This is a genomic window from Phenylobacterium sp. Root700, from assembly GCF_001429025.1.
Taxonomy (GTDB): Bacteria; Pseudomonadota; Alphaproteobacteria; order Caulobacterales; family Caulobacteraceae; genus Phenylobacterium.
In genome coordinates this window covers 117,575-171,306 of sequence record NZ_LMHT01000035.1, presented here as the reverse complement: position 1 = coordinate 171,306, position 53,732 = coordinate 117,575, and the positions used below count along the sequence as shown (strand labels likewise).

The 53,732-nt window shown below is 67.3% G+C and carries 46 protein-coding genes and 1 tRNA gene; 35 read left to right on the top strand and 12 right to left on the bottom strand.

Annotated elements, in window-relative coordinates; translation table 11 throughout:
* The 9 genes from ASE02_RS22150 to ASE02_RS20480 form a co-directional block, all read left to right on the top strand.
* Positions 1 to 157: flagellin (locus ASE02_RS22150; protein WP_255354079.1), on the top strand; the 157-nt coding region annotated here is incomplete at its 5' end.
* Between the two features lie 114 nt (positions 158 to 271).
* Positions 272 to 562 (top strand): hypothetical protein, encoded by a 291-nt coding sequence (locus ASE02_RS22740; protein ID WP_056736924.1) that lies wholly within the window; start codon positions 272 to 274, stop codon positions 560 to 562.
* 166 nt (positions 563 to 728) lie between these two features.
* A complete protein-coding gene (locus ASE02_RS20510; protein ID WP_369818598.1) occupies positions 729 to 1,592 on the top strand; it encodes a flagellin in 864 nt (287 codons plus the stop codon).
* Between the two features lie 131 nt (positions 1,593 to 1,723).
* The gene (locus tag ASE02_RS20505; protein WP_056736922.1) at positions 1,724 to 4,636 is read left to right on the top strand and encodes a hypothetical protein; all 2,913 of its coding nucleotides are present in this window, start codon (positions 1,724 to 1,726) and stop codon (positions 4,634 to 4,636) included.
* A 49-nt stretch (positions 4,637 to 4,685) separates the two neighbouring features.
* Positions 4,686 to 5,372: a hypothetical protein gene (locus tag ASE02_RS20500; RefSeq protein WP_056736921.1), complete on the top strand. Its 687-nt coding sequence runs from the start codon at positions 4,686 to 4,688 to the stop codon at positions 5,370 to 5,372.
* Positions 5,373 to 5,416: 44 nt separating this feature from the next.
* Positions 5,417 to 5,818: a hypothetical protein gene (locus ASE02_RS20495; RefSeq protein WP_056736919.1), complete on the top strand. Its 402-nt coding sequence runs from the start codon at positions 5,417 to 5,419 to the stop codon at positions 5,816 to 5,818.
* A 152-nt stretch (positions 5,819 to 5,970) separates the two neighbouring features.
* The gene (ssb, locus tag ASE02_RS20490; protein WP_056736917.1) at positions 5,971 to 6,489 is read left to right on the top strand and encodes a single-stranded DNA-binding protein; all 519 of its coding nucleotides are present in this window, start codon (positions 5,971 to 5,973) and stop codon (positions 6,487 to 6,489) included.
* 145 nt (positions 6,490 to 6,634) lie between these two features.
* The gene (locus tag ASE02_RS20485) at positions 6,635 to 8,212 is read left to right on the top strand and encodes an amidase (protein ID WP_056736915.1); all 1,578 of its coding nucleotides are present in this window, start codon (positions 6,635 to 6,637) and stop codon (positions 8,210 to 8,212) included.
* Positions 8,209 to 9,438 (top strand): MFS transporter, encoded by a 1,230-nt coding sequence (locus ASE02_RS20480; RefSeq protein ID WP_156406163.1) that lies wholly within the window; start codon positions 8,209 to 8,211, stop codon positions 9,436 to 9,438. The genes ASE02_RS20485 and ASE02_RS20480 overlap by 4 nt, the downstream gene beginning before the upstream one ends.
* Positions 9,439 to 9,494: 56 nt before the next feature.
* Here the strand turns inward: ASE02_RS20480 and ASE02_RS20475 are convergent, their stop codons facing one another.
* Positions 9,495 to 10,022 (bottom strand): superoxide dismutase family protein, encoded by a 528-nt coding sequence (locus ASE02_RS20475; protein WP_056736913.1) that lies wholly within the window; start codon positions 10,020 to 10,022, stop codon positions 9,495 to 9,497.
* 111 nt (positions 10,023 to 10,133) lie between these two features.
* On the opposite strand from ASE02_RS20475, the gene gyrA reads away from it, so the two are divergent.
* From gyrA to ASE02_RS20445, 6 genes are all read left to right on the top strand, one after another.
* Positions 10,134 to 12,899 (top strand): DNA gyrase subunit A, encoded by a 2,766-nt coding sequence (gene gyrA / locus ASE02_RS20470; RefSeq protein ID WP_056736911.1) that lies wholly within the window; start codon positions 10,134 to 10,136, stop codon positions 12,897 to 12,899.
* Between the two features lie 124 nt (positions 12,900 to 13,023).
* Positions 13,024 to 13,515 (top strand): pantetheine-phosphate adenylyltransferase, encoded by a 492-nt coding sequence (gene coaD, locus ASE02_RS20465; protein WP_056736908.1) that lies wholly within the window; start codon positions 13,024 to 13,026, stop codon positions 13,513 to 13,515.
* A gap of 42 nt (positions 13,516 to 13,557) precedes the next feature.
* Positions 13,558 to 14,433: a peptidylprolyl isomerase gene (locus ASE02_RS20460; protein WP_056736906.1), complete on the top strand. Its 876-nt coding sequence runs from the start codon at positions 13,558 to 13,560 to the stop codon at positions 14,431 to 14,433.
* On the top strand, positions 14,433 to 14,894 hold the full coding sequence (locus ASE02_RS20455) for a peptidylprolyl isomerase (RefSeq protein WP_056736904.1): 462 nt from the start codon (positions 14,433 to 14,435) through the stop codon (positions 14,892 to 14,894). Before ASE02_RS20460 ends, ASE02_RS20455 begins: the two co-directional genes overlap by 1 nt.
* 71 nt (positions 14,895 to 14,965) lie before the next feature.
* Positions 14,966 to 15,448 carry a phosphohydrolase gene (locus tag ASE02_RS20450; protein WP_235536775.1) on the top strand — a complete coding sequence of 161 codons (483 nt, stop codon included), beginning with the start codon at positions 14,966 to 14,968 and terminating at the stop codon, positions 15,446 to 15,448.
* Between the two features lie 10 nt (positions 15,449 to 15,458).
* Entirely contained in the window at positions 15,459 to 15,914 is a 456-nt protein-coding gene (locus ASE02_RS20445; RefSeq protein ID WP_056736900.1) for a hypothetical protein, read from the top strand.
* Here the strand turns inward: ASE02_RS20445 and ASE02_RS20440 are convergent.
* Positions 15,906 to 16,835 (bottom strand): endonuclease/exonuclease/phosphatase family protein, encoded by a 930-nt coding sequence (locus ASE02_RS20440; RefSeq protein WP_056736898.1) that lies wholly within the window; start codon positions 16,833 to 16,835, stop codon positions 15,906 to 15,908. The two genes, ASE02_RS20445 and ASE02_RS20440, sit on opposite strands and share 9 nt — an antisense overlap.
* A 47-nt stretch (positions 16,836 to 16,882) precedes the next feature.
* Entirely contained in the window at positions 16,883 to 17,824 is a 942-nt protein-coding gene (locus tag ASE02_RS20435) for an endonuclease/exonuclease/phosphatase family protein (RefSeq protein ID WP_056736896.1), read from the bottom strand.
* Between the two features lie 63 nt (positions 17,825 to 17,887).
* Between ASE02_RS20435 and queA the strand changes: the two genes are divergently transcribed.
* Entirely contained in the window at positions 17,888 to 18,961 is a 1,074-nt protein-coding gene (gene queA, locus ASE02_RS20430; RefSeq protein WP_056736894.1) for a tRNA preQ1(34) S-adenosylmethionine ribosyltransferase-isomerase QueA, read from the top strand.
* A complete protein-coding gene (gene tgt, locus ASE02_RS20425; protein ID WP_056736892.1) occupies positions 18,961 to 20,076 on the top strand; it encodes a tRNA guanosine(34) transglycosylase Tgt in 1,116 nt (371 codons plus the stop codon). The genes queA and tgt overlap by 1 nt, the downstream gene beginning before the upstream one ends.
* Here tgt and ASE02_RS20420 read toward each other — a convergent pair.
* Positions 20,061 to 20,648 (bottom strand): hypothetical protein, encoded by a 588-nt coding sequence (locus tag ASE02_RS20420; protein WP_056736890.1) that lies wholly within the window; start codon positions 20,646 to 20,648, stop codon positions 20,061 to 20,063. The genes tgt and ASE02_RS20420 overlap by 16 nt on opposite strands.
* A 117-nt stretch (positions 20,649 to 20,765) precedes the next feature.
* Here ASE02_RS20420 and ASE02_RS20415 point away from each other — a divergent pair.
* A tRNA-Lys gene (locus ASE02_RS20415) sits at positions 20,766 to 20,840 on the top strand.
* Between the two features lie 243 nt (positions 20,841 to 21,083).
* On the opposite strand, the gene ASE02_RS20410 is transcribed toward ASE02_RS20415, so the two are convergent.
* The gene (locus ASE02_RS20410) at positions 21,084 to 21,308 is read right to left on the bottom strand and encodes a hypothetical protein (RefSeq protein WP_056736888.1); all 225 of its coding nucleotides are present in this window, start codon (positions 21,306 to 21,308) and stop codon (positions 21,084 to 21,086) included.
* Positions 21,309 to 21,617: 309 nt separating this feature from the next.
* Between ASE02_RS20410 and cysT the strand changes: the two genes are divergently transcribed.
* The 3 genes from cysT to ASE02_RS20395 are packed head-to-tail and all read left to right on the top strand — an operon-like array spanning position 21,618 to position 24,374.
* The gene (cysT, locus tag ASE02_RS20405; protein ID WP_056736886.1) at positions 21,618 to 22,484 is read left to right on the top strand and encodes a sulfate ABC transporter permease subunit CysT; all 867 of its coding nucleotides are present in this window, start codon (positions 21,618 to 21,620) and stop codon (positions 22,482 to 22,484) included.
* Positions 22,481 to 23,323, top strand: coding sequence for a sulfate ABC transporter permease subunit CysW (cysW, locus tag ASE02_RS20400; protein ID WP_369818597.1), 843 nt, complete (start codon positions 22,481 to 22,483; stop codon positions 23,321 to 23,323). Before cysT ends, cysW begins: the two co-directional genes overlap by 4 nt.
* A gap of 16 nt (positions 23,324 to 23,339) precedes the next feature.
* The gene (locus tag ASE02_RS20395; RefSeq protein WP_056736881.1) at positions 23,340 to 24,374 is read left to right on the top strand and encodes a sulfate/molybdate ABC transporter ATP-binding protein; all 1,035 of its coding nucleotides are present in this window, start codon (positions 23,340 to 23,342) and stop codon (positions 24,372 to 24,374) included.
* 122 nt (positions 24,375 to 24,496) lie between these two features.
* Here the strand turns inward: ASE02_RS20395 and ASE02_RS20390 are convergent, their stop codons facing one another.
* Genes ASE02_RS20390 through ASE02_RS20380 form a run of 3 tightly spaced genes read right to left on the bottom strand, consistent with a single transcriptional unit; the run spans position 24,497 to position 27,848 of the window.
* Positions 24,497 to 25,474, bottom strand: a complete 978-nt coding sequence (locus ASE02_RS20390) for a transglutaminase family protein (protein WP_056736879.1) — start codon at positions 25,472 to 25,474, stop codon at positions 24,497 to 24,499.
* A gap of 11 nt (positions 25,475 to 25,485) precedes the next feature.
* Positions 25,486 to 26,430 (bottom strand): alpha-E domain-containing protein, encoded by a 945-nt coding sequence (locus tag ASE02_RS20385; RefSeq protein WP_056736877.1) that lies wholly within the window; start codon positions 26,428 to 26,430, stop codon positions 25,486 to 25,488.
* Positions 26,427 to 27,848, bottom strand: a complete 1,422-nt coding sequence (locus ASE02_RS20380; protein ID WP_056737404.1) for a circularly permuted type 2 ATP-grasp protein — start codon at positions 27,846 to 27,848, stop codon at positions 26,427 to 26,429. Before ASE02_RS20380 ends, ASE02_RS20385 begins: the two co-directional genes overlap by 4 nt.
* Before the next feature lie 311 nt (positions 27,849 to 28,159).
* Between ASE02_RS20380 and ASE02_RS20375 the strand changes: the two genes are divergently transcribed.
* From ASE02_RS20375 to ASE02_RS20365, 3 genes are read left to right on the top strand one after another with little or no spacing between them, the layout of a single operon-like run.
* The gene (locus tag ASE02_RS20375) at positions 28,160 to 29,935 is read left to right on the top strand and encodes an autotransporter assembly complex family protein (protein ID WP_056736875.1); all 1,776 of its coding nucleotides are present in this window, start codon (positions 28,160 to 28,162) and stop codon (positions 29,933 to 29,935) included.
* Complete coding sequence (locus tag ASE02_RS20370; RefSeq protein ID WP_056736873.1) at positions 29,932 to 34,113, top strand: translocation/assembly module TamB domain-containing protein; 4,182 nt, start codon at positions 29,932 to 29,934, stop codon at positions 34,111 to 34,113. The genes ASE02_RS20375 and ASE02_RS20370 overlap by 4 nt, the downstream gene beginning before the upstream one ends.
* 8 nt (positions 34,114 to 34,121) lie before the next feature.
* The gene (locus ASE02_RS20365; protein ID WP_156406162.1) at positions 34,122 to 34,496 is read left to right on the top strand and encodes a lipoprotein; all 375 of its coding nucleotides are present in this window, start codon (positions 34,122 to 34,124) and stop codon (positions 34,494 to 34,496) included.
* Here the strand turns inward: ASE02_RS20365 and phhA are convergent.
* Entirely contained in the window at positions 34,493 to 35,368 is an 876-nt protein-coding gene (gene phhA, locus ASE02_RS20360) for a phenylalanine 4-monooxygenase (RefSeq protein ID WP_056736869.1), read from the bottom strand. The two genes, ASE02_RS20365 and phhA, sit on opposite strands and share 4 nt — an antisense overlap.
* A 118-nt stretch (positions 35,369 to 35,486) precedes the next feature.
* Positions 35,487 to 35,873 carry a heat shock protein HspQ gene (gene hspQ / locus ASE02_RS20355; protein ID WP_082602239.1) on the bottom strand — a complete coding sequence of 129 codons (387 nt, stop codon included), beginning with the start codon at positions 35,871 to 35,873 and terminating at the stop codon, positions 35,487 to 35,489.
* A 244-nt stretch (positions 35,874 to 36,117) separates the two neighbouring features.
* On the opposite strand from hspQ, the gene ASE02_RS20350 reads away from it, so the two are divergent.
* Together ASE02_RS20350 and ASE02_RS20345 are read left to right on the top strand one after the other, a co-directional pair.
* Positions 36,118 to 37,242: a Ppx/GppA phosphatase family protein gene (locus ASE02_RS20350; RefSeq protein ID WP_056736867.1), complete on the top strand. Its 1,125-nt coding sequence runs from the start codon at positions 36,118 to 36,120 to the stop codon at positions 37,240 to 37,242.
* Positions 37,243 to 37,262: 20 nt separating this feature from the next.
* Positions 37,263 to 37,943, top strand: coding sequence for an RlmE family RNA methyltransferase (locus tag ASE02_RS20345; protein WP_369818596.1), 681 nt, complete (start codon positions 37,263 to 37,265; stop codon positions 37,941 to 37,943).
* A 104-nt stretch (positions 37,944 to 38,047) separates the two neighbouring features.
* Here the strand turns inward: ASE02_RS20345 and ASE02_RS20340 are convergent, their stop codons facing one another.
* A complete protein-coding gene (locus ASE02_RS20340) occupies positions 38,048 to 38,974 on the bottom strand; it encodes a LysR substrate-binding domain-containing protein (RefSeq protein ID WP_056736863.1) in 927 nt (308 codons plus the stop codon).
* 409 nt (positions 38,975 to 39,383) lie between these two features.
* Here ASE02_RS20340 and ASE02_RS20330 point away from each other — a divergent pair, with 409 nt between their 5' ends.
* From ASE02_RS20330 to ASE02_RS20290, 9 genes are all read left to right on the top strand, one after another.
* Complete coding sequence (locus ASE02_RS20330) at positions 39,384 to 40,217, top strand: hypothetical protein (RefSeq protein ID WP_156406161.1); 834 nt, start codon at positions 39,384 to 39,386, stop codon at positions 40,215 to 40,217.
* Positions 40,218 to 40,288: 71 nt separating this feature from the next.
* The gene (guaB, locus tag ASE02_RS20325) at positions 40,289 to 41,749 is read left to right on the top strand and encodes an IMP dehydrogenase (RefSeq protein ID WP_056736858.1); all 1,461 of its coding nucleotides are present in this window, start codon (positions 40,289 to 40,291) and stop codon (positions 41,747 to 41,749) included.
* A complete protein-coding gene (locus ASE02_RS20320) occupies positions 41,749 to 42,144 on the top strand; it encodes an MAPEG family protein (protein ID WP_056736856.1) in 396 nt (131 codons plus the stop codon). Before guaB ends, ASE02_RS20320 begins: the two co-directional genes overlap by 1 nt.
* Before the next feature lie 15 nt (positions 42,145 to 42,159).
* Positions 42,160 to 43,449, top strand: a complete 1,290-nt coding sequence (locus ASE02_RS20315; protein ID WP_056736853.1) for an RsmB/NOP family class I SAM-dependent RNA methyltransferase — start codon at positions 42,160 to 42,162, stop codon at positions 43,447 to 43,449.
* Positions 43,446 to 45,017, top strand: coding sequence for a glutamine-hydrolyzing GMP synthase (gene guaA, locus ASE02_RS20310; protein ID WP_056736852.1), 1,572 nt, complete (start codon positions 43,446 to 43,448; stop codon positions 45,015 to 45,017). The genes ASE02_RS20315 and guaA overlap by 4 nt, the downstream gene beginning before the upstream one ends.
* Positions 45,018 to 45,165: 148 nt before the next feature.
* Complete coding sequence (locus tag ASE02_RS20305; RefSeq protein ID WP_056736850.1) at positions 45,166 to 45,750, top strand: RNA polymerase sigma factor; 585 nt, start codon at positions 45,166 to 45,168, stop codon at positions 45,748 to 45,750.
* Positions 45,737 to 46,687: a FecR domain-containing protein gene (locus ASE02_RS20300; RefSeq protein WP_056736848.1), complete on the top strand. Its 951-nt coding sequence runs from the start codon at positions 45,737 to 45,739 to the stop codon at positions 46,685 to 46,687. Before ASE02_RS20305 ends, ASE02_RS20300 begins: the two co-directional genes overlap by 14 nt.
* A gap of 139 nt (positions 46,688 to 46,826) precedes the next feature.
* On the top strand, positions 46,827 to 49,676 hold the full coding sequence (locus ASE02_RS20295; protein WP_056736846.1) for a TonB-dependent receptor: 2,850 nt from the start codon (positions 46,827 to 46,829) through the stop codon (positions 49,674 to 49,676).
* A 70-nt stretch (positions 49,677 to 49,746) separates the two neighbouring features.
* Entirely contained in the window at positions 49,747 to 51,324 is a 1,578-nt protein-coding gene (locus tag ASE02_RS20290; protein WP_056736844.1) for an alkaline phosphatase, read from the top strand.
* A 39-nt stretch (positions 51,325 to 51,363) separates the two neighbouring features.
* Here the strand turns inward: ASE02_RS20290 and ASE02_RS20285 are convergent, their stop codons facing one another.
* Positions 51,364 to 53,361, bottom strand: a complete 1,998-nt coding sequence (locus tag ASE02_RS20285) for a PQQ-binding-like beta-propeller repeat protein (RefSeq protein WP_056736842.1) — start codon at positions 53,359 to 53,361, stop codon at positions 51,364 to 51,366.
* Between the last annotated feature and the right edge of the window lie 371 nt (positions 53,362 to 53,732).

Here is a 53,732-nt window from a genome sequence, read left to right as displayed (position 1 = left end):
GGACACCCTGGACTCCGGTATTGGCAACCTGGTGGACGCCGACCTCGCCAAGGAAAGCGCGAAACTGCAGGCCCTGCAAACCAAGCAACAGCTTGGCGTCCAGGCCCTCTCCATCGCCAACCAGTCGTCGGGCATCCTGCTCGGCCTGTTCCGCTAAGACGATCCAGGGCGCGCTCGACGCGCTCAGCGGCGGCGGCGGGGAGGGAGACCTTCCCGCCGCCTACGCCCAGATGGGATCGCCCGATCCTGAAAACGGCGGGCGAGTGATGTCATGGAGAATAAGCTTTCAGCCGTCGCCGCGCTTCCGGAAGTGGAGCTTGCGCAGGTGGTCAAGCCGTCCCCGCCCGTTCGTCGGTCAGCTCCGGTTCGTGAGCCGCCGCCGGCCGCCGAGCCCGATCTTCGCCTCGTCATCGAGGAGAGCGGGCAGGCTGGGATCTTTGTCTACAAGACCATCGACCGCCGCACCGGCGAGGTGATCTTGCAGCTGCCGCGCGCCGAGGTTCTGAAGATGCGCGACGCCGAGGCCTATGAGGCCGGCGCGGTGATCGCCACCCAGGCCTGAGGGGCCTTTCGCCCGGTTTTCGGGCTCTGATCTACGGCCTGGTTCGGGGCCGTAACCGCAACCGTAGCAACGGTTTGCGGTGTTTGACGTCTGGCCGTTAACCTTCCGGAAACCATGCTCTCCCTAGCGTTAACCATGTTTCCGGCGTGCGAGTCGCGCGTCAACCATGGGTCCTCTGAAGGAGATCAGCGCCATGCCGATGAGCGTCAATACGAACAAGTCGGCGCTGATTGCGCTTCAGAACCTCTCGGCGACGAATGAGAAGCTGGAGCAGGTTCAAAGCAGGATCAACACCGGTCTGCGCGTGGCGAACGCCAAGGACAACGCGGCCGTCTACGCCATCGCCCAGAAGCAGCGCGCGGACTTCTCGTCGCTCAGCGCCGTAAAGATGAGCTTGGACCGCGCCACCTCGATCACCGACGTGGCCCTGACCGCCGGTCAGCAGATCAGCGATATTCTCGTGCAGATGCGCGAGAAGGTGGTCGGCGCCTCGGAAGACTCGGCCTCGCAGACGACCCGCAAGGCCTTCGACGACGAGTATCAGACCCTGCTCAAGGCGATCAGCCAGTTCGCGGCGTCGGCGGAGTTCGACGGGGTCTCGGTGCTGAACGGCACGTTGACGGCGGACCTCAACTTCCTGGCGAACTCGGACGGCGACAGCTACATCGCCCTGACGCCGCAGGACTTCACCATCAGCGGCGCGAACATCGACCTAGACGGCACCAACCTGACCGGGACGACGTCGGCGACCAAGGCGGTGCTCGCCACGCTCGATCTGGCGATCGGCAAAATCACGGCGTCGCTCGCCGAGATGGGTGCGCAATCCAAGCAGATCGAAAAACACGTCACCTTCGTCACCAAGCTGCAGGACGTTCTGGAGAGCGGGATCGGCAATCTGGTGGACGCCGATATCGCCAAGGAAAGCGCCAGGCTGCAGTCGTTGCAGGTGCAGCAGCAGCTCGGCGCGCAGGCGCTGTCGATCGCCAACTCGCAGCCGCAGGTGATCCTGCAGCTCTTCCGCGGCGGCTAAATTAGTTTTGTGGGGAGCGTGAAAGCCCCGAGCCGTGCGGTTCGGGGCTTTTTCTTTAGGGCGCTTAACATCTCATCAGCCCTTATGCCGCAATCTGCAGTTGGGAAATTCCGTAGAGTCGACCGCCGCAAGTGATCAATCTCGATTCCAACGTGCTGCTCAGCTACTTCCAGGCGAAGAACGCCGTGGGATTGGCGGCGGCTGGATCGAAGGGTAGCGGCCCCGCCGCCGCGGCCGGAGCTACGAAGGCGCCGACGCCGCCCTGGAGCACGCTCTCGAAGGCGCCGAAGGCCGACGAGATGCTCAAGAGCGTCATGATGGGCCGCAAGTTCGTCGATGAATTCCAGACCCAACTCGATGTGAAGGGCGCGAGCGAAGACTATCGCCAGCTCTTCGCCGCTCACCAGGGCCTCCAAACCCTTGAAGCCCTCGCCAAGAAGGCCGACGAGAAGGGGCTTTCGAGCTCCGAGCTGAAGCGCATCCAGACAGCCTTCACGCGCGGCATGGCCGAGGTGTCGGGCTATATCGACAGCTCCAAGTTCGAGAAGCTGCGGCTCACCCATGGCGAGGCGACCGACAAGGCCAAGAGCACGGTCGGGGTCCCGAAAACCACGCCGCGATACGTGACGGCGCAGCTGCACCAGGGGACGGCGACCGAAGAGGTCGAGGCCTTCAAGGGCGCGGTGAAGTTCAGCGTGGCGATCAAGCTGCCGAACAAGACCACCACGACGATCGATTTCGACCTGACCGACATGGGCGCGCAGCCCCGGTCGATGAACAACGTGGTCAAGTTCATCAACGACAAGCTGGCGCAGACAAGTTTCCGCACGCGCTTCGCGGTCGAGAAGACCGCCGGCGCGGACAAGACCACCATCGTCAACGGCCGGACGGTCACGATCGGCAAGGCCGCCGACAAGTTCGCCCTGAAGATCCAAGGCGACAGCTCCGAATCCTTGACCTTCTCGGCGGCGACGACGGCGCCGGCGGTCTACATCACGCAAACGGCCGGGGACCCGAAACCTCCGAAGGCCACGACCACCGTCACGACGCCGGCGGCGGACGGCAAGCCGGCGACGACGACCACCACCACCAAGGCCCCTGATCCGGTTCTGCTGCAGGAGCTGGTGAAGTTCGAGACCGGTTCGAACACGCCGACCGACACGACCCAGGACGCCGGACGGCGCCCCGGCGACACCAATTGGGTCGACGGACGGGTGTTCAATGTCGCCCTGCCTGACGGCGTCGAGACCGTGCGCAAGACCGTGACCGGGCCGGACGGCTCGCTCTACATGCTGGCCGACGTCAACGACACGGTCGACGGACAGGTCATCAAGGGCGCGGGCGATGTCGCGCTGATGAAGTTCGATTCGGCCGGACAGCTTGTTTACACCCGCACCATCGGGGCTTCGAAGGACGCCACCGGCCTGGCCTTGACCGTCGGCCCCGACGGCCAGGTCGCGGTCGCCGGTTCCGTCACTGGCGGGTTCACGGGCAGCGGCGTGATGGTCGGCGAGGGCGCTTTGGCGACCATGCCCAAGATCATTAAGGCCGACGAGGGCGCCGATCCCAACAAGTCCGATAGCTTCCTGGTCGTCTTCAACGGCGTGGGTAGAGAACTCTGGGGCACCGGCAAGGAGCCCTACGACGCAGGCGACGAGATGTGGTCGCAGCGTCAGGGCGCGCGCGACGACGACGAGGCCGTGGACGTGGCCTTTGGCCCCGACGGCTCGGTCTATGTGCTGGGACGGGTCAAGGGCGCGATGCTCGGCCAGACCTCCAACGGCAACTGGGACGGCTACCTGCGGACCTTCGGGCCCGACGGCAAGCTGAAGGGCACGACTCAGTTCGGGACCAGCGGCGACGACAAGATGGCCGGCCTGGTGGTCGACGGGACCAATGTCGTGGTCGCCAGCGTCGAGGGCGGCGAGGTGCAACTGCGGCGCTTCGACGTCACCGATCCCAAGAGCCCGACCCTGACCAACACCCGCAGCCTCGGCTCGCTGGGCGGCGGGAACATCGCCGGCGTTGTGCTGGACGGCGGGAACATCGTGATCGCCGGGTCCACCGGCGGCTCGCTGGGCGTCGGCAACCAGACACGAGCTTCGTCCGGGGCGGTCGACGCCTTCGCGGCGCGGATTTCGCTCGACCTGAGCAACGGCAATGACGCGATCGCCTATTATGGTGGGGCTGGCGACGACCGCGTGACCGCCATGACCGTGGCGGGCGGCAAGGTGTGGATGACCGGCACCTCCAAAACCGACCTTCCGGGGATGACCGATCCGGCCGGCAAGATCGACGGTTTCGCGGTGGAACTGGACATCGGCGCGGGGGCGATCGGCTGGTCGCAACGCTTCACCGGCAAGGACAACATGACGGCCCCGACCTCCATCGCGGTCGATCTCAACGGGGCCAGCGCGCTCGACCGGCTGGGCCTGCCCACCGGCACGGTGGACTATTCCGACTCCCAACTGGTGACCTCGGCGACGTCGGCCCGGGTCGGCGACCAATTCCAGATCCGTCGGCGGATCGGCGGCGCGGCGGTGACCATCACCATCGAAGCCAACGACACCCTCGACAGCCTGGCCAAGAAGGTCCTGCGGGCCACCGCCTATTCGGTGAAGGCCGAGGTGGTCTCCGACGGCGACGTGCGCAAGCTGCAGATCAAGCCGATGAACAATCGCAGCAGCTTCGAGATCCTGGGCGGGAAGGGCGGCCGTGACGCCCTGGAGGCGCTCGGCCTGCAGGAGGGCTTCGTCCGACCTGTGAAGTTCGAGGACGGCAAGAGCGTCCCCAGCGACGGCGGCCCGTCGATGTATGGGCTGAAGTTGCCGCGCGACCTCAGCCTGGCGACCGCCGACGATCGCAAGGCCGCGATCGACAAGCTGACCATGGCGATGTCGGTGCTGCGCACCGCCTTCCGCGATCTGGAAAGCGGAATGCGCCCTGAGGGCGAAAAGAAGAAGGCGAGCGGGCCGGTCCCGGCCTATCTGAAGAACCAGCTCGCCAACTATCAGGCGGGCCTGAACCGTCTGACCGGCGGCTAGAGCCTAGCGCCCGCTTGAAACCGTCACGTGCACGGTCTAGCGAGGGGCTATGGAATTCTTGAAGGACCGGCGCACCCTCCTGGCGCTTATCGGCGGCGCCCTGGCGCTGCTGGCTGGTGTGGTCATCGCCACCATGATGGTCGGCAAGGGTCGTAACGAAACCGCGCCTCCGCCGCCGGCTTCCCAGGGGGGGCTGGTCGTTGAGACCGGCGCCCCGGACGACGGCCGGATGGATCCCGCAAAGCCGCTGCGCTGCTATGTGGCCGGCCAGTATGTCGGCGAGATCACCCTGGCCGAATGCGCTCAGCGTAACGGCGTGGCCACCGGCGCGCTGGATGTCGGCGTCGACCCTGCCGGGAACCTGGCGGCCGCCGACCAGGCTGGAACCATGCTGACGCCCCTGCCGCCGCAGCCTGAGCCGGTGACCCCGGTCCAGACGGCGCCTGCCGCTCCAGTCCAGGCCCCTACCGCGGCCCCAGCCGCCGGGCCGGCCGGAAGCTGCTGGCGTTACGCCGATGGCGGCTGGCGGAAGCTGCCCAACGACCAGACGCTCAACGGCTGTGTCCAGACCCTGTTCGCTGGGCGCTGCGAGCGGCCGGGCGGGGCCACCTATGGTCGCTGGATGCAACAGACCCTCCGCCTGGTTCCAGGCAAGGTCGAGGTGTCCGGCGACAACCGCAGCTTCCGGCCCCTGGCCGAACAGGCTTCGAACTGCTCCATTCAACCGGTCGGCTAAGCTTGCCTTCGCGCCGCCCCAATCGCGTCTATAGGCTTACGCCCATGCTTCGCACCGTCCTCATCGCCGGCTTCGCCGTCCTCGCTCTCGCCGCCTGCGCCAAGCGCACCCGGCCGCCTGGCGGGGAGGGGATCTGCTGGCATGTCGCGCCCCAGGCCGACGGGTCCATGAAATACAACAAGCTCAAGGCCGGCGTTCCGGACCTGGAGCACTGCGCAGCCGAGCTCGAATCGATGCGGGTGCGTTTCCTGCGGCTGGGCGGTTCGGCCCGCGAGGTGGCTGGCGCATACAAGGGCAACTTTATCTTCGTCGAACGGCGCGGGATCTTCACTGCGCCGTCTCTGGAAGAGCATCGTTACCTGGCCATGGTTCGCACCGGCGACGGCCGTCTGGCGATTCCCGGCGCGATGCCCCGGGCGCCCGAGCCGGCGGCTCCGGCGCAGTAGCTCCCCCGCCGCGCGGCTCCAATCGGCTGTGGACGAAGCGCACAGGGGCGTGAACAAACGTCGAACGTTAAGATTGATCCGGGCCAGCCGGTCGTCTAGCTTCGCGCGCTTAGGGCTCAAGCCCGCAAGCACGGAAAGCAAGGGACAAGCTCATGGCGGGCAGCGTCAATAAAGTCATTCTGGTCGGCAACCTGGGCGCCGACCCCGAAATTCGCAGCCTGACGTCTGGGGATCGCGTCGCCAATCTGCGTATCGCGACGTCGGAAACCTGGCGCGACAAGTCCTCGGGCGAGCGCAAGGAAAAGACCGAGTGGCACCGGGTCGTGATCTTCAACGACAACCTCGTGAAGGTCGCCGAGCAGTACCTGAAGAAGGGCTCGAAGGTTTACATCGAGGGCTCGATCCAGACCCGCAAGTGGACCGACCAGTCGGGCGTGGAAAAGTTCTCCACCGAGATCGTGCTGCAGAAGTTCCGTGGTGAGCTGACCATGCTCGACGGGCGTGGCGACGGCGAGCGCGAGAGCGGCGGCGGCGGTGGTGGTGACTACGGCGGCGGCTATGGCGGCGGAAGCGGCGGTGGCGGTGGTGGTTTCGGCGGCGGTCAGCGCAAGCCGGCCTCTGGTCCGCGCGAGGACTTCTCGGCCGACCTGGACGACGAAATCCCCTTCTAGGGCAAGGTTTCGCATCGCTATGCGGACAAGACGGTCGGCCTTCGGGCCGGCCGTTTTTTCGTGGGTCGGTTGGGGGCCGGAAAGCGCCAGCCGCGGGGCGGGATCTGCGTCACATCTGTCGCGATCAAAACCAGGAGCGATCGCCATGTCCGTCATTCAATCCGAACGTCCCGCGGCCGGCCCAGACTTCAACGCGGTCGATCTGGTCGGGATGACCGTGGCCGACGTGCAGGCGAGCTTCTCTGCGGGCGCCTTCACGTCAGAGAGCCTGACCCAGGCCTGTCTCGATCGCATCGCGCTCTACAATCCCCGCTACGTCGCCTTGATCACGATGAACCCGGCGGCCCTGCATGACGCCCGCGAGATCGATCGGCGGCGGGCGCGGGGGGAGGCGCTGGGGCCGCTGGCCGGCGTGCCGGTCGTGGTCAAGGACACGATGGACATGGCCGGCCTGCCGACCACGGGCGGTTGGCGGCTGCTCAGCGCGCGGACCGGCGGTGTCGACCTGTTCCCGGCGACCGACGCGCCCGTGGTCGCCCGCCTGCGGGCGGCCGGGGCGATCATTCTGGGCAAGACCAACGTGCCGGTGCTCAGCGCCTCGGGCAGCCATGCCAACGACAGCTGGGCCGGCGCGACCCTGAGCGCGGTCGATCCTGATCTCTTGCCGGGCGGCAGCAGCGCCGGGACCGCCACAGCCGTGGCCGGCGGGTTCGCCGTCCTGGGCCTGGGCGAGGAAACCGGGGGATCGATTCAGAACCCGGCCTCCGCCCAGGGGCTGGTGGGGATCAAGCCGAGCTTCGGCCTTGTCCCCAACAGCGGGGTCATGCCGCTGGCCGGCAGCACCCGCGACGTGGTGGGGCCCATCGCGCGCACGGTCAGCGACGCGGCCCTGGCGCTCGACGTGCTGGCCGGCTTCTGCGCCGAGGACCCCAAGACCGTGGCCGGGATCGGGCGCAGGCCAGGCGCAGGATACGCCGCCGGTCTCGACGCCGCTTCGCTGCGGGGCAAGCGGCTGGGCCTCTATGGACCCGGCTGGCGCGACCGGCCGCTCTCGCCAGAGACGGACGAACTTTATCGGCGGGCCGTGGATGAGCTGGAAGCCCGTGGCGCGACCCTGGTCGCAGATCCATTTGCAGGGTCAGGCTTCGCGCAGATCGCGCGTCCGGCGTTGGGGACCGACTATTTCGATCCGCGCGGCATGGAATGCGCGCCCTACGACATGGACCGTTACCTGAAGCGGCTGGGGCCTGCGGCGGCGATCTCGTCCTTCGAGGCCTTCGCCAGGGCGGTGGCGGCGGAGGACCCGTTCGCGCCGGGCGGCGTGCTCTTCCTTCTGAACGGTCTGCCGGGCTTTGCGGCCTGTCTCGCCGATCCGCTCGCGCCGCCGGATCTCTCGGACTTCGTCGCGGCGCGAGAGGCCTACCTCGCCATCTTCGACGAGGTGATGGCCCGTGAGCGGCTCGACGGGCTGGTCTTCCCCCAACTCCGCACCGCGCCGCCGCCTGTGGCCGGCGGCGAGGCGCTGCAGGAGACTTGCGTTTGCGAGATCAATATCGCGGGGCTTCCCGGGGTGACGGCGCCCGCCGGCCGCTATGCCTGCGGAGCGCCGTTCGGCCTGATCTTCATCGGCCCGATGTGGAGCGAGGCGGCCCTGCTGTCCTTCGCCTTCGACTATGAAACCGCCACGCGGCGTCGCCGCATACCGGAGCTGAGCGCCTCATGAGCGACATGGTGGGAGCACCGCAGGGCGTTTTCCGCGGTTGGCTGGTGGTCGCCGGGGCGTTCGCCGTCACCTTCATTGGCTTTGGCGGCGCCTACACCTTCAGCGCCTTTTTGGGGCCGTTGCAGGCCGACTTCGGCGCCTCGCGCGGTTCGGTCTCGCTGGTCTTCTCGCTGGCCGGGTTTCTCTATTTCGGCCTGGGCGTCCTGAGCGGTCCGCTCGCCGACCGGTGGGGCGCGCGACCGCTCGCGGTCTTCGGGATGATCGTGATGGGGGCGGGGCTGGCCGCCGCCGGCGTCGCCCGCAGTCTGACCGAGGTCTATGTCGCCTATGGACTGGGCGTCGGGATCGGGGTCGGCTGCGCCTATGTGCCGGCCCTAGGCGCCGTGCAACGATGGTTTGTCAGGCGCAGGGGCCTGGCCTCGGGGCTGGCGGTCAGCGGTATCGGGGTCGGCACCCTGGTCATGCCGCCGTTGGCGTCCTGCCTCATCGCGGCCTTCGGGTGGCGCGAGACCTATCTGATCCTCGGCGGGATCGCCGTCGTGATCGGCGGCGGCCTGGCCATGCTGATCGAGAACGATCCGGGGCGTCGCGGCCTTGCTCCTGACGGTGATCTCCTGACGGCGGAGGTCCAGGCCGCGCAGGCGGCCGGAAGCTCCCTGCGCGAGGCGGTCAGGTCGCGCCGCTTCATCGGGCTCTATGTCGCCTGCCTGATCGGTTCGTTCGGCCTGTTCGTGCCGTTTGTGCACCTCGTGCCGTTCGCGTTGGATCACGGCCTGGGGACGTCTTCGGCGGTGTTGCTGCTGGGGATCATCGGCGTCGGCAGCACCGCCGGGCGGTTCCTGCTCGGCGGGATCGCCGACCGAATGGGGCGCGGGCCGGCGCTGCTGGCGATGTTCGCGGGCATGGCGCTGACCCTGCTGGTCTGGGCCTTCTCCACGACGCTGTGGGGGCTGGGCGCCTTCGCGTTCGGCTACGGCGTGTTCTACGGCGGGTTCGTCGCCGTGCTGCCGGCCTTGGTCATGGACTATTTCGGCGGCCGAAACGTCGGGGCGATCATCGGGGTGCTCTACACCAGCGTCGCGTTCGGAACCCTTATCGGCCCTGCCGCCGCGGGCTTCGCCTTTGACGCGACCCACAGCTACACGGCGCCGATCCTATCGGGCGTCTGCGTCAACATCATCGCCGCCGTCGTCCTGGCGATGACGTCCAGGCGTGGGACGGCGTGAGGACGAACAACAAAAAGGGCGGTCAATCTCGAGATTGACCGCCCTTTTTGGGAGGCTTAGCCCCCGGCGATGACGCCGCAGGCGATGCGGGCGCCGGCGCCGCCGATGGGCTGGGCCTTGTGGTCGTCGGCGTTGGCGTGGATCACGATGGCCGAGCCGTCCTTATCGGCCAGGTGCTCACGGCCGGCGGCGGCCTTCAGCGCGACGGAGGTGGAGAACACCTCGGCGTTTCCGGTCCCGTCGGCGGCCACATAGAGGTTGGGCAGGTCGCCGGCCTCGTTGGCGTCGGGGTTCAGCAGGCCGTGCACCAGGGTGGGCTTGCCGTGGACATGGGCGCCGGCCGAGGTGAAGTCGGCCTTCGAGCAGTCGCCCTTCTCGTGGAAGTGGAGGCCGTGCCAGCCGGGGGCGAGGTCCTTCACCTGCAGTCGCAGCAGCACCCCGTGCGGCGCGTCCGTCAGGGTCGCCGACCCGATCACGCCGCCCGTCGAATTCTTCAATTCGATCTGCTGGTTGGCGGGCGCATCGGCCGCAGTCGCCGAACCGGCGAAAAGGGTGGCGGCGAGGACGGCGAAGGCATATTTCATCGGGGCTAGCACCTGGGTTCGAATCTGTACGGACGTTTGGCCTTGGGGCCTCCGGGATGGTAACAACTCAACTCAGTTTTGTGTCCGATTCTAAACGGATAAATCGACTCCTTGACCGACGAAACCCAGACCCCGCCCGATGACGGCCGGCGCGGGGGCATCGCCCCTATCGCCATCGAAGACGAACTGAAGCGTTCGTATCTCGACTACGCCATGAGCGTGATCGTCAGCCGCGCCCTGCCGGACGCGCGCGACGGCCTCAAGCCCGTGCACCGCCGCATCCTGTTCTCGATGAACGAGCAGGGCCATACGCCCGATCGTGCGTACGTGAAATCGGCCCGCGTGGTCGGGGACGTGATGGGTAAGTATCACCCGCACGGCGACGCCTCGATCTACTTCACCATGGTGCGGATGGCGCAGCCCTTCTCGATGGGCCTGATGCTGATCGACGGCCAGGGCAACTTCGGTTCGGTCGACAACGACCCGCCGGCGGCCATGCGCTACACCGAAAGCCGGCTGAGCAAGGCCGCCATGATGGTGGTGGCCGACCTCGACAAGGACACGGTCGACTTCAAGGAGAACTACGACGGCACCGAGCAGGAGCCGGTGGTTCTGCCGTCGCGGATTCCTGCTCTGCTGGTCAATGGCGCGGGCGGCATCGCCGTCGGCATGGCGACCAACATCCCGCCGCACAATCTGGGCGAGATCGTCGACGCCTGCCTGGCCTATGTGGACGATCCCGAGGTGTCGCTGGACGCCCTGCTGGACATCGTGCCAGGCCCTGACTTCCCCACTGGCGGCGAGATCATCGGTCGCTCCGGCGCTCGCAACGCCCTGATGACCGGCCGCGGCTCGGTGATCATGCGCGGCAAGGCCGAGATCGTGGAGCTTCGCAAGGATCGCGAAGCCATCATCATCAACTCGATCCCGTATCAGGTGAACAAGGCCGCGATGGTCGAGCGCATCGCCGAGCTGGTGCGCGAGAAGCGGATCGAGGGCATCGCCGACCTGCGCGATGAAAGCGACCGCGACGGCATGCGCGTCGTCATCGAGATGAAGCGCGACGCCTCGCCCGACGTCGTCCTGAACCAGCTCTATCGCTACACCCCGCTGCAGTCGTCCTTCGCAGTCAACATGTTGGCGCTGGATCGCGGCCGGCCGCGCGAGATGAACCTGCGCGACCTGGTCGTCGCCTTTGTCGATTTCCGCGAGGAAGTCGTCGTCCGGCGCGTGAAGTTCGAACTGTCCAAGGCCCGCGACCGCGGTCACGTCTTGGTCGGCCTGGCCATCGCGGTGGCCAATATCGACGAGTTCATCCACATCATCCGGTCCTCCAAGGACCCGGCCGAGGCGCGTGAACGCCTGGTGGCCAAGGACTGGCCGGCCGGCGACATGCTGCCGCTGGTGGAACTGATCGCCGACCCGCGCACCCTGGTGATCGGCGGCGACAAGATCCGCCTGACCGAGGAACAGGCCCGCGCGATCCTGGCCCTGACCCTGTCGCGCCTGACCGGCCTTGGCCGCGATGAAATCTTCGGCGAGGCGCGTGAACTGGCCGGGGCCATCCAGGGCCATCTGACCATTCTGTCGGATCGCGCGAACGTCATGGCCATCGTCCGCGAGGAACTGGTGGCGGTGCGTGACGCCTTCGCCGTTCCGCGCCGGTCCGAGATCGTCGACGGCGACGCCGACGTCGAGGACGAGGATCTGATCGCCCGTGAGGAGATGGTCATCACCGTCACCCACGGCGGCTATGTGAAGCGCACGCCGCTGACCACCTACCGCACCCAGCATCGGGGCGGTAAGGGGCGGTCGGGCATGGCGACCAAGGACGAGGATGCGGTCACCCGCGTGTTCTCGGCCTCGACCCACACGCCGATGCTGTTCTTCTCGTCGGGCGGCAAGGTCTATCAGCTCAAGGTCTGGCGTCTGCCGGTCGGCAACCCGAACTCGCGCGGCAAGGCCTTCGTGAACCTGCTGCCGATCGAGCCGGGCGAAAGCATCACCTCGATCTTGCCGGTCCCGGAAGACGAGGCCGCCTGGGCGCAATACGACGTGATGTTCGCCACCAAGTCAGGCGGCGTGCGTCGGAACAAGCTGTCGGACTTCCAGGGCATCAAGCGCAACGGCAAGATCGCCATGAAGCTCGATGACGGCGACGCCATCATCGGCGTTGGTCTCTGCAACGCCGCTCAGAACGACATCCTGCTGACCACGGCGCTGGGCCGTTGCATCCGCTTCGCCACCGAAGAAGTGCGCGTGTTCGCCGGACGTGATTCGACCGGCGTGCGGGGCATCCGCCTGGCCGACGGCGATAGCGTCATCTCCATGGCGATCCTGCGTTCGGTCGACGCGACGCCGGCCGAGCGGGCCGCCTATGTGAAGCACGCCAACGCCATGCGTCGGGCTCTGGGCGACGACGCCGAGGTGGAAGACGCCGCGGCGCCTGACGACGACGAGGCCGAGGGCGATCTGGCTGCGCTCAGCCCCGATCGTATCGCCGAGCTTGGGGCGGCCGAGGAAATCATCCTCACGGTCTCCACCGAGGGCTTCGGCAAGCGGAGCTCGGCCTACGAGTTCCGCCGCACCGGACGGGGCGGGCAAGGGCTTCTGGCCCAGGACCTGACCAAGAAGGGCGGCCGCCTGGCGGCGTCGTTCCCGGTCGAGGAGTTCGATGAAATCCTGCTGGTCACCGATCAGGGGCAGCTGATCCGCACCCCGGTCAGCCAGGTCCGGATGGTCGGCCGCAACACCTCCGGCGTGACCATCTTCCGCACCGGCAAGGACGAGCACGTGGTCTCTGTCGAACGCCTGGCCGATCAAGGCGGCGGTGAGGACGACGGCGCCGAAGCCGAGGCTGGCGAGGCGACCGAATAGGGGCCGGGCCAGGAAATGTTGTAACTTCGGGTTCATCGCGGACCCGAAGGCAACATTTCAGCTTGCTTTCGTAGGGCTCGCCGGTGAAATCCTGCCGCACCGCAGCAGGGGGAGTAGACGTCGAATGACGCGCGTGGGGCTGTACCCGGGGACTTTCGATCCCATCCACAACGGACATACCGACATCATCGGCCGGGCCGTGAAGTTGGTGGACAAGCTGGTGATCGGCGTCGCCATCAACGCCGGCAAGGGCCCTCTGTTCGAGCTCGAAGAGCGGGTCGCCCTGCTGAAGTCCGAGACCGCGCACCTGACCGACCGCGCGGAGATCGTGGTCCAGCCGTTCCAGGGACTGCTGATGCACTTCGCCCGCGAGATCGGGGCCGGGGTGATCGTCCGGGGCCTGCGCGCCGTCGCCGACTTCGAATACGAATTCCAGATGACCGCCATGAACCAGCAGCTCGACCGCGAGGTGGAGACCGTGTTCCTGATGGCCGATCCGCGTCACCAGGCGATCTCGTCGCGACTGGTCAAGGAAATCGCGGCCCTGGGCGGCGATGTCACCAAGTTCGTCGGCCCGCGTATCAAGGACGCGCTGCTGTCCAAGGTCCGGGTCTAAGACCGCTGGCGGCGCGACGCGCCGACCGCTACGAGTGCCGCCATGATCCGAACCGTATTTTTCGCCGCCGCCTTGAGCGTCGCGGCTCCCGCCGTCGCACAGGCGCCTAAGCCCAACCTGCCGCCTGTCAGCAGCCTGACGGCGGCTCCGGCGGCGCCCGGCGCGGCCGATTGGCGTACCCCCAATCCCGACGACCTGATGGTGATCGACACCAACAAGGGCCGCATCATCGTCGAGATGCTGCCCGAGGTGGCGCCCAACCACGTGGCGCGGGTCAAGGAGCTGACGCGCTCGGGGCTCTACAACGGGCGCAGTTTCTTCCGGGTCATCGACGAGTTCATGGCCCAGACCGGCGACCCCGAGGACAAGGGCACCGGCGGCAGCGACAAGCCTGACCTGACCCAGGAATTCCTGTTCCGGCGCGGGGCCGACAGCGGCATGGTGCTGGTCGCCGATCAGACCGTCAGCCAGATCGGTTTCATCAAGTCGTTGCCGGTGATGAGCCAGAGCGAGATGCTGATGGCCATGACCGCCGACGGCAAAGTCTCGGCCTGGCCGCTCTATTGCCCAGGCGTCGCCGCCATGGCCCGCGGGCAGGGCGAGGACAGCGCCAACAGCCAGTTCTTCCTGATGCGCCAAGCCTACCCGTCGTTGGAGAAGCGCTACACCGGCTGGGGGCGGGTGATCTCCGGTCTGGAGGTCGTGCGCGCCATCAAGGCCGGCGAACCTGTGGCCGCGCCGCAAGACAAGATGGACAAGGTGCGCATCCTGGCCGATATCCCGGCCGCCGAACGCCCCAAGGTGCGCGTGATCGATCCCAAGAGCGCCTGGTTCAAGGCCGAGATCGACAGCACGCGCGCCAGACTGGGGGCGGATTTCACGGCTTGCGCGATCAGAATTCCCTCGGAGGTGAAGTAATGGAACCGGAAAACACCCTCATCCTGACCCTGGACACAGGCCCGGTGACGATCAAGCTTCGTCCCGACCTGGCTCCCGGTCACGTCGACCGCATCAAGGAATTGGCGCGTGAAGGCTTCTACGACGGCGTGGTGTTCCACCGCGTGATCGACGGCTTCATGGCCCAAGGCGGCGACCCGACCGGCACCGGCACGTCGGGCTCCAAAAAGCCGAACCTGCAGGCCGAGTTCTCGCGCGAACCGCACAAGCGCGGCGTCTGCTCGATGGCCCGCACCTCGGCTCCGAATTCGGCCAACAGCCAGTTCTTCATCTGCCTGGACGACGCCACCTTCCTCGACGGCCAGTATACGGTCTGGGGTGAAGTGGTCGAAGGCATGGACGCCGTCGACGCCCTGCCCAAGGGCGAGCCGCCGCGCGCGCCCGGCAAGATCGTCTCGGCCAAGGTCGCGGCCGACGCGTGACGCCTGATCTGGAAGCGGCGTACGCGGAACCGCACCGCCGCTATCACACCAGAACCCATATCGAGCAGTGCTTGGCGCTGCTCGATCAGGTTCCCGATCTGACCGAGACCGAGCACCAGATCCTCACCTATGCGATCTGGTGGCACGATGCGGTCTACGACGCGACCGCCTCCGACAACGAGGCCAAGAGCGCGGAGATGGCCAAGCGCGATCTCCGTGACTTCGACATCTCCCTGCATGGCCGTGACGAGGTCGCGCGCCTTATCCGGCTGACCGCGGGGCACGCGGTGGAGGAGGGCGACCGGCTGGGCGAGATCCTGGTCTCCATCGACCTCTCGATCCTGGGCGCGCCCGACGAGCGCTACGACGAGTACGCCAAGGCCGTCCGCGAGGAGTACGCCCACGTGCCGGACGACGCCTGGCGCACGGGCCGCGCCAGGGTGCTGCAACGCTTTCTCGACGCGCAGGTTATCTTTCCCGATCCGGCCTTCGCTCAATGGCTGGAGGTCCAGGCGCGGGCCAACCTCTCGCGGGAGCTTGCGTCGCTGAGCTAGGAGCCCGGGCGTGACGCAGCGGTTGAAGGTCTTCGTTACATCCGACGGCCTGACCGACTACGTGGTCGCCACCAGTTCCAAAGCCAAGGCGCTCAGCGCCTGGGGCGCACATCAGGACCTCTTCAAGACCGGCGGCGCTCATGAGAGCGACGACCCCGCCCTGGTGGCGATGACCGCGGCAAGCCCTGGCGTGGTGCTGCGCCGCCCAGCCGACAGCAAGGCCGCGCTCGCCACGGCGCCGAAGCGGGCCAAGCCCAAAGGTCCGTCCAAGGCCGCGTTGCAGAAGGTGGCCAGGCTGGAGCAGGAGCTGGCCGTAGAGATCGCCGGCTACGATGCCGAGCGAACGCGCATCGATGCCGCCCAGGTCGAGCTCGACGCCCGTCGCTCTGGGCTCGAGGACGGCTTCATGAAGCGGCGCGCCAAGCTGCAGATCGCCCTGCGCGCGGCGCGGGCGGCCCTAGGCTGACGGCGCCAGGGTTATGACGACCGGGTAGTGGTCGGAGCCCAGCCGTGCTCCACGCTCGACCTTCACAGTCCGCCAGCCGGGGCCGGCATAGACGTGGTCGATCGGCAAGATGGGGAAGGGCGGCTTGGCGATCCCCGGCGGGAAGTCGCGCGCGGGCCAGCTGAACAGTCCCCGGGTTCGGCGCTCCAGGCCGAAGATCGTGTCTTCCCGCCGCCGGGAGAACGACCAGGGCGTCGAGTTGAAATCGCCGGTCAGGATCAGCCGCTCCTTCGGCAGCTTCTGCAGCAGCCGGGCGATCACCCGGCCCTGTTCCTGCTGCCAACCTCCATAGATTGGCCAGACATAGTGCGTGCCGACGACGGTGAATTCTCCATGCGCATCGCGGTAGGTGGCCCGGGCTATAGGCGGCCGAACGCGTTGATCCCCAGGGACGGGAACGTCCAGATCGAGCGGCGGCGTCTTGGAGAAGATCATCACCGAACAGCCGTTGCAGTTCGTATGATAGTTCGAGCGACGCATCAGGAGCGGCCCGATGACATCGGCCTCTTCCATGACGATGATGTCGGCGTTCTGGGCCAGCAGCCACCGGACCGTGGTCTCGTGATCCTTGTTTTCGCGCCAGGCGTTGAACTGGATCAGCTTGATCTGACCAGGGACAGGCGTCGCCGCCTCGGCGCGCGCGCGCGGGGCGAGGTACTCCGGAACGAGCAACAGGCCAGCGAGTACGACACCGGTCCCGCCGAACCCGATCAGCGCCCACTTGGCGAACGGGGGCTCGGTGAAGAAGGCGTAGATCACTGTCACGACCGCCGCGGCCATGATGACCGGGATGAAGTGGGTCAAGATGTCGAGCCGCACGCTCCAGCGACCGCCGTGGGCGGCGAACGCCCATCCGGCGCAACCCACGGCGACCAGCAGCATGATGCTCGTCAGGAGGGATCGGAATGGTTCCACGCAGGGCCTTGCTGTCAGGAGATAGGCGCCAGGACGGCGATGATCGGATAGTGGTCGGAGCCAAGGTACGGCCCACGCTCGACGCTGACCGTCCGCAGGTCGCCGCCGGCGTAGATGTGATCGATGGGCAGGAACGGGATTCCGAAATTTGTCGGCCATGACGGCAGCGCCCGGGTGCGCCGTTCCAGCCCGATGCGGGCCTCCTCGCGTCGCCTGGCGAACGACCAGGGCGTGGAGTTGAAGTCCCCGGCGATGATCATCCTGTCCTTCGGCAGCGACTTGGTGAGCAGGAGCATCCGCGCCGTGTTCTCATGATGGGGACGAACCTTCGTCGGCCACGTGTAGTGGGTCCCGATGACGATGTAGCCGCCATCCCGCTGCGCCATGTGGACGATCGTGATCGCCGGGCCGAGCCCGTATCGTCCACGGCGAGGGCGATCGACCTTCTCTGGGGCGGTCCGGGTGAAGATCGCGGTGTAGCAGGTCATGCCGCACGACATCTGCCGGGGCAGGTGACGCAAGACCGCGGCGCGCATGGCCGGGGTCGATTCCTCCAGCACCAGGAAATCCGGGTCTTGCCTCGCGATCCAGCGCGCGCGTTCCTCGAGGCCGACGTCGCGCTGGCTCACATTGAACTGGATGACCTTGATCTGGCCCGGAGCGCCAGACGCGGCCTTGGGGCTTATCGGACGGGTGAACTCTGGGACGATCAAGCCGAGGCTGGCCAGAGCCGCCAGCCCCCCGAAGATCGCCATGGGCAGCTTGCCGTGCGCCATCGACGTGAAGATCGCACAGACCAGCACGACCGCGCCGGTGGCGAGATAGATCAGCGAGAGGTGCGTCAGAACGTCGAGGTGACGGCTGAAACGCCCGCCATGCGCAAGGATCGCGCCGGTGGCGGCGAGCGCCCCGAGCACCAGGATCAGGCCGCGAAAGACGAATCGGACAGAGGCCATGATCGGATCTAACACGCCCCGATGCTTGACGGGTGGGCCGGCCCGTGCGCTTCAAACGCGCCCATGCAACTCGCCGACTTTGATTTCGAACTGCCAGAAGACCGCATCGCCCTGCGTCCGGTCAATCCGCGCGACGCTGCGCGCCTGCTTCTGGTGCATCCTGGCCGTCCGCTCGCCGAGGCGACCGTGGCCGACCTGCCGAGTCAGCTGCGCGCCGGCGACGTCCTGGTGCTCAACGACACGCGGGTCATTCCTGCGCGCCTGAAGGGGCGTAGGGTCCGTGAAGGCTCGGACATCGCGGTGGAAGCCACTCTGCATCGGCGGCTTTCGCCCTCCAAATGGACCGCCTTCATGCGGCCGGGCAAGAAGCTGGCGCCCGGCGACCGGGTGCATTTCGGCGCCATGGAGGATCGGGCCTGCCTGCTGGGCGCGCTCGACGCCACGGTGATCGAGAAGGGCGAGGGCGGCGAGGTCACGCTGAGCTTCGACCTGGCCGGGCCTGATCTCGATGCGACCATCGCCGAGCGCGGCTCCATGCCGCTGCCGCCCTACATCGCCGCCAAGCGGGGCGAAGACGCCCAGGACCGCGCCGACTACCAGACCGTCTATGCCGACGAGGAAGGCTCCGTCGCCGCGCCGACCGCCGGCCTGCATTTCACGCCCCAGCTGATGGAGCGGCTGGAGGCGATGGGCGTGAGCCTGCAGTTCGTGACGCTGCACGTGGGGGCCGGCACCTTCCTGCCGGTGAAGACCGAGAATCTTTCCGAGCATCGGATGCATGCGGAGTACGGCGAGGTCGACGCCGACACCGCCGCGGCGCTCAATGCGGCCAAGGCCGCCGGCGGGCGTATCATCTGCGTCGGGACCACCTCGCTGCGGCTGGTCGAGAGCGCAGCCGGAGAGGATGGGATCATCCGGCCCTTCGCGGAGGAGACCGCGATCTTCATCACCCCCGGCTACCGGTTCCGCGCCGCCGATGGGCTGATGACCAATTTCCATCTGCCGAAGTCGACCCTGTTCATGCTGGTCTCGGCCTTCGCGGGCTACGAGACCATGCGCGCGGCCTACGCCCATGCGATCGCCGATGGCTACCGCTTCTATTCCTATGGCGACGCCAGCCTGCTCTGGAGGGCCTAGTGGCCGCATTCCCGTTCGAGATTTTCGCCACTGAAGGCGGCGCGCGCACCGGCGTGCTCAAGACCCCGCGCGGCGATATCCGCACCCCGGCCTTTATGCCGGTCGGCACGGCGGCGACCGTCAAGGCGCTGACCGTCGATCAGGTGGCCCAGACCGGGGCCGACATCATCCTGGGCAACACCTACCACCTGATGCTGCGTCCCACCGCCGAGCGGATCGCCCGGCTGGGCGGCCTGCACCGGTTCATGCGCTGGGAGAAGCCGATCCTCACCGACTCCGGCGGCTTCCAGGTGATGTCGCTGTCCAAGATCGCCAAGGTCACTGAGGAGGCCGTCGCCTTCCAGAGCCACATCGACGGCTCGCGGCACGTGATGACGCCGGAACGCTCCATCCAGATCCAGGCCGATCTGCTGGGCTCCGACATCATTATGCAGTTGGACGAATGCGTCGCCTGGCCGGCGGAGGAGAAGCGGGCGACCGAGGCCATGCGGCTCTCGGCCCGATGGGGCGCGCGGTCAAAGGCGGCGTTCGGGGAGCGTGAGAGCCAGGCGCTGTTCGGCATCCAGCAGGGCTCGACCTTCGAGCATCTGCGCCGCGAATCCGCCGATCGCCTGATCGAGACTGGTTACGACGGCTACGCGCTGGGCGGACTGGCCGTGGGCGAGGGGCATGCGGCGATGTGCGAGGTGCTGGACTACGCGCCCGCCATGCTGCCCGCCGACCGGCCGCGCTACCTGATGGGCGTCGGCAAACCCATCGACCTGGTCGAGGCGGTGGCCCGGGGCATCGACATGTTCGACTGCGTGCTGCCGACGAGGTCGGGCCGTCATGGCCAGGCCTGGACCTGGGAAGGCTCGGTCAATCTCAAGAACGCCCGCTTCGCCGAGGACGACAGCCCGCTCGACGAGACCAGCGATTGCCCGGCCTCGTCCTACTATTCCAAGGCCTATCTGCATCACTTGGTGAAGTCCGAGGAGATCCTCGGCCAGGTGCTGCTGTCGTGGCACAACATCGCCCACTTCCAGGCCCTGACCTCGGCGATGCGCGCGGCCATCGCCGAAGGCCGGTTCGAGCAGTTCCGGCGCGACTTCAAGGCGCGTCAGCGTACCGGATAACGCGGCTTCATGTCCTGGCTGGGGACGGGCTTGGCGCCGGTCAGGACATGCGACGGGATCGCCGGCGGATGGCAGCCCTTGGCCTCGCCCAGGCCCTTCATATAGGCCCGCCGAACCGCGCCGGCGGTGATGGCGTCAGTGACCAGGCTGTCGTGACGCTCGGCGCCGGTGAGTTGCCGCACCCAGCCCCGGAACGGGATGACGCCGGAGGCCAAGCTGGCCACTGCGCCCAGGGCGGCGCCGCGGCCGCGTTCCATCATGTCGCCGTCTTCCCCCGATGCCTGGTCCAGGTCCGTGCCCAGGGCCTCATCGAGCGGAAGGATGGCCGCGGTGATGCCGGCGCAGGTGGCGGGCTTGGGCCGCTGGTAGGGATCGGCCATCGCGTCCAGCAGGATCGGCGGGATCTTGGTGCGCAGGACATTGACGTCGCGCAGCGGCGCGGCCACCGCGCCCTGGATGCTCTCACGCTTGGCCTCCGAGGTCGTCTGGACCTGGGGCGACCCGTCCGCACGGCCGGTCAGGCAGGCCGAGAGCAGGAAGAGCAGGGGCAGGGGATAAATGATCTTTCGCATGGGGCCATCGTATTCATGGTCGGCGGGTGAAGGAAAGCTGACACACGCTCTTGCTCCGGCGAAGTCCCCCGCATATGGTCCGCGCCGCTTCGCACGGCGTCCAGCACGTCGCGCCGAGGGCCGGTAGCTCAGTGGTAGAGCATTCGACTTTTAATCGAATGGTCGTGAGTTCGAAACTCACCCGGCCTACCAATCTTCCTTTGAGAAGATTGGGCTTTTTCTGTTTCGCAGGCCTTTGCGGAAGCAGCCGTCAGGCGTTCAATACCTAGCCATCAAGCGCGGCGTGCAGACGTTTATCCAAAGTGATTCCGCTATTGCGTCGACGCGAAGGTCCGACTCAGGTCGCGGGGACGTTTGGGGAATGACGAAGGGGTTTGCGCCCCACGCATGGGGCGTTGAGAGCCGACCGGTCGGCGCCTGACCGAGGGCGGCCGGCTACCAGGTCTTCAGCAGGCGAGTCGCTTGCGGCGTCTGGTACGTATAGGCGGGCTGAACGGTCGCCACCTGCACGGCTTGCTGCTTTGGGGTGTAGCTCGTCCAGAAGGCGGTCGTCGCCTCCCGTGCGCTCGGCTTTGCGTCGCCGATCGCGTGCTTTCCCTGAGTGGCCGCAAGCCCCGCCGCAGCGACGCTGAGCGCAACCATGAACGCGAAGATTTTCACGCTCGTTTCTCCCTAAGGTATTCTTTGTACTCAACCTTCTTGAGGGTCTTTGAGGAAGCTGAACCCTTTTCGAGCGGGGCGCAATGAACCTTTTTCGTGTTCGCCGCCGCCGCGATCCCGTGACGCGGGGGATATCGGTGGGAATGGCGCGCGCGGTCGGTGCCAACCAACGCCTAGCTCAGCCTTTCCCTTCGCGCCCTCAGAAAAACTATATTGTCGATAGGCGCGCTGGGAATTAACCGGAGTGCGAGCCGAGGCGCAGCTATCCGCGCACCTCGGCGTTTATGCGTTTGAACCGGGGCCGCCTGAATGACCGCGACCGTCACCTCCGAGATCGTCGCGGCGCGTCGACCGCTGGTCCGTCGCCGTTCCGCGATCCCCGGATTCGCCGTCACCATGGGGGTGACGCTGACGATCCTGTCCTTGATCGTCCTCATCCCGTTGGCGGCCGTGGCTCTCAAGGCCTCGGAGCAGACCTTCCCCGAATTCCTGCACGCAGCGTTCAACGAGCGGGCCCTGACCGCCTATCGGCTGTCGTTCGGGGCCGCCCTGATCGCGGCGGTCATCAACGGCGTGTTCGGGGTGCTGACCGCCTGGGCGCTGGTTCGCTACCAGTTTCCCTTCAAGAGCCTGGTGAACGGGATCATCGATCTGCCGTTCGCCTTGCCGACCGCGGTGGCCGGCATCGCGTTGGCGACCCTCTATGCGCCGAACGGCTGGATCGGGGCGCTGTTCGCGCCGGCTGGGATCAAGATCGCCTATACGCCGCTGGGCGTGGTGATCGCCCTGACCTTCATCGGCCTGCCGTTCGTGGTGCGCACGCTGGAGCCGGTGATGCGCGACCTCGCCTCCGACGTCGAAGAGGCGGCCGCCAGCCTGGGCGCGAGCCGGTTCGACACCATTCTTCGCGTGATCCTGCCCGCGCTGGGGCCAGCCTGGCTCACCGGGATCGCGCTGGCCTTCGCCCGCGCCGTCGGTGAGTACGGCTCGGTGATCTTCATCGCGGGCAACATGCCCTACAAGTCAGAGATCGCCCCGCTGCTGATCACCATCGAGCTGGAGCAGTACGACTATGCCGGCGCGGCGACCATCGCAGTGGTCATGCTGGCGGTCTCGTTCCTGATGCTGTTCGTCATCAACGCCATCCAGGCCTGGGCGCGGAGGCTCGGCCAATGAGCCGCCTGCGTCATCCCACCGAGGATCCCGTCTGGGCCAAGGCGATCATCCTTGGGCTGGTCGGCCTGTTCCTGGTCGGCGTGCTGATCCTGCCGATGGTCACTGTGTTCTTCGAAGCCCTGCGCAAGGGTCTGCCGGCGGCGCTGGAGTCCATCCAGAATGAGGACGCCCGCGCGGCCATCAAGCTGACCTTGATCACCGCGGCGATCACCGTGCCGTTCAATGTGGTGTTCGGGCTCTGCGCCTCCTGGGCCATCGCCAAGTACGAGTTTCCGCTGAAGCCCTTCCTGATCACCCTGATCGACCTGCCGTTCTCGGTGTCGCCGGTGGTGGCGGGCCTGATCTATGTGCTGGTGTTCGGCGCCCAGGGCTGGTTCGGGCCCTGGCTGCTGGACCACGACATCAAGATCATCTTCGCCATCCCCGGCATCGTGCTGGCGACGATTTTCGTGACCTTCCCCTTCGTCGCCCGCGAACTGATCCCGCTGATGCAGGAGCAGGGGGTGGACGAGGAGGAGGCGGCCGTCTCGATGGGCGCCTCGGGCCTGCGCACCTTCTGGAGCGTGACCGCGCCCAATGTCCGCTGGGGCCTGCTGTACGGCGTCCTGCTCTGCAACGCCCGGGCGATGGGCGAATTCGGGGCGGTGTCGGTGGTGTCGGGCCATATTCGCGGCCTGACCAACACCATGCCGCTGCATGTCGAGATCCTCTACAACGAGTATGATTTCGTTGGAGCTTTCGCTGTCGCCGGCCTCTTGTGCTTCCTGGCCATCGTCACCTTGGTGCTCAAGGCCCTGCTAGAACTCGTCCAGCCGCAGTCGCGGCCCGGCCGCCACTGACCGAGAGACGTACTGCATGACCATTTCCATCCGATCGGTGGAGAAGACCTTCGGCCGCTTTCCGGCGCTCAACGGTGTGAGCCTGGAGATCGCCGATGGCGAACTTCTGGCGCTGCTGGGCCCGTCCGGCTCGGGCAAGACCACGCTGCTGCGGGTCATCGCGGGCCTTGAGTTCCCTGAAAAGGGCCAGGTGCTCTACGGCGACCAGGACATGACCTACACCAGCGCCGCCGCGCGCCGGGTCGGGTTCGTGTTCCAGCAGTACGCGCTGTTCCGGCACATGACCGTGGCCAAGAACGTGGCCTTCGGTCTCGACGTCCGCAAAGGGCAGGCCAAGCCGTCGAAGAGCGAGATCACCGCCCGCGTTGACGAGTTGCTGAAGCTCGTGGAACTGGGCGAACTCGGCAAGCGCTACCCGGCTCAGCTATCGGGCGGCCAGCGCCAGCGCGTAGCCCTGGCCCGGGCCTTGGCGGTGAACCCCAGCGTCCTGCTGCTCGACGAGCCGTTCGGGGCCCTGGACGCCACGGTGCGCAAGTCGCTGCGCAAGGAGCTGCGGCGGATCCACGACGCCACCGGCGTCACCACGATCTTCGTAACCCACGACCAGGAAGAGGCCCTGGAACTGGCCGACCGGGTGGCGATCCTGAACAAGGGCGCGATCGAGCAGATCGGCGCGCCGCATGAGGTGCATGACAATCCGGCCGGCGCCTTCGTCTGCGGCTTCGTCGGCGAGGCCAACCGCTTCGAGGGCGCGGTGAAGGGCGGGCGCTTCAAGTCGGTCGATATCGAACTGGCCGCGCCCGGCGTCGCCGACGGCGCGGCGGTGGCCTTTGTGCGGCCCCATGAGTTCGTGCTGGCCCCGGCCGATCAGGCCAGCCTCAGCATCGTCACCGAGCGGATCGCGCCGCAGGGCGCGGTGGTGCGGGTCGACGGGGCGACGCCAAGCGGCCAGCGGATCGAGGCCGCCTTCGCGCGGCAGAGCGCTGGACAACTGCAGCCGGGCGCCAAGCTGAACCTCTCGGCCGACCGGGCCTACGTGTTCAGCGCCTAGGGGCCTTCCCCCTCAGTCAGCTTCGCTGACAGCTCCCCCAGTGGGGGAGCATCTGCGAAACAAATCCTCCCCCGCTGGGGGAGGTGGATCGGCGCAACGCGCCGAGACGGAGGGGGCGGCGCCTACTGCTGTTGCTGTTGCTGCTGGTCATAGACCAGGCTGCCGACCGGGCCGCGGCGTCGGCCGCCGCGTGAGAACGACGGCTGGGCCAGGCGGATGAATTCTGGCTCGGTCAGGGCGGCGCGAGCGCGGCGGACGGACACCCCGACCGCCAGCTGGCTCTCGGCCTCGCCCTTGTAGACCCCGCGCGAGGGCGGCACGTCGTTGTAGTCGCGGCCGACGGCGGCGGCGATGTGGCGCTCGCCCGCCTCGACATTGTTGGTGGGGTCCAGGCCGATCCAGCGCGTGGAGGGCAGGAACACCTCGACCCAGGCGTGGGTGGCGTCGGGGTCCGAGCGGTCGCCCGCCTGTCGGTCGGTGAACAGGTAGCCCGACACATAGCGCGCTGGGACGCCCCAGGAGCGGCAGATGGCGATCATGATGTGGGCGAAGTCCTGGCAGACCCCGCGACCGGCCTTCAGCGCCAGGTCTATGGGGCTGTCGGCGCGGGTGACGCCGGCCTCGTAGCCGAAGGAGGCGTAGATGGTCTGGGAGAGCTGACGCACGGCGCTGAGCGGATCGCGACGGCGAAGTTCGTCCAGCTCATGCAGGGCCACATAGGCCCGCAGAGCCTCGGTTTCGATGGCGAACCCGTGGTGGGTCAGGAAGTCGAAGTTCTCGCCGCGGACGAAGTCGCTGCGCAGGCGGTCCCATTCCCCCTGGTCGAGGGAGTCAGGCAACGGCGCCGGCGCCTGGGTTTCAACCGCCGAGCGGGCGACGATGTTCAGGCGGTCGTGCGGCTGGGGCACGTCGAAATGATAGACCGCGTTCCCGAAGGGGTCGGCGTAGGAGAACAGCTGGGCGGCCGGATCAAGCTCGAGCTCGAAGGAGACCAGCCGCTGGCGCGCGCCCTTCTGCGGCTGCATCCACACCTCCATGACGCTTTCGCGCACGGGCTCGGCGTAGTGGTACTGGGTGACGTGGCGGACTTCCAAAAGCACGGGTCTGGTCCTTACGCCGGCAGACGCATTTCGAGGGAATAGGCGACGAAGGTGTCGTAGATCGCCTGGTGCAGGGCCGCGCACTCGTCGAGCACGGTGGAGATCAGAGCGCTGGCGCCGGCCGCCTCCAGTTCCTCCATGTCGGCGTATTGCAGGCGCGCGCGCAGCCGGCCGGCCAGGCGTTCGGGGCCGGCGTGGCCGGTCGCCTCGACATAGCGGGCGGTGGCGCTCAGGTGCTCCTCGATGCGGGCGGTGGAGAACCGGATCGAGCGGGGGAACTCCTCGTCCAGCAGCAGGAATTGCAGGATCTTGCGGGGCTGGATGTCGGCCGTGAAGCGGCGCAGATACGGCTCCAGCGCGCAGCTCATCCGCAGCACGCTCATCAACGCCATGTGGTCGTCCAGCGGCCGGCGGCTGGCGTCGCCGAAACAGACCTGCAGTAGCCGGCCGATCAGCTGCGCGCGCTCCAGATGGACGCCGAGCAGCAAGAATCGCCAGCCCTCGCCATGGCTCATAGTGGCGTCGGCCGCGCCCTTGAAGAGATGCAGGTCGGCGATGATGTCGTGCAGGAAGACCGAGGCACCGTCGGCGAAGGCCTTGGGCGCCTCTGGCCCGGCCATCCGCAGATAGATCAGGTTCAGGCGCTCCCAGGTCTCCGTGGTGATCTGGTCGCGGACCTGGCGGGCGTTCTCGCGGGCCAGCGCCAGCGAACTGGTGATGGAGCCGGGGTCCTCGCGGTCGAGGGCGAGCGAGAAGGCCAGGTCATAGGGGCTGCCGACATGGGCGGCGTCAGGATCGCCGACCGCGGCCAAGGCGATCCGGGTCACCTGGTCCGCAGCCTGCGTGCGGTCCAGGGTGGCGTTCAGCATCACGTCCGACAGACGGCACATGTGCTCGGCGCGTTCCACATAGCGCCCGATCCAGTAGAGGCTGTCGGCGACCCTCGCGAGCATCATGGCCGTCCCTCCTGATCGGCCGCGCCGTCGGGTTCCAGGATCCAGGTGTCCTTGGAGCCGCCGCCCTGGCTGGAGTTCACCACCAGCGAGCCCTTGCGCAGGGCCACCCGTGTCAGGGCGCCGGGCGTCACCACGATCTTCTCGCCCGAGAGAATGAAGGGGCGCAGGTCGACGTGGCGCGGCTCGATCACCCCGTCGATCAGGCAGGGGGCGGTGGAGAGCTGAATGGTCGGCTGGGCGATGTAGTTGGCGGGATCGGCCTTGATCGCCAGGGCGAAGTCCTCGCGCTCCTGCTGGCTGGCGTGGGGGCCGATCAACATGCCGTAGCCGCCCGAGGCGCCCACCGCCTTGACCACCAGCTTGTCCAGATTGGCGAGCACATGGCTCAGCTGCGAGGTCTCGCGGCAGAGATAGGTCTCGATGTTCGGCAGGATGGCGTCTTCGCCGAGGTAGTAGCGGATGATCGCCGGGACATAGGCGTAGACCGCCTTGTCGTCGGCCACGCCGGTTCCCGGCGCGTTGCAGATCACCACATTGCCGGCGCGGTAGACGTTGAACAGCCCTGCGACCCCAAGCCCGGAATCGCGCCGGAAGGTGAGGGGGTCGATGAAGTCGTCGTCGACCCGGCGATAGATCACGTCGATGCGTCGCAGGCCGGTCGTGGTCCGCATGTAGACCATGTTGTCGTGGACAACGAGATCGCGGCCCTCGACCAGCGGGCACCCCATCAGCCGGGCGAGATAGGCGTGTTCGTAGTAGGCCGAGTTGTAGACCCCCGGCGTCAGCACCACGATCTGCGGATTGGGCCGCCAGTCGGCCGCCATGCCCTTCAGGGTGGCCAGCAGCAGGTCGGGATAGCGGTCGATGGCGCGCACGCCCGCGGCCCTGAATGTGCCCGGGAAGGTCCGGCGCGAGGCCTCGCGGTTGGCCAGCATGTAGGAGACGCCGGACGGGACGCGCAGATTGTCCTCCAGCACGGCGAAGGCGCCGTCCGGCTGGCGGATCAGGTCCGAGCCGCAGACATTGGCGTAGGCCTGATGCGGCACATAGAGGTTCTGCATCTCCCGCCGATAGGACGGGGCGCCGAGCACCAGTTCGCGGGGCACGACCCCGTCCATCAGGATCTGCTGTTCGCCGTAGATGTCGGCGAGGAACATGTTCAGCGCGCGCAGCCGCTGGGTCAGACCAGCCTCGATCGTCGCCCACTCGGCGGCCGGGATGATCCGCGGCAGCAGGTCGGTGGGAATGATCCGCTCGGTGGAGCTTTCGCCGCCATAGACCGTGAAGGTGATGCCCTGCAGCAGGAAGAACCGTTCCAGCGTCCGCTGGCGCTCCGACATCTCGGCGGCGGCCAGGGTGGCGATCCGCCGGTCCAGGGCGCTGTAGTGGGGGCGGACCTCGGCCAGGGCCGTCAGCATCTCGTCATAGGGCGCGGCCGGCGGCGCGTCGGGGGAATTGGTCGCGTGCGCGGCCGCCTGATCAGATCTGTGAGCCGTCGCCACGCCGTACTCCACCACAAGATCCTCTCGCGTCGTCGGGACTTCGACCTTAGGAAGCGCAGGCGGGAATCGAGCGGCTTTTTGGTAACGGCGATCCTTCATGGCCTGGGCGCCCAGCAATTGGGCAGGCGCCTGCTTAACGGGAATGCAGCTTGACCCGCTCGGCATGGGTGACAGCGCGCCGCGACGCGGGCTACATCGGAATCTGGGGCGCGATTGAAGGATTAGGCGTGGGACGATTGGTCGTCGCGGTCGCCGCCTCGGCGGCCATATGTGCGTCGGGAGCCGCTCACGCTGAATCGCCACGGGCGAGCGTGGAGGGCGAGCTCGACGCGAGCCTGCGCGACGCCGTGGCGCGCGCCGTCGGCGAATCCGACAAACCCGTCGCCAATCGTTTCGAAGCCCGCCGCCGTGCGCGCGACGCCGGCGAGGACGTGATCGCCGTGCTGCGCTCCGAGGGTTACTACGCCTACGACGTCGAGCCTGACGTCGGCGACGGCGAGACGCCGACGCCCATCATCAAGGTCAAGCCGGGGCCGCGGTTCACGATCGCCGAGCCGCAGATCGACTGGCTGGAGCCCGCGCCCTTGCCGGAGGTGCGTCAGGCCGGCGAAGCGGTCATGGGCCTGGCCACCGGCGCGCCGGGCCGGGCGGTGGACGTCATCAACGCCGAGGGCCGGATCGTCGCCGCCGTCCAGAAGCGCGGCTACGCCGACGTCGCTTCGGCGCCGCGCGAGGTGATTGTCGATCATGCCGACCGGACGGTGCGCCCGACCTACAAGATCGAGGCCGGCGACCTAGTGCGGCTCGATGGGCTCAAACTGCTGACCGAGGGGCGTACGGACCGGCCCTGGTTGGAGCACCTGGCGCCGTGGAAGCCCGGCGAGGTCTACGATCCGGAGGACGTCGGCGAACTGGAGCGTCGGCTGCTCGACACCGGGGTCTACGATTCGGTGACGGTGTCCCTGGCGCCGAAAGACCAGGCCACCAGCGACGGGCTGCGGCCGATCCTGGTCAGTTTGGCCGACCGCAAGCCGCGCACCGTGGAGCTCGGGGCCAGTTACTCCACCAGCGAAGGCGTCGGCGCCGACGCCAAGTGGACCCGCTACAACATCTTCGGGCGGGCCGACACGGTCGCGGCCCTGGCCAGGGCCTCGAACATCGACAGCCGGCTCGGCGGGGAACTGACCCTGCCGCATTGGCGCCGTCCACAGCAGACGTTCAAGGCCGGGGCCGGGGGATATCTCAACCGCACCGACGCCTATGACGAAACCGGGTTCGGCGTGCGCGCGGACATCCAGCGGCGGTTCCGCAAGACGTCGTACATCACGCTCGGCGGGTCGCTCGACTACAGCCAGACCGAGGAACACAACAACCTTCACGTGAACTCGCCCGGCCGCAACCTGTTCACGGCCGCCGGTCTGGCGGCGGGCGCGCTCGATCGGTCCGACGATCCGTTGGACCCAAAGCGCGGCTGGCGGTTGGAGGTGCGGGCCGAGCCGACCTACCTGTTCGGCGACGACAGCTTGCCCTACCTCAAGGTCCAGTCTCAGGGCTCGGCTTACTTCCCGTTCGACGCGCGGGCGCGCACCGTCGTCGCGGGACGCCTGAAGGCGGGCGTCATCCTTGGCGCGACCGTGCCTCAGGTGCCGGCTTCGCGGCGATTCTACGCCGGAGGCGGCGGCTCGGTTCGCGGCTACGCCTATCAGGCGATCGGGCCGCGATCCGTCGACAACACGCCGCAAGGCGGGGCGTCGGTGCTCGAGACCTCGGTGGAGCTGCGTCAGAAGATCGGCCAGCACTGGGGCGTCGTGGCCTTTCTCGACGCTGGCGCGGTCGGGACCGACGAGTTCCCGAGCGGCGACAATTTCAGCGTCGGCGCCGGGGTCGGCGTTCGCTACGATCTCGGCTTCGGGCCGATCCGCGCCGACATCGCCATTCCGCTCGACAAGCGTAAGGGCGACCCGGCGTTCCAGATCTATCTCAGCATCGGGCAATCGTTTTGAGCGAGACGCCGACACCCGTCGAGGAGGTGGCCGAGGCGGCCGTCAAGGTCGCGAAGAGCTCGATCCTGCCGAAGATCATCGTCGCGATCTGCCTGCTGCTGGCCCTGGTGATCGGGGCGACGGCGCTGACCGCCCGCTATGGCGTGCTGCTGCCGCAGGGCCGGCTGCTGATCGAGGCGCGCGCCAGCGGGTTGAAGATCGGCCGGCTTGGCCGCTTGAAAATCGAGGGGCTGGGCGGCGATGTCTGGCGCGATTTCACCGTGCGCCGGCTGACGATCAGCGACGAGAAGGGTATTTGGCTGGAGGCCAAAAATATCGAACTGACATGGAGTTACGCCGAACTCTTCAGGCGTAAATTCCGGGCGGACGATATCAAGGCCGAACAGGTGACGATCTTGCGCCGCCCGACGCTGGAGCCCAAGAGCGAGTCCGCCGGGCTGCCGATCTCGATCGATATCGATCGCGCCGCGACCCGTCTTGAACTGACGCCGGAGTTCAGCGTCGCGCGCGGGGTCTACGACGTGGTGGCGAGCGTTGACGTTCAACGTCGCAACGGCGGCCAGAGCGGCAAGGTCGCCGTGGCCAGCGTTCTGCACCCCGGCGACCATCTGAACGCCGAGTTCGATTTCGGCGGTGGGCGGCCGCTGCTGGTGAGCGCCGACGCCGAAGAGGCCAAGGGCGGCGCCTTGGCGGGCAGCCTGGGCTTGCCGACCGACCGACCCTTCTCGCTGCAGGTCCAGGCCAAGGGTGAAGGCCCGCAGGGCCGCTTCACCGCCTTGGCGACCTCCGGGGCCATCAAGCCGGTGGAAGCCTCCGGCGCCTGGAACAAGCAGGGCGGTTCGGCGCAGGGACGGGTGCTGCTGAACGCCTCGACCTTGACGAAGGAATTGGTCGAACGCCTTGGACCGGAAGCACAATTCACGATTTCGGGGCGTGAGGCCGGGGCCTCGCTCTATGACCTCGACGCCCAGGTGACGTCGGCCAATCTGGCGGTCACGGCCAAGGGTAAGGCCAATCTGGGCGAGCGCCGGACCGGCCCCGCGGGCGTCGCGATGACAGCGGCGGCCAAGGAGCTTTCGAAGGTCACCGGCGGTCCGCCGATGGGACTGGGGCGGGTCGAGGGCGTGCTGACCGGAAACGCCGATGATCTGCGCTTCGCCGGTACGGCCGACGTCGCGCGCCTGACGCTGGGCGACTATGGCCTGGACCGGGTCTCCGGCCCGTTCGTCCTGACCCGCCGTGATCGCGTGGTGGCGATCGCGGGCAAGATCGCCGGGGCCGGCGGGCGTGGATCGGGCCTCGCGGCGGCGCTGCTGGGCGCACGGCCCACGGCGTCCTTCGACGCCTCGCGACTGGCTGACGGCCGATTGCTGCTGCGCGACGTCCAGGCGACCGGCGTCGGTCTCAAGGTTCGCGCCAACGGCGGCCGTAGCCTGCTGGGCGGCCTGAACTTCAAGGGCAAGGCCGACTTCTCGAACCTCGCCGCCGCCCGCGCCGGGGCCTCCGGCGCGCTGTCGGCCGATTGGTCGGCGACCCAATCGGGCGCTGGCAAACCCTGGACGCTCAGTCTCGACGCCAAGGGCGCACGCTTCGCCTCAGGCTTCGCTGAACTGGACCGCTTGCTGGGCGCAACGCCGCGGTTGCAGGCGCGGGCCAATGTCGAGGGGCGCAAGATCTCGGTGTCCGACGGGACCCTGAACGGCGCGGCGATCAAGGCGGCGACGGCCGGGGTGCTGGGCGCCGACGGCGCCATGCGCTTCAAGCTCGACTGGTCGGCCGACGGTCCTTTCCGGGCGGGCCCCGTGGAGATCACCGGCAAGGCCAAGGGATCTGGCGCCGTGACCGGGACGCTCAGTGCGCCGCGTGCGGACCTGCTGGCCGACTTCGAGGCCATCGACATCCCGCGCCTGCCGCTGAAGGACGCCAAGCTTACCCTGAGTTTCATGAGCCGGGCCGATGGTTCGAGCGGCGTCGTCGCCCTGACGGCGGCCAGCGACTATGGACCGGCCCAGGCCCGCTCGGCCTTCCGCTTCCCCAATGGCGGGGTGGACCTGTCGGACCTGTCGCTCGACGCCGGCGGTCTTTCGGCTGAGGGCTCCATCGCGCTCCGGCGCAACACGCCCTCGGCGGCCGACTTGCAGCTGCGGGTGGCCAAGGGCGCCTTCCTGGAGAATGGCGAGGTGACGGGGGTCGTAAAGATCGTCGACGCCGCCGGCGGCCCGCGTGGGACCCTGAATCTGAAGGCGACCGATGCGGTTCCGCCAGGCGCCAAGTTCGCGGTGCGGACGGGCTTGATCACCGCCGACGGCCCGCTATCGCGGCTGCCCTACACGGTCGATCTGGAAGGGATCTCCAACAACGGGCGCTGGGGCGCCAAGGGGAGCGGGCTGTTGGCCGAGGCCAAGCCCGGCTACGCCTTGACCTTCGATGGCGGCGGGCAACTGGGCCGTCGCGATCTGAAGACCACCGAGACCGCGACGATTCATTTCGGCGGCCCCGAGCAGACGGCCCGGCTGCGTCTGGCGGCCGGCGACGGCGGACGCATCGACCTTGACGGGCGGCTCACCAAGGACGCCACCGACATTCACGCGCAGATCGAACACCTCGGACTGGGCGTCCTCAACTCCGACCTCACTGGCCGGGCCGACGCGACCTTGACCCTCACCGGGCGGGGCAAGCAGCTGACCGGAACCCTGGACGCCAAGCTCGACGACGCCCGGGGCCGCGGTTCGCCGCGCGAGCTTGGCATGGACGGCTCCTTGAAGGCGCTTCTGGACGACGACGCGGTGACCTTGACCGCCGCCGTGACCAACGAGCAGGGCCTGCGCGCCAACGCCAACGTGGTCTTGCCGGCCGAGGCTTCGGCGAGCCCGTTCCGCATCGCCATCGCCCGCACCCGGCCGATCCGCGGCGACTTCTTCGCCGATGGCGAGGTCAAGCCGTTGTGGGAGCTGCTGGTTGGGGGCGAACGGGAGCTGGCGGGACATGTCCAGCTTCAGGGAACCCTGGGCGGCACGCTGGCCGATCCGAACGCCACCGGCCAGGTGGAGGTGGACAAGGGGCGCTTCTCCGACGGCGCGACCGGCCTGGTGCTGACCGACGTGGTCCTGCGCGCGGCCTTCGCCAACAACGCCGTCAACATCACCCAGGCCACCGGGGCGGACGGGCATGGCGGGACGCTGTCGGGGTCCGGCAAGGTCAGCCTGCTTCGCGAAGGCGCCTCGACCTTCTTGCTGGATCTGAAGAACTTCCGGCTGATCGACAACGACATGGCCAGCGCCTCGGCCTCGGGGCAGGCGACGCTCGACCGCGCCGCCGATGGCAAGGTTCGTCTCGGCGGCGACCTGACCATCGATCGCGCCGACGTCTCGGCGAACATGTCGGCGCCGTCAGGCGTGGTCTCGATGGACGTGATTGAGCGCAACAAGCCCACCGACCTCTCTCAATCGCTGCAACCGGTCGTCTCCAGGGGGCCGTCGATCGCCCTCGACGTGACCCTGAAGGCCCCCAGGCGGATATTCCTGCGGGGCAGGGGCCTGGATGTGGAGCTTTCCCTCAACGCCAAGGTCGGCGGCACGACGGCGCGGCCGACCCTGGCCGGCACCGCCCGGGTCGTGCGCGGCGAGTACGATTTCGCGGGCAAGCGCTTCGAGTTCGATGATCGGGGCGTCGTCACCCTGGCCACGAAGCCGGAGGCGATCCGCCTGGACCTGACCGCGACCCGCGACGACCCGTCGCTGACCGCCGTGGTGCGCATCCGAGGCACGGCGGCCAAGCCCGAGATCACCCTGACCTCGGTGCCGGTCCTGCCGAACGACGAGGTGCTGTCGCAGGTGCTGTTCGGGCGCTCGGCCGCGCAGCTGTCGCCGCTCGAGGCCGCTCAGCTCGCCTCGGCGCTGTCGTCGCTGGCCGGCGGCGGAGGCTTCGACGTGATCGGCAACCTGCGCAGCTTCGCCGGTCTCGACCGCTTGGCGCTGGCTGGGGGCGATGAGTCCGGTGTCACGGTGTCCGGCGGCAAGTACCTGACCGAAGACGTCTATCTGGAGCTGACCGGCGGCGGCCGCGAGGGGCCATCGGCGCAGGTCGAGTGGCGACTCGGCCGCAACCTCTCCATCATCTCCAAGCTCGCCAGCCAGGGGGACGGCAAGCTCGCCGTTCGCTGGCGCAAGGACTACTGAGGAGCGCCATGCGCAGGGTTTTGCTGGGGTTGGGCGCGGTGGCGGCGCTGTCCGGCTGCGAGAAGCCGCTGACGGCGCCCGGCAATACCGGGGTCTGCTGGCGCATGGCCGACGGGATGAACGGCAAGCCGGACTTCCGGCCCGTCGCGCCCAACATCGATACGCTGGAGAACTGCGCCGTGCGGCTGGAAGGCATCCGCATGGCCTATGGCCAGCCCGTGACCGGCGCCTTCCAGGGCCGGTTCATCTATGTGACCGACCAGGAGATCAGCGCCGCTTCGGGACCGAAGTCCCAACGCTACCGCGTCTTCACGCCCGCCCAGCGGCTGGAGGTCCAGAAGGGCATTCAGACCCTGATGGCGCGGGAAAAGGCCGGGGGCTAGGCCGAGGCCAGCCGTCCGCCGGTCTTGGCGTAGTCCTGGGTTCCGCAGGTGAATACGCGATCGCCCGGCGCCATGACGTCGATGGCGATATCCGGCGCCTGGCTCAGACGTTCATAGATCGGCGCGAAATCCTGCAGCGTGGCGTTCAGCAGCGCCTTTAGCGACGGGATCACGAAATAGACCTGCTGGAAGTCGTCGATCCGGTAGGGCGTGCGCATGACCCGTTCCAGGTCGAAACCCAGGCGATTGGGCGAAGGATCGTCCAGGGCGAAGATCGATTCCGCCCGGCTCGAAACGATCCCGGCGCCGTAGATGCGCAGGCCTTCGGGCGTCTCCAGCAGGCCGAATTCGACCGTGTACCAGTAGAGCCGCGCCAGATTGTGCAGCTGGCCTCGGCCCAGGGCGCGCAATCCGCCCTGCCCATAGGCCTGCATGTAGTCGGCGAAGGTGGGATCGGTGAGCATCGGCACGTGGCCGAACACGTCATGGAAGACGTCGGGCTCCTCCAGATAGTCCAGCTCGTCGGGCTTGCGGATGAAACGGCCGGCCGGGAAGCGGCGATTGGCCAGGTGCTCGAAAAACACCTCGTCGGGCACAAGGCCAGGCACCGCGACGACGCTCCAACCGGTCAGCCGGTTCAGTTCCTCGTTGATGCGCGCGAAATCGGGAATGCCGCCGCGATGCAGGTCCAGGGCGTCCAGGCCCTTGAGGAAGGCGTCGCAGGCGCGGCCGGGCAGGAGCTTGGACTGGCGCTCATACAGCGTCATCCAGATCGCGTGCTCAGCCTGGCTATAGGCCGCCCAGTCCTGGTCGATCGTCCAATCGGGCCGTGCGCCCACAGGCGGGCCGCCGCTGAAATCATCTGCGTTCATGACGCTAGAATGAGCGCGAATTCGCGAAAGTTCCGTTCGAACTATGTGCCGAAAACGCAGTTCGCCGGTGAAAGATTGCGCCTAGGGCGGGGCAGGCGAAACGCCTGTGCCGCGCGCCCTAGTGGCTGATCCGCGGGCGCAGCGTGTAGTGGCCTTCGTTGAACGATTCGAAGATCAACGAGGCTTGCGGATGTCCGACGGGCTCGCCGCTGTCGTCCGGCACCAGGTTCTGCTCGGAGACATAGGCGACGTAGGCGTTCTCGTCGTTCTCGGCCAGCAGGTGATAGTAGGGCTGGTCCTTGCGCGGCCGGATCTCTTCCGGAATCGACAACCACCACTGCTCAGTGTTTGAGAAAGTGGGATCGACGTCAAAGATCACGCCCCGGAACGGGTAGTGACGGTGTCTCACGACTTGGCCGATGGCGTACTTCGCCAAACGCGGCTCAGCAAGAACCGCCGGCGGTGTGACCGTGTCGCTTCCACGTTTTTCGATACGAGCGTCCATGAAACGACTCTAGACCTTGGCGCCTGACTGGAAGGTGAACGTACTGCTCATCTTGTCATGTGCAAGGGCGTGCCTTCCGAGAGGCGAACCAGCTTGCTACAGTCGCCTATGAAACGAGGTGCTGTGTCGGCGCCTCTACTAGGGACGGATGGCGGTCAATGACTGCGGCGCTGTTGAGCGCGTTCTCACCGAACGTGCTCCAGATCCTTGATGTACAAGCGTTTCGGCCACCCCGCCGGTGACGATGACGCTTGATCGAGAGACGGCTTCCAGAGCCAGGACGAGTGGCGGCGCCGGTTCAACTGACTCGCCTTGTTACGGTGCACTCGATCTCGGTACGAACAATTGCCGCCTGTTGATCGCCACCCCGTCGGGCCGCGGTTTCCGGGTTGTTGAGGCGTATTCGCGCATCGTCCGACTCGGTGAGGGGCTCTCGCTGACAGGGCGGCTCTCCGAAGCGGCGATGGATCGTGCGCTCGCAGCCCTGAGGGTCAGCGCCGAGAAAGTTCGCCGCCGCAAGGTGGTGAAGCTCAAGGCCATCGCCACCCAGGCGTGCCGCGGGGCCGAGAACGGGGCGGAATTCGTGGCTCGCGTGGCCTCCGAAACCGGCCTTCAGTTGCAGATCATCACGCCGCGCGAAGAGGCCCAGCTTTCGGTGGCGGGCTGCCTGAACCTGCTGGACCACAGCGCGCAGGCGGCGCTGGTGGTCGATGTCGGCGGCGGATCGACGGAGCTGTCCTGGGTCGATCTGACGGCCGGCGGCTTGGAAACCGAGTTGGCGACGTTCGCGGCGGGCCGGCTGCCGATCAAGGCCTGGCTTTCGATCCCGATCGGCGTGGTCACCCTGGCCGAGCGCTTCCCGGAAGGGCCGGAGGCCACCGAGGGCTGGTTCCGGGCCATGGTCGAGACCGTGAAGGACCAAATCCGCGAGTTCCGCCACGCCGATCCGCTGCGGCCGATCTTCGACGCCGACCGCGCCCACCTGGTGGGAACCTCTGGGGCGATCACCAGCCTGGCTGGGATGCATCTTGGGCTGCAGCGCTATGACCGCAGCCAGGTGGACGGCATCTGGATGACCCGCGGGGAATGCGACGCAGCCGCCCGCATGCTGCTCGATCTCAGTCCGCAGCAGCGCGCGGACCAGCCTTGCATCGGTTCGGATCGCGCCGACCTGGTCCTGGCCGGGGCCGCCATTCTTCAGGCGGTGCAGGAGCTTTGGCCCTGTTCGCGCGTGCGGGTCGCCGACCGTGGCCTGCGCGAAGGCATCCTGATGTCGCTGATGTCGGGCGTGGGAACCAAGCGCAAGCGGCGACGTCGGCGTCGCGGCCGTAGATCGGGCGGCGCTTCCCCTGTAAACGCCCCTGAATGACAGAGCCGCCCCGCAAACGCATGGTCAAGCCGCCCACGGGCGGATCCGAAGAGGGCCGGGTTACGCCTAAGCGCCTCAAGACCGCGAAGGACCGGACTCCGTCGTCCCAGGCCTGGCTGTCGCGACAGATCAACGACCCCTTCGCCGCTAAGGCTCGCGCCCACGGATATCGCAGTCGGGCCGCCTACAAGCTGACCGAGCTCGACGACAAGCTGAAGCTGCTCAGGCCCGGCGTGCGGGTCATCGACCTTGGCCTGGCCCCCGGTGGTTGGACCCAGGTGGCGATCGAACGCGGGGTGACCAACATCGTCGGCGTCGACCTGCTGCCGGTCGATCCGCTGCCGCCCGCCCACATCCTGGAAATGGACTTCACCGATCCAGCATGCGGCCCCTTGCTGATCGAGTTGCTCGGCGGGCCGCCGGACCTGGTGCTGTCGGACATGGCTCCGAACACCGTCGGCCATCGTCGTACCGACCACCTGCGGATCATGACCCTGATCGAAACCGCCGCCGACTTCGCGGTCAGCGTGCTGCGGCCAGGCGGCGCCTTCCTGTCGAAGGCGTTCCAGGGCGGTGAGACCCACGAGATCATCGGCGAGTTGAACCGCAGGTTCGACGAGGTGCGCCACATCAAGCCCAAGGCCAGCCGAGCTGATAGCTCCGAGGTCTACCTCGTGGCGACCGGCTTCAAGGGGCGGTAGTTCCACCTGCTTCGTCATCCTCCGGGCAGCCGCTAGGCTGATCCGGGGGGGCCAAGCTGCATTTCAGAACCTGTCGAGGCCGCTTGGGTCCCCCGGATCGCCTTTCAGGCGACCGGAGGATGACGATTGTGTGGGGGGCGGTAGGCGGGGGCAGGGGGCGTCTTGGCGCCCTCCGCCACCAACCACCTGCGGAAATGATCCAAGGCGCGGCTGGACGCGCCTGGCGCCGCCAGCAGCGCAAACGCGCTCTCGGCCTTGCGGAAGCCGAACGGCGCGACCAGCCGGCCGCTGCGCACATAGTCGGCCACCAGCGGCCAGGGCATGACGGCGACGCCCAATCCGGCGATGGCCGCGTCGATCGCGAAATGTAGGTGGGCGAAGGGCTGCTCCGGTGACGGCGGCAGCTCCGTGCCGGTCAGGGCCGCCCAGATCGCCCAGCCCTGCTGATGGGTTTGCGCCGCCAGCCTGGGCGCGGCCAATGGATTGTCGGCGAACCGCTCAGCCAGGGCCGGCGACATCACCAGGCCAAGGTGGCTCTGAATGAAGCTGGTGGCGTCGGGGTCGGCCAGGCGGCTGGTCGGCGCCATTCGGACGACGGCGTGCGCCCCGCGATAGGACATGGCGTGCGACGGAAGCTCCGCCAGATGCAGGCGGATGCCGGGGTGGGCGCTGGCGAAGCCGCTCAAGCGCGGGATCAACCACTTTACCGAGATGCTGGCGTTGACCGCGATGTGCAGGTCCTCGCCGCCGCCGCGTGTCTGACGAACCGCGGTGGCGATTTGGTCGAAGGCGCCGGTCAGCGCCGGCAACAGGTCGCGCCCCGCCTGCGTCAATTCTAAGCGGTGCTTGGGTCCGGTGAACAGCCGCACCCCCAAGGTCTCCTCCAGCGCCTTGACCTGACGACTGACCGCGCTGTGCGTCACGTTCAGTTCCTGCGCGGCCAGGGTGGCCTTGCCGGTGCGCGCCATGGCCTCGAACGCGCGCAGAGCGTTCAGCGAGGGGAGTGGTCCTAATGTGAGATTTTCGAACATCAACAAACCAATATGTCGGTTTCCTCAATTCCGCAAACGGCGCACAAGCTCGGAATGGCGGGAAAGCTCACCCAACCACGCGCACCACAGACAGCGATCACGCTGGTGCTCGGGTTCGGCCAGACCATAGCCTTCGCCTCCAGTTTCTATCTGCTGGGCGTCCTTGGGGACGCGATCGCCGCTGATCTGGCGCTCAGCCCGACCTTCGTCTTCAGCCTGATGTCCGTGGCCTTGGCGGTGACCCCGTTGGTCGCCACTCGTGCGGCGCGATGGATCGAGGCGCGCGGTGGCAAGGAAGTGCTGCTGGCCTCAAACCTGATCTTCGCGGCCGGACTGATCCTGCTGGGCCTGGCGGGCGACGCCGCCACGCTCACCTGCGCCATCCTGGTCATCGGGCTGGGCATGGCGATTGGCATGTACGGCACGGCCTTCGCGATCCTGGTCAGCCTCTACGGCCCGGCGGCCGATCACCGGCGTCGCCCTGCTGGGCGGCCTGGGCTCGACCTTGGGATGGCCGCTCACGGCCTATCTCGAGCAGCGCTTCGGCTGGCGGGGCGCCTGCTTCGCGTGGGCGGCGCTGCATGTCGGCCTTTGTCTACCGCTCGCCGCCTGGATCGTGCCGCATGTCGTCGGCCAGCAGCATCACGCCAAGGGGCGGGCCGCCGAACCGGTGATCTGGGATCGCCGCATGGTCCAGCTTGCGGTGCTGTTCTCCTGCGCCTGGTTCATCTCCACGGCGATGAGCAGCCATCTGCCGCGCCTGCTGGCCGCATTCGGCCTGACCCCGGCCAGGGCCGCGACGACAGCCGCCCTGGTCGGCGTCGCCGCGGTAAGCGTCCGCTTCGCCGAGTTCACCGTTATGCGGCGGTTCTCCCCGTTGATCGCGACGCGGGTCGCCACCCTGATGCATCCGCTGGGCGCGGCCTGCCTGCTGACGCTTGGAGCGAAGGGGGCCTCGCTGATGGCGCTGGGCCATGGCGCGGGCAGCGGCATGACCACGGTCGCCAAGGGCGTGCTGCCGCTCCACCTCTACGGCCCGGCCAACTACGCCTACCGCTCGGCGCTGCTCTCGCGCCCGGCCCAGCTGGTCCAGATCGGCGGGCCGGCGCTCTACGGATTCGCCTTGGCCGAGTCGCCGCGCATGGCGCTGGCGCTGTCGGCGGGCCTCTGCCTGGTCATGTTTTCCATGACTTTCGGCCTCGAAAGACGTCTCCAACCCCAAAAAGAGGAAGCTGCGGCATGATTACGCTGGAACCTGCCCTTGCCCGAGGCGCCCCAGAGGGCTTATACGCGGCTCGCAAAATGGAGCCTTACATGGACATTCGCGAAGGTCTCACCTTCGACGACGTTTTGCTGGAACCGGGCGCATCGGATGTGATGCCAACCCAGGTGGACACGACCACCAAGTTCACCCGCGAAATTAGTCTCAATATCCCCCTCGTGTCCTCCGCTATGGACACGGTCACCGAGAGCCGTCTGGCCATCGCCATGGCTCAGGCCGGCGGTCTGGGCGTGCTGCACCGGAACCTCACCGTCGAGGAGCAGGCCGATCAAGTCCGCGAAGTGAAGCGGTACGAGAGCGGCATGGTCATCAATCCGCTGACCATCCATCCCGACACCCCGCTGCGCGAGGTCCGGGAGATCAAGGCGCGCCGCAAGATCTCCGGCTTCCCGGTGGTCGAACGCGGCTCGGGCAAACTGGTCGGCATCCTGACCAACCGCGACATGCGCTTCGAAGGCCGCGACGACATTCCGGCCAAGGAGCTGATGACCAAGGACAACCTCATCGTTGTCCGCGAAGGCTGCACCCAGGCCGAGGCCCGCGATCTGCTGCGCAAGCACAAGATCGAACGCATCATCGTCGTCGATGACGACTATCACGCTGTCGGCCTGATCACCGTCAAGGACATGGAGAAGGCCCAGGCCTATCCGAGCGCCGCCAAGGACGCCCAGGGGCGTCTGTTGGTCGGCGCGGCCTCGACCGTTGGCGACAACGGCTACGAGCGCTCTATGGCCCTGGTCGACGCCGGCGTGGACGTGGTGGTGATCGACACCGCCCACGGCCACAACGCCGACGTCTCCCGCGCGGTCGAACGTCTGAAGCGCGAAACCAACCGCGTGCAGATCGTCGCCGGCAACGTCGCCACCTATGACGGCGCACGCGCGCTGATCGACGCCGGCGCTGACGCCGTGAAGGTCGGGATCGGTCCTGGCTCGATTTGCACCACCCGCATCGTGGCGGGCGTGGGCGTGCCCCAACTGACCGCTATCGCCGACGCGGTTCGCGCCGCGGCCGGCACTGACGTTCCGGTCATCGCCGACGGCGGGATCAAGTATTCCGGCGACCTGGCCAAGGCGCTCGCCATGGGCGCCCAGGTGGCGATGATGGGGTCGGCCTTCGCCGGCACCGACGAAGCCCCGGGCGAGGTGTTCCTGTACCAAGGTCGGTCCTACAAGGCTTATCGCGGCATGGGTTCGCTGGGCGCGATGGCCAACGGTTCGGCCGACCGCTACTTCCAGAAGGAGGTCTCGGCGCTGAAGCTGGTCCCCGAGGGCATCGAGGGCCAAGTCGCCTACAAGGGTCCGATCACCCCGATCCTGCACCAGATGGTCGGCGGCCTGCGGGCGGCTATGGGCTATGTGGGCGCGGGCGATCTGGCGACCTTCCGCAGCAAGGCGCGGTTCATCCGCATCACCGGCGCGGGGCTCCGCGAGAGCCACGTCCATGACGTGATGATGACCCGCGAAGCGCCGAACTATACGAGCCCGGTCTGATGACCACGGCCGTCGAACTGAAGCTGCTGGCCGCCGCCGTGATCATCGGCGTCGTCCAACTGCTCTGGGCGGCGGCCGCCTCTCGGCGCCAGCAGAGTCTGCAATGGGCCGCCGGCCCGAGGGATGATGCGCGACCTGTGACCGGCGGCGCCGCAAGGCTGAACCGGTCCTTCGCGAACTTCATGGAGACCTTTCCGCTGTTCGCTGCGGCCGTGGTCGCGGCCTATCTCGCCGCCAAGCTCGGTCCGCTGACGCTGTGGGGCTCGGCGCTTTATGTCGCCTCGCGCGCGCTCCATCCCATCGCCTATGTGATCAACGTCCCCTACCTCCGCAGCCTGATCTGGTTCGCGGGCTTCGGTGGCCTCCTGGCGGTGACCGCCGCCATTTTCCTTTGAATGTGAGTAGAGCCCTTGCGTGACGGCGGACGCCTCTCCGCAGCCATCGAGATCCTCACCGACGTCGAGACGCGCCACCGGCCTGTGAAGCTGGCGCTCAAGGCGTGGGGTGATGCATCTAGGTTTGCTGGGTCCAAGGACCGCGCCTGGGTTTCGGGCCTGGTGCTCGACGTCCTGCGCCGTCGCCGTTCGCTCGGCTGGCGGATGGGCGATGACAGCGCGCGCGCCGCCACGCTCTGCGCCCTGCATGTGTTCTGGGACTGGTCGGTGGAGGGGGTGGCCGAGGCCGCCGGCGACGAGCCGCATGGTCCAGGCGCCCTGACCGACGCCGAACGCGCTGCGCTGGCGCAGCCGCGTGACCTGGCCGACGCGCCGGCCGCTGTGCGCGGCGACTATCCCGATTGGCTGGAGCCTTCGCTGGTTCGCGCTTTCGGCGACGATGCGCCGCTGGAAGGCGCGATGCTGTCCGAGCGCGCGCCGGTCGATCTGCGGGTCAACACCCTGAAGACCGATGTCGGGCAGGCGCTGAAGGCGCTAGGCCCGCTCAACGCCGAGCCGACCGGCGTCCTGCCCAACGCCCTGCGGATGGCCGCGCCCGATCCCAGCCAGCGCGGCGCGTCTCTTGAAACCGTCCCGGCCTTCTCCAAGGGCTGGTTCGAGGTGCAGGACCTGGCCTCGCAGATCGCTGCGGAAGCGGCCGGCGAGATCAGGGGCGCGCAAGTGCTCGACCTCTGCGCCGGGGGCGGGGGCAAGACGCTCGCGCTCGCCGCCGCCATGGCCAACAAGGGCCAGATCTACGCCTATGACAGCGAGGCCCGTCGCCTGGCCGACACCGTTCGCCGTTCCGAGCGGGCAGGCGTACGCAACCTCCAGGTCCGTTCGCCGATCTATCCCAATCCGTTGAAGGATTTGGAGAACAAGATCGACGTCGTCTTCATCGACGCGCCCTGCTCGGGAACCGGGGCCTGGCGTCGCCACCCCGACACCAAGTGGCGCCTGAAGCCGGCCCTCCTGACCCAACGCATGGCTGACCAGGACGCGGTGCTCGACCTCGGAACCCAATATGTGAAGCCGGGCGGCCGGATCGTCTACGTCACCTGCTCGGTGCTGCCTGAGGAGGACGAGGACCGCGTCGCGGCCTTCCTTGAGCGCTGGATGGACTTCCGCGTGACGCCCGCCACCAACAATCCCGACCTTCTTCGCCACCTGACGGCGGAGGGATATCTTCGCCTTTCGCCCCGCAGCTCGGCCACCGACGGCTTCTTCGTCGCCGTGCTTGAGCGCGCCAAATGGACCCCGCAATGACTGAACAAGCCCCCCAACAGGCCCACGAACGCGTCCTCATCGTCGACTTCGGCAGCCAGGTCACCCAGCTGATCGCCCGCCGCCTGCGCGAGAGCGGCGTCTATTGCGAGGTCCATCCCTTCGACAAGGTCGAGGCGATGCTGGATGCCTTCGGGCCCAAGGCGGTGATCCTGTCCGGCGGTCCCGCCAGCGTCCATGAGGACGAGAGCCCGGCCGTCACCAAGAAGGTCTTCGAGCTGGGCGTTCCGGTGCTGGGCATCTGCTACGGCGAGATGACCATGTGCGCCGAACTGGGCGGGGCGGTCGAAGGCGGCCACACCCGTGAGTTCGGCCGGGCCGAGATCCTGATCGAGCGCGAAAGCCCGCTGCTGGACGGTCTGGGCGCGGTCGGCGCCAAGGAAACCGTGTGGATGAGCCATGGTGACAAGATCACCGCCATTCCGCAGGGCTTCCACGTTGTCGCCTCGTCGGAGGGCTCGCCCTTCGCCGTGATCGCCGACGAGGGCCGTCGCTTCTACGGCATCCAGTTCCACCCCGAAGTGGCCCACACCCCGCGCGGCGCGCTGATGCTGCGCAACTTCACCCACAAGATCGCCGGCCTTAAGGGCGACTGGACCATGGCCGCCTTCCGCGGCGAGATGGTCCAGAAGATCCGCGACCAGGTGGGCGAGGGCAAGGTGATCTGCGGCCTGTCCGGCGGGGTCGATAGCTCCGTGGCCGCCGTGCTGATCCATGAGGCGATCGGCGACCAGCTGACCTGCGTGTTCGTCGACACCGGTCTGTTGCGCAAGGACGAGGCGACCCAGGTCGTCACCATGTTCCGCGACCACTACAACATCCCGCTGGTCCACGTGGACGCCGCCGACCTGTTCCTCGGCGAACTGGCCGGCGTCTCGGACCCGGAGACCAAGCGCAAGACCATCGGGCGCCTGTTCATCGACGTCTTCGACAGGGAAGCGGCCAAGATCGACGGGGCCAACTTCCTGGCCCAGGGCACGCTCTATCCCGACGTGATCGAGAGCGTCTCGGCGCGCGGCGGTCCCTCGGCGGTGATCAAGAGTCACCACAATGTCGGCGGTCTGCCGGACTACATGAAGCTCAAGCTGGTCGAGCCGCTGCGCGAGCTGTTCAAGGACGAAGTGCGTGTGCTCGGCGTCGAGCTTGGCCTGCCGCCGGCCTTCGTCGGCCGCCACCCGTTCCCGGGTCCGGGCCTGGCCATCCGCATCCCCGGCGAGATCACCCGCGAGAAGGTCGCCGTCCTGCAACAGGCCGACGCCATCTATCTGGACGAGATCCGTAAGGCTGGCCTCTACGACTCGATCTGGCAGGCCTTCGCCGTGCTGCTGCCGGTGAAGACCGTGGGCGTGATGGGCGACGCCCGTACCTACGAAGACGTGCTGGCCCTGCGCGCGGTGACCTCCACCGACGGCATGACCGCCGACTTTTTCGAGTTCCCCTGGGAGGTCCTGGGCCGCTGCGCCACCCGGATCATCAACGAGGTCCGCGGCGTGAACCGCGTCGTCTACGACGTGACGTCCAAGCCCCCCGGCACCATCGAGTGGGAATGATCCCGAAGGGTTCGCGGACTATCGCGGACCCTTCTTCTGCCCAGTTGGCCAGTCGCTGATCAAAAGGCGTGTGGCCAGCGGGTCGTCATGAGCCTGTGACGAAACCGTGCTTTTGCAGCCCCTGGATCTCGGGGGCGGTAGAGCAGACGTGGACGAAGGCCGTGATGCGATCATCGAGTGGGTCGCGCTCCATATTCTCCCGCACGAGGCCTATGTCCGTAGCTGGCTGACCCGGGCCATGCGGCGCTCGAGCGACGTCGACGACGTGATCCAGGAGGCCTACTGCCAGATCGCCGAGCTGGCCGCCGTGGACCACATCCGTAACGGCCGCGCCTACTTCCTCACGGCCGCCCGCTCCATCCTGCTGCAGCGCCTGCGCCGAGAGAGGGTGGTGAGGATCGAGGCCGTGGCTGATTTCGACGCCCTGCGCGTCGTTGACGAGGATCCTTCGCCCGAGCAGGTGACCGGCGCGCGGCGCGAACTGGAACGGGTTCTGGGCCTGATCGCCATGTTGCCGCCGGTCTGCCGGCAGGTGATCGAGCTGCGCCGTATTCACGGCTTGTCGCAGAAGGAGACGGCTCGGCGGCTGTGCGTCACCGAGTCGGTCGTGGAGAACCACTCGATCCGGGGCCTGCGGATCATCCTCAAGGTTCTTGAGGCCGATCTCGAGGCCAAGTCCGCACAAGAAATCGCCCGCCCTCCAGAGCGCGCCTCCGCCCATGCCCGACATTGACGCCGAAGCCGCCGCCTGGGCGGTTCGTGTCGACGCCGGCGAGCTGGGCGGCGCTGGACGCCTTGAGCTCGACGCCTGGCTGGCCGCGGATCGACGTCGTCGCGGCGCCTTCCTGCGCGCCCAGGCTGGGCTTGCGCTGCTAGATCATGGCCGGATGGTGAGCAAGGTTCTGCCCCTCCCGCACGGCGCGCGGGGCCTGGCCGGTTCGGCGTTTGCGCCCGCGAGGCGCAGGGCCGCGTGGACGCTCGGTGTCCTCGCCGCCAGCCTGTGCGCGCTGGCCGTGTTTCCATCCTCGGGCCGTGACTTGCGCACTCAGATCGGTGAGCAACGACGGGTCGCGCTTCAGGATGGATCGGTGGCGATGATCAACACCGACAGCCAGGTTGGGGTCCGCTTCGCCGGCCAGCGGCGGTCCATCACGCTCCGGCGCGGCGAGGCCTGGTTTCAGGTGGCCAAGGACCATACGCGCCCCTTCATCGTCGACGCCGGTCCGGTGCATGTACGGGCCACGGGAACCGCGTTTTCCGTCCGCCGGGAGGCGCTGGGCGCCCGCGTGGTGGTGACGGAAGGCAAGGTCGTGGCGTGGCGGGACGGCGCGTCCGGCGCCGCCCTCGCCATCTCGGCCGGCCAGGAGGCGTTCATCGCCACGGACACAGGCCGCAGGCCGCGTGTGCAGGCGTCTCGGGCCGAAGATGTCCTGGCCTGGCGCAGGGGCGAGATCGTGCTGCGCGGCGAGACGATCGCCAAGGCGATCGAGGAGTTCAACCGCTACAACGCGCGCAAGATCGTGCTGCGCGATCCGGCTGCGGGCCAGCGCACGATCGTCGGCTATTTCCTGATTGATCAGCCGCAACAGTTTGCGCTCGCCGCTGCTCGCATGACGGGTGGTGATGTAGTCGAAGATCAAAAAGAGATCGTCATAGAACAGTCGCAATAATAATTATTTCGATAACTTTGATATGTGGCGAAGGAAACGCCAAGCTCCGCGCATCTACTATGGGAACGCAGTGTTTGGAGGGTTTTCGGTGTTCCTTGGTCGCAAGAGTATTCTGCTTCTAACCTCGGCTGCGACTTCGATGCTCGCTCTGCCTTTCGCGGCCCACGCCGAGGCCAGGCGCTTCGACGTCCCGGCGCAGGCCGCCGCGATGAGCATTCCCCAATTCGCCCGGCAAGCCGGCCTGCAGATCCTCGTTGCTGAACCGCTGACGCGGGGCGTTCGCACCGGCGCGGTGACGGGGTCGCTTGAGGCGGACAAGGCCCTGGGGATGTTGCTGGAGGGGAGCGGCCTGCAGGTCGCCTCGCAGGACGGAACCGTGGTGACCCTCGGGGCGACGGGCGCAAGCCGATTTCCCGCCTCGGAAGCCGCCGGGACCAGCTCGCAAGCCGATGAAGCCGTCGATGTAGAGACGTTCGTGGTGACGGGGACCGCGCTGCAGAACCTGCAGGCGATCGCCAGCCGGCGTCGTTCCTTGACGGTGGTCGACAGCCTGACCCAGGACGACACCGGCGATCTGGCCGACCAGTCCCTGGCTGAAGCGCTAAGCCGTGTTCCGGCCGTCAGCACCATGCAGGTGCTCTATGGCGAACAGGAGAGCCAGTACGTCGCTGTTCGCGGCATCACGCCCGACCTCAACTACGTCTCGGTGGATGGGATCGGCATGATCTCGGTCGCCAACGGCGGCGCGGGCCAGCGGCGCGTCGACCTGGCGCTGATCCCCAGCCAGGCCGCGCAGACGACCGAGGTCTTCAAGACCTTCACCGCCGACCAGGAATCCGGCGCGATCGGCGGCGTCATCAATATCGTGCCCTACAGCGCCTTCGGCTCAGGCCGCGACAAGTTCTATATCGACGCCTTCGTCAACTATGTCACCGACAACGACGTGCCGGGCGGCAACAGCCTGGGCGGCTACAAGGACTCCCCTTGGAGCGGCGGGGTGAAGAGTCTTTGGACCGGGCGTTTCGGCGCCGACGAGCAGTTTGGCCTGGTGCTCAGCGGCGCCTACCAACAGCGTTCCTATGACGATGTGAAGCGCAACCCGAACGGTCGGACCTATTACACGGCGACGGGCGCGATCACGACGCCCGATCAGAGCAACTGGAACGGCTATGATCCGGCCCCCCAGGCGATGGTCGACTACGAGTTCACCAGCTACATCAAGACCTATGGCGGCTCGGCGATGTTCGAGTTCCGGCCCTCGTCGCAATGGTACAGCTCCTTGATGCTGTACGACTACAAGCAGACCGAGGATCAGACCAACAACGTCTTCACGCTGCGGGCCTTCGCTGGGATCACCAACCAGACCCAGCGCACCGGAACACTGAAGGTTCCCGATGTGCGGACTGGGTTCAACTATGACCGGTTCGAGAACGAAAGCCGCGGCGCGATCTTCAGGAGCCGATACGACCTCGACGAGGTCACCTATCTGGAGTTCCGCGCCGGCTATAACACCAACACTTTCTACGACCTCGAATACGCCAACGCCTATCAGTACAAACCCGCCGGCCTGTCGATAAACTACGACATGTCCGGGGACTCGGCGGCGTTCTCCCTGGCTGGCGCCGAGGGCATGCTGGACCCCGGAAACTATTCCCTGCTGACCGCCACCGACACCCTCACCAGGGCCAAGGGCGAAGCGTCGGAGGTCAGGTTCGACGTCACCAGGAACTTCGACTCTTCGAGCCTGGGTTTTGGCTACAAGGCCGGCGTCGGCGCGCGGAAGTTCGAGGTCGATCGTGATCTTGAGCAAACCGTCTACACGACCAACAAGTCCAAGCTGACGGGCTATGAACATGTCGACCCCGGCTACGTCCCGTGGATGTGGGGCTACCCGGTGCTTTGGGTCGACTATGAGCGGTTCCGCCAGGACGTGCTGCCCGGCCTGCCTGTCACTCAAGCCGCTTCGGCCAGCGCCTCGCAGGCGGCCGATTATCGCTACGGCGAGACGATCTCATACGCCTATGTCTCGGGCCTCTACGCCATGGAGCGCACGCGGTTCATCGGCGGCCTTCGCCTCGATGTCGCCGACTACTCCGCCGACGTGCCGATGTCGGTGGGCGGGATCTATCAGGCCGCGCGTACGCGCTATGACGGCGACTACAAGCACCTGCTGCCGTCGTTCAACATCGCCCATGACTTCAGCGACAATCTGCGGCTGAAGGCCGGATACAGCCGCACCCTCGGCCGCCCCGCGCCTGAGGACATCGCCCAGGCCGAGACGCGCAACGACGCGAGCTTCACGATCACGCGCGGCAACCCCGATCTGAAACCGCGACGGTCCGATAACTACGACGTCACGCTCGAATATTACTTCAATGGATCCAAGGGGCTGGCCAGCGTCGGGCTGTTCTCTAAGGCGATCAAGGACGACATCTACGAGCTCAAGGAAGAGCAACTGATCGACGGGATCCTCTACACGATCAGCACGCCGATGAACGCCAACGAGTCCAAGATGCGCGGGATCGAGGTCCAGTACATCAACAACGCCATTCCGGGCCTGCCGGGGCTGCTGAAGGACAAGGTCGGCGTCTCGCTGAATGCAACCCGGACCTGGGGCGAGATGGACTACCTCGTCGACGGCAAGACGCTGCACGTCGACCGGCTGCTGTATCAGCGCAACTGGATGGCCAACGCGGCGGTCTTCTACAAGCTGCCCGGCGATGGCGAGGCTCGGCTCGGCTACAATTGGGGGGCAGGCTACTACGACGGGATCGGCGCCAGCCCCTGGCTGCATCGCGGCCCGGAGGGGCGCGGCCAGATGGACGCGACGCTTCGCTACCGGGTCGGCGGCGATTGGATCGTCAAGCTCCAGGCCAAGAACATCCTCAATGAGAACCTCTATCTCGGCTATGGCGAGGACCTGATGTTCCGCCGAGCGGAAATGAAGAAGGGGCGCTCCTTCTTCATCAACATCATCTACCGGCCCTGATCCCCGTCTTCGACGCCCCTTCCGACGCCGGAGGATCCTCCGTGCGCGCTGCTCAGCCAGGACGCTCCCAATGACGATCGAACGTCGCACCCTCATCAAGGCCGCCGGTGGGCTGGCCGTGTTCTCCGGTCTTGGCGGGACACCCGTCCTCGCTCAGAGTCTGGGGGGCTATCCCTTCACCCTGGGCGTGGCCTCCGGCGACCCCGCGCCGGACGGCTTTGTGATCTGGACGCGGCTCGCCACCCGGCCGCTCGAGCATGGGGGCGGCATGCCGATGCACACGGTGCTGGTGGGGTGGGAGGTGGCCGAGGACGAGCGTTTCGTCCGTATCGTCGCCTCCGGCCGCGAACTGGCGCGGCCCGAACTCGGCCACTCGGTTCACGTCGAGGTGGGCGGGCTGAAGCCGGCCGGCCGTTACTGGTACCGATTCTCCGCCGCCGGTGAGACCAGCATGATCGGGACTGTGCGTTCAGCCCCTGCGGCGGGGGCGCGGGCCGATCGTCTCCGTATCGGCGTGGCGGGCTGTCAGCACTACGAGGCCGGCCTCTACACCGCCTATCGACACCTCAGCCAGGAGCCTGATCTGGACGCCATCTTCCACTATGGCGACTACATCTACGAAGGGCCGGCAGGGAAGGGGTGCCCGGTGTCGGGAACCGGTCCCGACAAGTCGCGGACCTGCCTGCGCACCCATCAGGGCGATGAAATCTACACGCTGGACGACTATCGCCGTCGCTACGCCCAGTACAAGACCGATCCCGACCTACAGGCCGCGCACGCCGCGGCCGCGTTCCTGTCCTCCTATGACGACCACGAGGTCGACAACAACTGGGCTGGCGAGCACGACCAGGACGGGACGCCGAGCGCGGTCTTTCAGCTGCGCCGGGCCGCCGCCATGCAGGCCTGGTACGAAAACATGCCGGTGCGCCGCGCCCAGTTCCCCACGCCTGCGGGCGTGCGCATGCACCGCCGCATCGACTATGGCGACCTCCTGCGGGTGCATGTGCTCGACACCCGGCAATATCGCAGCGGCCCGATCTGCAACGGCAAGAACGTCGATCGCTGCCTGCCCATGGATGACGTCTCCTGCCCCACCATCCTTGGTTCGGGGCAGGAGGCCTGGCTCGGCGACGGCTTGGTGAACGGCATGCGCTGGAACCTGCTGGCCCAGCAGGTGATGGTGATGCCCTTCCTCTATCCCGAGAGCCGCGGGCTGGGCCGCACCAACACCGATAGCTGGAGCGGCTACCTCGCAAGCCGCGAGAAGCTGGTGGCGATGATCGGTGAGCGAAAGCTCGGCAATGTCGTGATCGCCACGGGCGATGTTCACAAGCACCACGCCGGGGTCGTGCCGACGCGCGCGGAGGCGCTGGACGGCCCGGCCGCCGCCACCGAGTTCGTTTGCTCCTCGATCAGCTCCGGAGGCGATGGCGTGGCCCTGGAGGCCGATTGGAAGGGCGTGCCCGCCTCCAACCCCCATTGCGGACTCATCGACGGACGGCGCGGCTATCAGCTGTTCGATATCGGTCGCGACCAGTGGCGAACCGACGTGTGCGTGGTCGACCGGGTGACCTCGCCGGGCGGCAAGGTCTCCCGGGTCGCCCGGTTCGCGGTGGAGCAAAACAAGCCGGGGCTCCACCGGGGCTAGGTCTAGATCCGAGGCGGAAGGCCAGCTTGGCCGCGTCAGCTACTTTTGGATCCCCATCGCAACCCAGCTCGCGCCGTAGGCCTTGCTCCCAACCGGGACGACGATGAACTGCTTGCCCTTCACCTCGTAGGTGATCGGGCCGCCAGACGTTCCGGCGGGGATTTCGGTCTCCCAGAGCAGCTTTCCCGTGGCCTTGTCGAAGGCCCGGAACTTGCCCGCACCGCTGATGCCAAAGCCGCCCAGCACAGTGTCGCTGCTGTCGCCGACGAACAGCAAGGACTTGGTCACCAGGGCGACTGGACGGCCCAAATTGCCAAGCGGCGGGAGGTTCAGGGACTTCAGCAACGGATGGTCGCGCGGTCCGTCGCCGTTGGCCGCCACCCAGAGAAGTTCACCGCGGTTCATGTCGTAGGCGGTGATCCGGCCATAGGGTGGTTTGACCAGCGGCAGGCCATCGGGGCCATAGCCCCACGGATTGCGCGGGGGGCGTACGGCGGGCCGCGTGCCGTCATCGACGCCTTCCCGGTAGGCGATGGTGTCCTCGGGCTTGTTCGATTTACTGACCTCGATCGCCGCCGGCATGGTCATCGACACGGCGTAATAGCGGCCCGTCTCGGGGTCGAAGGCGCCGGTGTTCCAGTTGCCTGAACCCCAGTCGCCCGGCAGCAGAAGCGAACCCTTCTTCCCGTCCGGCCCGGCGCTCTTCGACGAGGGCGGGGTGAACATCCCGCCATGGACGTACTGATCTCTGACCGCCAGGGCTGCCGTCCTTAACGCGGGGGTGAAGTCTATGAGATCGTCATCGGTCAGGCCCACCCGGTCATAGGGCGGCGGCTTGCTGGGAATGGGCTGGGTGGGCGAAAGATGCTCACCCGGAATCTCCGATTGCGGCGCCGGCTTCTCGTCGATCGGCCAGACCGGCTTTCCGGTGATGCGGTCGAAGACGTAGATCAGCCCGGTCTTGTTGGTGGCGATCACCGCCTTGACCACGCGGCCGTTGATCCGCAGGTCGGCCAGGGTCGGCGGCGATGCGCTGTCGTAGTCCCAGACGTCGTGATGGACCATCTGGAAGTGCCACACCCGCTTGCCGGTCTTGGCGTCGAGAACCAGCAGGCTGTTGGCGTAGAGGTTGTCGCCGGGGCGATGGCCGCCATAGTACGGATTGGTCGGCGACGTGGTCGGCACATACACATAGCCGGTGGCCGGATCGGCGGAGAGCGGCGCCCAGGCGGCCATGTTGCCGGCATAGGCGGCGGCTTCGCCCCAGGTATCGTGGCCGGGCTCGCCCGCCGGCGGCAAGAGCTGGAAGGTCCAGACCAGCTTGCCGGTGCGAACGTCATATCCTCGAATGTCTTCGGGCTTAGCTTCCTTGGTGTTGCCGCCGTCGGCGTAGCCGCCGCCCGCCTTGCCGCCGCCGTTGCCGCCGATCACCACGACATCGCCCACGATGATCGGGCCGTTGAAGTCGAAGAAGGCCGCGTGATCGGGCGTGTCGCGGTTCAACGAAACCCGCCCGCCGTCACCGAAGCTCTTGATCAGTTCCCCAGTCTTGGCGTCCAGGGCGTAGAGGTATTCGCCGCGGATAGAGATGATCCGCATATCCTTTCCGCGGCCCCAGACGTCGACGCCGCGGGTGCTTTGGCCGGCGGCTTCCTTCAGCGTCGGGGCGAATGGCTTCTGCACCCAGATGGTGGCGCCGGTCTCGGCGTCAAAGGCTTCGACGAGGCCCACCCCGTTGGGCGAGTAAAGCACCCCGTCGATCATGATCGGCGTACCGCGCAGGTAGCTCGACGGGGCCAGGTCGGGAAACTGGTCGCGCAGGGATTTGTCGACGGAGGGGCGCGTCCAGAGCGTCGTCACCTGGCCGATCGTCTTGGCGTTGATCTGCGACAGCGGCGAATACCGCTCGAACTTGTGGGACCCGCCGAAGTAGGGCCAAGCCTTGCCGGCTGTGAGCGGGCGGGCCGCATGGGCGCTGGTCGACGCGGCAAGCACCATGGCTAGGGCGGTCATACCCTTGAGAAAATGGCTCGGCATTCCTGGATTTCCTTTGACGCGGTGACCGGCGCGTCCGGTCGGCGGGGGCATGTGTTGTGGGAGCGCGACCGACCCCCTCGTCGCGCCCGCTCGCAGAATGTGATCACAGTATTTGCAACGTCAAGACGCAAAGCTCTTTGCGTCGCAGATAGGTTTGATCGGGGGTCGTGTAGGGGCTTCTGTCCTCTGGCCGCGCACTGACCCCCGCTATCTCGAGTGTAATGTTGTAACTGCGACGCCGGGAGTTGGCGCGCGCGAGACGCGCCCATGACGAAATGCTCGATAAGGCCGCGATCGGGCGCTTGTTGCCTGTGATCACATATGTTTAGTTTCGTCGGGGCGAGGGGAAAACCATGGACGGCATCAAACGG

Coding starts and splice junctions, on each gene's coding strand:
- ASE02_RS22740 (WP_056736924.1), top strand. CDS start 272: ATGGAGAATAAGCTTTCAGCCGTCGCCGCGCTTCCGGAAGTGGAGCTT.
- ASE02_RS20510 (WP_369818598.1), top strand. CDS start 729: ATGGGTCCTCTGAAGGAGATCAGCGCCATGCCGATGAGCGTCAATACG.
- ASE02_RS20500 (WP_056736921.1), top strand. CDS start 4,686: ATGGAATTCTTGAAGGACCGGCGCACCCTCCTGGCGCTTATCGGCGGC.
- ASE02_RS20495 (WP_056736919.1), top strand. CDS start 5,417: ATGCTTCGCACCGTCCTCATCGCCGGCTTCGCCGTCCTCGCTCTCGCC.
- ssb (WP_056736917.1), top strand. CDS start 5,971: ATGGCGGGCAGCGTCAATAAAGTCATTCTGGTCGGCAACCTGGGCGCC.
- ASE02_RS20485 (WP_056736915.1), top strand. CDS start 6,635: ATGTCCGTCATTCAATCCGAACGTCCCGCGGCCGGCCCAGACTTCAAC.
- ASE02_RS20480 (WP_156406163.1), top strand. CDS start 8,209: ATGAGCGACATGGTGGGAGCACCGCAGGGCGTTTTCCGCGGTTGGCTG.
- ASE02_RS20475 (WP_056736913.1), bottom strand. CDS start 10,022: ATGAAATATGCCTTCGCCGTCCTCGCCGCCACCCTTTTCGCCGGTTCG.
- coaD (WP_056736908.1), top strand. CDS start 13,024: ATGACGCGCGTGGGGCTGTACCCGGGGACTTTCGATCCCATCCACAAC.
- ASE02_RS20460 (WP_056736906.1), top strand. CDS start 13,558: ATGATCCGAACCGTATTTTTCGCCGCCGCCTTGAGCGTCGCGGCTCCC.
- ASE02_RS20455 (WP_056736904.1), top strand. CDS start 14,433: ATGGAACCGGAAAACACCCTCATCCTGACCCTGGACACAGGCCCGGTG.
- ASE02_RS20440 (WP_056736898.1), bottom strand. CDS start 16,835: ATGCTGCTGGTCGCCGTGGGTTGCGCCGGATGGGCGTTCGCCGCCCAC.
- ASE02_RS20435 (WP_056736896.1), bottom strand. CDS start 17,824: ATGGCCTCTGTCCGATTCGTCTTTCGCGGCCTGATCCTGGTGCTCGGG.
- queA (WP_056736894.1), top strand. CDS start 17,888: ATGCAACTCGCCGACTTTGATTTCGAACTGCCAGAAGACCGCATCGCC.
- ASE02_RS20420 (WP_056736890.1), bottom strand. CDS start 20,648: ATGCGAAAGATCATTTATCCCCTGCCCCTGCTCTTCCTGCTCTCGGCC.
- cysT (WP_056736886.1), top strand. CDS start 21,618: ATGACCGCGACCGTCACCTCCGAGATCGTCGCGGCGCGTCGACCGCTG.
- cysW (WP_369818597.1), top strand. CDS start 22,481: ATGAGCCGCCTGCGTCATCCCACCGAGGATCCCGTCTGGGCCAAGGCG.
- ASE02_RS20395 (WP_056736881.1), top strand. CDS start 23,340: ATGACCATTTCCATCCGATCGGTGGAGAAGACCTTCGGCCGCTTTCCG.
- ASE02_RS20385 (WP_056736877.1), bottom strand. CDS start 26,430: ATGATGCTCGCGAGGGTCGCCGACAGCCTCTACTGGATCGGGCGCTAT.
- ASE02_RS20380 (WP_056737404.1), bottom strand. CDS start 27,848: ATGCTGACGGCCCTGGCCGAGGTCCGCCCCCACTACAGCGCCCTGGAC.
- ASE02_RS20365 (WP_156406162.1), top strand. CDS start 34,122: ATGCGCAGGGTTTTGCTGGGGTTGGGCGCGGTGGCGGCGCTGTCCGGC.
- phhA (WP_056736869.1), bottom strand. CDS start 35,368: ATGAACGCAGATGATTTCAGCGGCGGCCCGCCTGTGGGCGCACGGCCC.
- hspQ (WP_082602239.1), bottom strand. CDS start 35,873: ATGGACGCTCGTATCGAAAAACGTGGAAGCGACACGGTCACACCGCCG.
- ASE02_RS20350 (WP_056736867.1), top strand. CDS start 36,118: ATGACGCTTGATCGAGAGACGGCTTCCAGAGCCAGGACGAGTGGCGGC.
- ASE02_RS20345 (WP_369818596.1), top strand. CDS start 37,263: ATGGTCAAGCCGCCCACGGGCGGATCCGAAGAGGGCCGGGTTACGCCT.
- ASE02_RS20340 (WP_056736863.1), bottom strand. CDS start 38,974: ATGTTCGAAAATCTCACATTAGGACCACTCCCCTCGCTGAACGCTCTG.
- guaB (WP_056736858.1), top strand. CDS start 40,289: ATGGACATTCGCGAAGGTCTCACCTTCGACGACGTTTTGCTGGAACCG.
- ASE02_RS20320 (WP_056736856.1), top strand. CDS start 41,749: ATGACCACGGCCGTCGAACTGAAGCTGCTGGCCGCCGCCGTGATCATC.
- guaA (WP_056736852.1), top strand. CDS start 43,446: ATGACTGAACAAGCCCCCCAACAGGCCCACGAACGCGTCCTCATCGTC.
- ASE02_RS20300 (WP_056736848.1), top strand. CDS start 45,737: ATGCCCGACATTGACGCCGAAGCCGCCGCCTGGGCGGTTCGTGTCGAC.
- ASE02_RS20295 (WP_056736846.1), top strand. CDS start 46,827: ATGCTCGCTCTGCCTTTCGCGGCCCACGCCGAGGCCAGGCGCTTCGAC.
- ASE02_RS20290 (WP_056736844.1), top strand. CDS start 49,747: ATGACGATCGAACGTCGCACCCTCATCAAGGCCGCCGGTGGGCTGGCC.
- ASE02_RS20285 (WP_056736842.1), bottom strand. CDS start 53,361: ATGCCGAGCCATTTTCTCAAGGGTATGACCGCCCTAGCCATGGTGCTT.